51 protein-coding genes and 1 pseudogene are annotated in these 55,666 nt (G+C 72.4%); 24 read left to right on the forward strand and 28 right to left on the reverse strand.

What is annotated here, in order from left to right:
• Window positions 1-204: 204 nt before the first annotated feature.
• The 3 genes from ACIBM5_RS32030 to ACIBM5_RS32040 all read right to left on the reverse strand — a co-directional run bounded on the left by ACIBM5_RS32030 (window position 205) and on the right by ACIBM5_RS32040 (window position 2,350).
• Window positions 205-1,053 carry a helix-turn-helix domain-containing protein gene (locus ACIBM5_RS32030; RefSeq protein ID WP_396010096.1) on the reverse strand — a complete coding sequence of 283 codons (849 nt, stop codon included), beginning with the start codon at window positions 1,051-1,053 and terminating at the stop codon, window positions 205-207.
• Window positions 1,054-1,331: 278 nt separating this feature from the next.
• On the reverse strand, window positions 1,332-1,589 hold the full coding sequence (locus ACIBM5_RS32035) for a hypothetical protein (RefSeq protein WP_396010097.1): 258 nt from the start codon (window positions 1,587-1,589) through the stop codon (window positions 1,332-1,334).
• 143 nt (window positions 1,590-1,732) lie between these two features.
• Window positions 1,733-2,350, reverse strand: coding sequence for a TetR/AcrR family transcriptional regulator (locus tag ACIBM5_RS32040; protein ID WP_396010098.1), 618 nt, complete (start codon window positions 2,348-2,350; stop codon window positions 1,733-1,735).
• Between the two features lie 136 nt (window positions 2,351-2,486).
• Between ACIBM5_RS32040 and murJ the strand changes: the two genes are divergently transcribed.
• The 3 genes from murJ (at window position 2,487) to ACIBM5_RS32055 (ending at window position 7,162) form a co-directional block, all read left to right on the forward strand.
• The gene (murJ, locus tag ACIBM5_RS32045) at window positions 2,487-4,298 is read left to right on the forward strand and encodes a murein biosynthesis integral membrane protein MurJ (RefSeq protein ID WP_396010099.1); all 1,812 of its coding nucleotides are present in this window, start codon (window positions 2,487-2,489) and stop codon (window positions 4,296-4,298) included.
• Between the two features lie 98 nt (window positions 4,299-4,396).
• Window positions 4,397-5,350, forward strand: a complete 954-nt coding sequence (locus ACIBM5_RS32050) for a helix-turn-helix transcriptional regulator (protein WP_396010100.1) — start codon at window positions 4,397-4,399, stop codon at window positions 5,348-5,350.
• A gap of 273 nt (window positions 5,351-5,623) precedes the next feature.
• Window positions 5,624-7,162 (forward strand): PucR family transcriptional regulator, encoded by a 1,539-nt coding sequence (locus tag ACIBM5_RS32055; RefSeq protein ID WP_396010102.1) that lies wholly within the window; start codon window positions 5,624-5,626, stop codon window positions 7,160-7,162.
• Window positions 7,163-7,362: 200 nt separating this feature from the next.
• Here ACIBM5_RS32055 and ACIBM5_RS32060 read toward each other — a convergent pair whose 3' ends face one another.
• From ACIBM5_RS32060 to ACIBM5_RS32080, 5 genes are all read right to left on the reverse strand, one after another.
• The gene (locus tag ACIBM5_RS32060) at window positions 7,363-7,587 is read right to left on the reverse strand and encodes a hypothetical protein (protein WP_078974137.1); all 225 of its coding nucleotides are present in this window, start codon (window positions 7,585-7,587) and stop codon (window positions 7,363-7,365) included.
• Between the two features lie 677 nt (window positions 7,588-8,264).
• On the reverse strand, window positions 8,265-9,707 hold the full coding sequence (locus ACIBM5_RS32065; protein WP_396010103.1) for an FAD-binding oxidoreductase: 1,443 nt from the start codon (window positions 9,705-9,707) through the stop codon (window positions 8,265-8,267).
• A 175-nt stretch (window positions 9,708-9,882) separates the two neighbouring features.
• On the reverse strand, window positions 9,883-11,163 hold the full coding sequence (locus ACIBM5_RS32070; protein WP_396010105.1) for an MFS transporter: 1,281 nt from the start codon (window positions 11,161-11,163) through the stop codon (window positions 9,883-9,885).
• Window positions 11,160-11,732, reverse strand: coding sequence for an ArsR/SmtB family transcription factor (locus ACIBM5_RS32075; protein WP_396010106.1), 573 nt, complete (start codon window positions 11,730-11,732; stop codon window positions 11,160-11,162). The genes ACIBM5_RS32070 and ACIBM5_RS32075 overlap by 4 nt, the downstream gene beginning before the upstream one ends.
• A 146-nt stretch (window positions 11,733-11,878) precedes the next feature.
• Window positions 11,879-12,124, reverse strand: a complete 246-nt coding sequence (locus tag ACIBM5_RS32080; protein ID WP_396010107.1) for a hypothetical protein — start codon at window positions 12,122-12,124, stop codon at window positions 11,879-11,881.
• A gap of 96 nt (window positions 12,125-12,220) precedes the next feature.
• Here ACIBM5_RS32080 and ACIBM5_RS32085 point away from each other — a divergent pair, with 96 nt between their 5' ends.
• The 4 genes from ACIBM5_RS32085 to ACIBM5_RS32100 all read left to right on the forward strand — a co-directional run bounded on the left by ACIBM5_RS32085 (window position 12,221) and on the right by ACIBM5_RS32100 (window position 17,865).
• Window positions 12,221-13,753 (forward strand): sensor histidine kinase, encoded by a 1,533-nt coding sequence (locus tag ACIBM5_RS32085; protein WP_396010108.1) that lies wholly within the window; start codon window positions 12,221-12,223, stop codon window positions 13,751-13,753.
• A 136-nt stretch (window positions 13,754-13,889) separates the two neighbouring features.
• The gene (locus tag ACIBM5_RS32090) at window positions 13,890-14,531 is read left to right on the forward strand and encodes a response regulator (RefSeq protein ID WP_396010271.1); all 642 of its coding nucleotides are present in this window, start codon (window positions 13,890-13,892) and stop codon (window positions 14,529-14,531) included.
• Between the two features lie 221 nt (window positions 14,532-14,752).
• Complete coding sequence (locus tag ACIBM5_RS32095; RefSeq protein WP_396010109.1) at window positions 14,753-16,444, forward strand: FAD-dependent oxidoreductase; 1,692 nt, start codon at window positions 14,753-14,755, stop codon at window positions 16,442-16,444.
• Window positions 16,441-17,865 carry an ATP-binding protein gene (locus ACIBM5_RS32100; protein ID WP_396010110.1) on the forward strand — a complete coding sequence of 475 codons (1,425 nt, stop codon included), beginning with the start codon at window positions 16,441-16,443 and terminating at the stop codon, window positions 17,863-17,865. The genes ACIBM5_RS32095 and ACIBM5_RS32100 overlap by 4 nt, the downstream gene beginning before the upstream one ends.
• Before the next feature lie 138 nt (window positions 17,866-18,003).
• Here ACIBM5_RS32100 and ACIBM5_RS32105 read toward each other — a convergent pair whose 3' ends face one another.
• Complete coding sequence (locus tag ACIBM5_RS32105) at window positions 18,004-18,321, reverse strand: type II toxin-antitoxin system PemK/MazF family toxin (protein ID WP_391586041.1); 318 nt, start codon at window positions 18,319-18,321, stop codon at window positions 18,004-18,006.
• 357 nt (window positions 18,322-18,678) lie between these two features.
• Here ACIBM5_RS32105 and ACIBM5_RS32110 point away from each other — a divergent pair, with 357 nt between their 5' ends.
• The 3 genes from ACIBM5_RS32110 (at window position 18,679) to ACIBM5_RS32120 (ending at window position 21,191) form a co-directional block, all read left to right on the forward strand.
• Complete coding sequence (locus ACIBM5_RS32110) at window positions 18,679-19,902, forward strand: sensor histidine kinase (RefSeq protein WP_396010112.1); 1,224 nt, start codon at window positions 18,679-18,681, stop codon at window positions 19,900-19,902.
• Complete coding sequence (locus tag ACIBM5_RS32115) at window positions 19,902-20,573, forward strand: response regulator (protein WP_391586242.1); 672 nt, start codon at window positions 19,902-19,904, stop codon at window positions 20,571-20,573. Before ACIBM5_RS32110 ends, ACIBM5_RS32115 begins: the two co-directional genes overlap by 1 nt.
• 195 nt (window positions 20,574-20,768) lie before the next feature.
• Entirely contained in the window at window positions 20,769-21,191 is a 423-nt protein-coding gene (locus tag ACIBM5_RS32120) for a hypothetical protein (RefSeq protein WP_396010113.1), read from the forward strand.
• A 61-nt stretch (window positions 21,192-21,252) separates the two neighbouring features.
• Here the strand turns inward: ACIBM5_RS32120 and ACIBM5_RS32125 are convergent, their stop codons facing one another.
• From ACIBM5_RS32125 to ACIBM5_RS32140, 4 genes are all read right to left on the reverse strand, one after another.
• The gene (locus ACIBM5_RS32125) at window positions 21,253-22,218 is read right to left on the reverse strand and encodes a hypothetical protein (protein WP_396010114.1); all 966 of its coding nucleotides are present in this window, start codon (window positions 22,216-22,218) and stop codon (window positions 21,253-21,255) included.
• A gap of 352 nt (window positions 22,219-22,570) precedes the next feature.
• A complete protein-coding gene (locus ACIBM5_RS32130) occupies window positions 22,571-23,227 on the reverse strand; it encodes an ester cyclase (protein WP_391586038.1) in 657 nt (218 codons plus the stop codon).
• Between the two features lie 387 nt (window positions 23,228-23,614).
• Window positions 23,615-24,502 carry a TIGR03854 family LLM class F420-dependent oxidoreductase gene (locus ACIBM5_RS32135; RefSeq protein ID WP_396010115.1) on the reverse strand — a complete coding sequence of 296 codons (888 nt, stop codon included), beginning with the start codon at window positions 24,500-24,502 and terminating at the stop codon, window positions 23,615-23,617.
• Window positions 24,503-24,585: 83 nt separating this feature from the next.
• The gene (locus ACIBM5_RS32140; protein ID WP_396010116.1) at window positions 24,586-25,443 is read right to left on the reverse strand and encodes a helix-turn-helix domain-containing protein; all 858 of its coding nucleotides are present in this window, start codon (window positions 25,441-25,443) and stop codon (window positions 24,586-24,588) included.
• Between the two features lie 216 nt (window positions 25,444-25,659).
• Between ACIBM5_RS32140 and ACIBM5_RS32145 the strand changes: the two genes are divergently transcribed.
• Window positions 25,660-26,889 carry a cytochrome P450 gene (locus tag ACIBM5_RS32145; RefSeq protein WP_396010117.1) on the forward strand — a complete coding sequence of 410 codons (1,230 nt, stop codon included), beginning with the start codon at window positions 25,660-25,662 and terminating at the stop codon, window positions 26,887-26,889.
• A gap of 93 nt (window positions 26,890-26,982) precedes the next feature.
• Here ACIBM5_RS32145 and ACIBM5_RS32150 read toward each other — a convergent pair whose 3' ends face one another.
• Entirely contained in the window at window positions 26,983-27,564 is a 582-nt protein-coding gene (locus tag ACIBM5_RS32150; protein ID WP_396010119.1) for a hypothetical protein, read from the reverse strand.
• A gap of 369 nt (window positions 27,565-27,933) precedes the next feature.
• Between ACIBM5_RS32150 and ACIBM5_RS32155 the strand changes: the two genes are divergently transcribed.
• Window positions 27,934-28,467 carry a DUF6817 domain-containing protein gene (locus ACIBM5_RS32155; protein WP_391586033.1) on the forward strand — a complete coding sequence of 178 codons (534 nt, stop codon included), beginning with the start codon at window positions 27,934-27,936 and terminating at the stop codon, window positions 28,465-28,467.
• An 18-nt stretch (window positions 28,468-28,485) separates the two neighbouring features.
• On the opposite strand, the gene ACIBM5_RS32160 is transcribed toward ACIBM5_RS32155, so the two are convergent.
• Complete coding sequence (locus tag ACIBM5_RS32160) at window positions 28,486-28,983, reverse strand: VOC family protein (RefSeq protein ID WP_396010120.1); 498 nt, start codon at window positions 28,981-28,983, stop codon at window positions 28,486-28,488.
• 136 nt (window positions 28,984-29,119) lie between these two features.
• On the opposite strand from ACIBM5_RS32160, the gene ACIBM5_RS32165 reads away from it, so the two are divergent.
• Window positions 29,120-30,049, forward strand: coding sequence for a helix-turn-helix domain-containing protein (locus ACIBM5_RS32165; protein ID WP_396010121.1), 930 nt, complete (start codon window positions 29,120-29,122; stop codon window positions 30,047-30,049).
• 249 nt (window positions 30,050-30,298) lie between these two features.
• Here ACIBM5_RS32165 and ACIBM5_RS32170 read toward each other — a convergent pair whose 3' ends face one another.
• Window positions 30,299-30,811, reverse strand: a complete 513-nt coding sequence (locus tag ACIBM5_RS32170) for a MarR family winged helix-turn-helix transcriptional regulator (protein ID WP_396010273.1) — start codon at window positions 30,809-30,811, stop codon at window positions 30,299-30,301.
• A 400-nt stretch (window positions 30,812-31,211) separates the two neighbouring features.
• Between ACIBM5_RS32170 and ACIBM5_RS32175 the strand changes: the two genes are divergently transcribed.
• Both ACIBM5_RS32175 and ACIBM5_RS32180 read left to right on the forward strand, forming a co-directional pair.
• A complete protein-coding gene (locus ACIBM5_RS32175) occupies window positions 31,212-31,931 on the forward strand; it encodes an SDR family NAD(P)-dependent oxidoreductase (RefSeq protein WP_396010122.1) in 720 nt (239 codons plus the stop codon).
• A 158-nt stretch (window positions 31,932-32,089) separates the two neighbouring features.
• Window positions 32,090-32,902 carry an alpha/beta fold hydrolase gene (locus tag ACIBM5_RS32180; RefSeq protein WP_396010123.1) on the forward strand — a complete coding sequence of 271 codons (813 nt, stop codon included), beginning with the start codon at window positions 32,090-32,092 and terminating at the stop codon, window positions 32,900-32,902.
• A gap of 267 nt (window positions 32,903-33,169) precedes the next feature.
• Here the strand turns inward: ACIBM5_RS32180 and ACIBM5_RS32185 are convergent, their stop codons facing one another.
• From ACIBM5_RS32185 to ACIBM5_RS32200, 4 genes are all read right to left on the reverse strand, one after another.
• The gene (locus tag ACIBM5_RS32185; protein ID WP_396010124.1) at window positions 33,170-33,931 is read right to left on the reverse strand and encodes an SDR family NAD(P)-dependent oxidoreductase; all 762 of its coding nucleotides are present in this window, start codon (window positions 33,929-33,931) and stop codon (window positions 33,170-33,172) included.
• A 180-nt stretch (window positions 33,932-34,111) separates the two neighbouring features.
• The gene (locus ACIBM5_RS32190) at window positions 34,112-35,650 is read right to left on the reverse strand and encodes an MFS transporter (RefSeq protein ID WP_396010126.1); all 1,539 of its coding nucleotides are present in this window, start codon (window positions 35,648-35,650) and stop codon (window positions 34,112-34,114) included.
• Window positions 35,651-35,792: 142 nt separating this feature from the next.
• Window positions 35,793-36,377 (reverse strand): TetR/AcrR family transcriptional regulator, encoded by a 585-nt coding sequence (locus tag ACIBM5_RS32195; RefSeq protein WP_396010127.1) that lies wholly within the window; start codon window positions 36,375-36,377, stop codon window positions 35,793-35,795.
• A 173-nt stretch (window positions 36,378-36,550) separates the two neighbouring features.
• Window positions 36,551-37,636 carry a helix-turn-helix transcriptional regulator gene (locus tag ACIBM5_RS32200; RefSeq protein ID WP_396010128.1) on the reverse strand — a complete coding sequence of 362 codons (1,086 nt, stop codon included), beginning with the start codon at window positions 37,634-37,636 and terminating at the stop codon, window positions 36,551-36,553.
• A 61-nt stretch (window positions 37,637-37,697) separates the two neighbouring features.
• Between ACIBM5_RS32200 and ACIBM5_RS32205 the strand changes: the two genes are divergently transcribed.
• The gene (locus ACIBM5_RS32205) at window positions 37,698-38,837 is read left to right on the forward strand and encodes a winged helix DNA-binding domain-containing protein (protein ID WP_396010129.1); all 1,140 of its coding nucleotides are present in this window, start codon (window positions 37,698-37,700) and stop codon (window positions 38,835-38,837) included.
• 145 nt (window positions 38,838-38,982) lie between these two features.
• Here ACIBM5_RS32205 and ACIBM5_RS32210 read toward each other — a convergent pair whose 3' ends face one another.
• From ACIBM5_RS32210 to ACIBM5_RS32220, 3 genes are all read right to left on the reverse strand, one after another.
• Complete coding sequence (locus ACIBM5_RS32210; RefSeq protein ID WP_396010131.1) at window positions 38,983-39,525, reverse strand: anthrone oxygenase family protein; 543 nt, start codon at window positions 39,523-39,525, stop codon at window positions 38,983-38,985.
• Window positions 39,526-39,700: 175 nt separating this feature from the next.
• Window positions 39,701-40,639 carry a hypothetical protein gene (locus ACIBM5_RS32215; RefSeq protein WP_396010132.1) on the reverse strand — a complete coding sequence of 313 codons (939 nt, stop codon included), beginning with the start codon at window positions 40,637-40,639 and terminating at the stop codon, window positions 39,701-39,703.
• 389 nt (window positions 40,640-41,028) lie between these two features.
• The gene (locus tag ACIBM5_RS32220) at window positions 41,029-41,685 is read right to left on the reverse strand and encodes an MBL fold metallo-hydrolase (RefSeq protein ID WP_396010133.1); all 657 of its coding nucleotides are present in this window, start codon (window positions 41,683-41,685) and stop codon (window positions 41,029-41,031) included.
• Window positions 41,686-41,857: 172 nt separating this feature from the next.
• On the opposite strand from ACIBM5_RS32220, the gene ACIBM5_RS32225 reads away from it, so the two are divergent.
• A complete protein-coding gene (locus tag ACIBM5_RS32225) occupies window positions 41,858-42,724 on the forward strand; it encodes a spermidine synthase (protein ID WP_396010135.1) in 867 nt (288 codons plus the stop codon).
• Window positions 42,725-42,953: 229 nt separating this feature from the next.
• Window positions 42,954-43,349 (forward strand): nuclear transport factor 2 family protein, encoded by a 396-nt coding sequence (locus ACIBM5_RS32230; protein WP_391586019.1) that lies wholly within the window; start codon window positions 42,954-42,956, stop codon window positions 43,347-43,349.
• Window positions 43,350-43,400: 51 nt separating this feature from the next.
• Here the strand turns inward: ACIBM5_RS32230 and ACIBM5_RS32235 are convergent, their stop codons facing one another.
• Window positions 43,401-44,498 (reverse strand): GlxA family transcriptional regulator, encoded by a 1,098-nt coding sequence (locus ACIBM5_RS32235; protein WP_391586018.1) that lies wholly within the window; start codon window positions 44,496-44,498, stop codon window positions 43,401-43,403.
• Window positions 44,499-44,668: 170 nt separating this feature from the next.
• On the opposite strand from ACIBM5_RS32235, the pseudogene ACIBM5_RS32240 reads away from it, so the two are divergent.
• Window positions 44,669-45,565 (forward strand): annotated as a pseudogene (locus tag ACIBM5_RS32240) (NAD(P)-dependent oxidoreductase); the annotation flags it as partial.
• An 85-nt stretch (window positions 45,566-45,650) separates the two neighbouring features.
• Here ACIBM5_RS32240 and ACIBM5_RS32245 read toward each other — a convergent pair.
• Complete coding sequence (locus ACIBM5_RS32245) at window positions 45,651-46,361, reverse strand: lysophospholipid acyltransferase family protein (RefSeq protein WP_396010137.1); 711 nt, start codon at window positions 46,359-46,361, stop codon at window positions 45,651-45,653.
• Between the two features lie 125 nt (window positions 46,362-46,486).
• A complete protein-coding gene (locus ACIBM5_RS32250; protein ID WP_396010138.1) occupies window positions 46,487-47,197 on the reverse strand; it encodes a TetR/AcrR family transcriptional regulator in 711 nt (236 codons plus the stop codon).
• Window positions 47,198-47,472: 275 nt separating this feature from the next.
• Here ACIBM5_RS32250 and ACIBM5_RS32255 point away from each other — a divergent pair, with 275 nt between their 5' ends.
• Window positions 47,473-49,014 (forward strand): APC family permease, encoded by a 1,542-nt coding sequence (locus ACIBM5_RS32255; RefSeq protein WP_396010139.1) that lies wholly within the window; start codon window positions 47,473-47,475, stop codon window positions 49,012-49,014.
• Complete coding sequence (locus tag ACIBM5_RS32260; protein ID WP_396010140.1) at window positions 49,011-50,735, forward strand: amidohydrolase; 1,725 nt, start codon at window positions 49,011-49,013, stop codon at window positions 50,733-50,735. Before ACIBM5_RS32255 ends, ACIBM5_RS32260 begins: the two co-directional genes overlap by 4 nt.
• A gap of 189 nt (window positions 50,736-50,924) precedes the next feature.
• Here the strand turns inward: ACIBM5_RS32260 and ACIBM5_RS32265 are convergent, their stop codons facing one another.
• Window positions 50,925-51,905 (reverse strand): helix-turn-helix transcriptional regulator, encoded by a 981-nt coding sequence (locus tag ACIBM5_RS32265; RefSeq protein WP_396010141.1) that lies wholly within the window; start codon window positions 51,903-51,905, stop codon window positions 50,925-50,927.
• 154 nt (window positions 51,906-52,059) lie between these two features.
• Between ACIBM5_RS32265 and ACIBM5_RS32270 the strand changes: the two genes are divergently transcribed.
• Both ACIBM5_RS32270 and ACIBM5_RS32275 read left to right on the forward strand, forming a co-directional pair.
• Complete coding sequence (locus tag ACIBM5_RS32270; protein ID WP_396010142.1) at window positions 52,060-52,335, forward strand: hypothetical protein; 276 nt, start codon at window positions 52,060-52,062, stop codon at window positions 52,333-52,335.
• Between the two features lie 10 nt (window positions 52,336-52,345).
• On the forward strand, window positions 52,346-53,107 hold the full coding sequence (locus ACIBM5_RS32275) for a dienelactone hydrolase family protein (RefSeq protein WP_396010143.1): 762 nt from the start codon (window positions 52,346-52,348) through the stop codon (window positions 53,105-53,107).
• 71 nt (window positions 53,108-53,178) lie between these two features.
• Here the strand turns inward: ACIBM5_RS32275 and ACIBM5_RS32280 are convergent, their stop codons facing one another.
• Entirely contained in the window at window positions 53,179-54,063 is an 885-nt protein-coding gene (locus ACIBM5_RS32280) for a nuclear transport factor 2 family protein (RefSeq protein WP_396010144.1), read from the reverse strand.
• 62 nt (window positions 54,064-54,125) lie between these two features.
• Here ACIBM5_RS32280 and ACIBM5_RS32285 point away from each other — a divergent pair, with 62 nt between their 5' ends.
• Window positions 54,126-55,244, forward strand: a complete 1,119-nt coding sequence (locus ACIBM5_RS32285) for a helix-turn-helix transcriptional regulator (protein WP_396010145.1) — start codon at window positions 54,126-54,128, stop codon at window positions 55,242-55,244.
• Window positions 55,245-55,666 lie beyond the last annotated feature (422 nt).

Genomic DNA, 55,666 nt, shown 5'->3' on the forward strand with positions numbered 1-55,666 from the left:
GCTGCGCCGCCGGGGCGAGGTGGTGCTGGTCGCGGGGCCCCCCCCCCCCCGGGGGGGGGGGGGGCCCCCCCGCCCCCCCCCCCCGCGCCCCCCCCCGCCCCCCCCCCCCCGGCCCGCGACCGGGGTCGCCGGGCCGGGTCGAGGTCGGCGACCCCGGTCGCGACCGGCCGGTGGAGCGAGCCTGCCGGGTCCGCCGAGCGCTGGTCAGACCGCGCGCAGCGCGCCCGGGTGCCGGCCGGTGAGGTGGTCCAGCGCGGCCGAGGTGGGCTCGTCGACGGGGAGGTAGACGAGCAGCGTCTGGTCGACGTCGGCCAGGTCGAGGATCTCGCGCTCCAGGCGTAGTTCGCCCGCCTCCGGGTGGGCCAGGCGCTCGACACCGACCCGGCGCGGTGGCGTGGCGGTGGCGGCCAGCCGGGCGGTGAACGCGGTGCCGGCGGCGACGGCCAGCCCGTCCAGGAAGTCCTGCACGTACGGATCGTCGAAGACGGCCGCCAACCGCAGGATCGCGGCGTGTTCGTCGGCTATCCGCTCCCAGTCGGGATAGGCCGCGCGGGCCCGGGGGTCGGTGAACACGTAGCGCGCGAGGTTGGGTTGCTCCTCGTCCAGGATGCCCAGCGGGCGGGCGAGGCGCTCGTAGCCGTTGGTGAAGGCGAGCACGTCGCCGAGCCGGTCGACCAGCAGCGCCGGGGCCGGCTCCAGGCGGTCCAGGAGCGCGCGCACGGTGGGTCGCACGGCCCGGGCCGGCGGCTGCCCGCCCGGGCCCGGGAACGTCTCGCCCGAGGCGGCCTCGGCCAGCCGGCGCACGTGCATGCGCTCGTCCGCGGTCAGCCGGAGCGCGTCCGCCAGCGCGGCCAGGACCCGCCCGGACGGGCGGCGGTCGAGGCCCTGCTCCAGCCGTGCGAGGTACTCGACGCCGACCCCCGCCAGGGTCGCCAACTCGGACCGGCGCAGGCCCGGGGTGCGCCGCCGGGGGCCGTCGGGAAGTCCGACGTCGGCGGGCCGGACCGCCGCGCGGCGGTCGCGGAGGTACGTACCAAGTTCGTTCTCGCTCACGGCCCGCAGTCTATGGCGAGTGGGCGCTGCGATCGTGGCCCCGGCGCTGCCCGTCTCGGCACGGCCCTCCTCGGCACCGGCCGACCGGGCACGGCGGGCAGCGCGCCGGCCGGATCCCGGCCGAACGCTTGCGCACCTTGATCCCGTCGAGGAAACCCATGCGCATCGTGCGCCCCGGCGCATCGAGGAATCCCATGTGCATCGGCTGCATCGTGCGCTCCGGCGACGGTGTTCACTCTCGTCGCGGTCGTCGTCCTCCTGCTTCGGGTGGCGTCGGCTCAGTGGTCGGTGCGGTGTGCGGCGATCGTGCTCAGGCGCTGGATGTCGGTGACCGTCTCGGCCAGAACGGCGAGTTGGCGGCGGAAGGCGACGAAGTCGCGGGTCTGCCAGGCGAGTGCGGCCTGCTCCAGCGCGTGCTCCACCGCCTGCTCGTAGTGCGCGCGGGTGGCGTCGTCCACCCGTGCCAGCACCGCTGCGTCGATGTGCGGGCGCAGCGGGCTGTCGTCGATGACGATGCGCACGTTCGGGCGTTCCATGACGTCAACGGTCGCATCGGTGACCGGGATCGGGCAGCCGGCGCACGGGGCGCGCATCGATGCGGACGGTGAGCGGTCGGGGGCGGAACGCCCGGTCGCGGTCCGGCGGGTGCGCCCGGGCGGGCGGACGGCGTGGGGGTCGGTCAGGAGGCCGAGCCGATCAGGGCCGCGGTGGTGGCCGAGGCGAGTCGGTCCAGGTGGTCGTCGGTGAGCGGGGTGCGGGTGATCGCCAGGCGCCAGTAGAGCGGGCCGACGATGAGGTCGAGGGCCAGGTCGATGTCGATGCCGGGCGGGAGTTCGTCGCGGACCTCCGCGGCCCGCAGCACGGCGGTGCCGATCCGGCGCTGGGTGCCGTGCAGCACGGTGTCCAGTTTGCCGGCGATCTCCGGATTGCGGGCCGCCTCGGCGAGCAGGTCGGGGATGATCTGCGAGGCGAGCGGGTGGCGCAGCGCGCGGGCGGCCTCGGCGAGCAGGACCCGCAGGTCGCCGCGCAGCGATCCGGTGTCCGGCGCGGGCAGGTCCTGTACGGCGATGGCCAGGACCAGGTCGACGACCATGTCCAGCTTGGCCGGCCAGCGCCGGTAGACGGCGGTCTTGCCGACGCCGGCCCGGCGGGCGACCGCTTCGATGGACATGCGGCCGTAGCCGACCGAGGCGAGTTCCTCGAAGACCGCGCCGCGGATCGCCGAGGTGACGTCCTCGCGCAGGACGGCGGCCCCGGCGGGGGGACGACGGGACGAGGGTTTCGGGTCGGCGGGCATGCGCCGATCGTACTGCGATACGACGATACGGTTGCGTTCTATTGTGGACCCGACTACCGTCCCGGTACGGGACCAACGATGTCGTCGGCGCGGCCACGCTCCGGACGTATTTCGGGACACGGGCGGGTGGGACGGGATGGCCGAGTGGCAGCGAGGCGGCGGCGACCCGAGCGCCGAGACACTGCCGCTCCACGTGATCGCCGACGGACCGGCGAGCCGCCCGCCCACGATCGGCGGCCCCGCCGACCCGCCCGCCCGGCCCGGCGGGCGGCACCGCAGACCACCCGCCGCCGACGCGGATACGGCGAGCACGGGGCCGGACACCGCCGGCGGCGTGGCCCGGGCCGGGCTGGTGATGGCCGCGGGCACCGTCCTGTCCCGCGCCACCGGCATGCTGCGCACCATCCTGATCGTCGCCGCGCTGGGTACCGCGGGCGCCGCCGATGCCTACAACGTGGCCAACACGATCCCGAACATGTTGTTCACGCTGCTCGCCGGCGGCGCGCTGAACGCGGTGTTCGTGCCGCGGATGATCCGGGCGATGCGCGACGAGCGCGAGGGCGAGGCGTACGCGAATCGGCTGCTCACGCTGACCGTGCTCGTGCTGGGCGTGCTCACCGTCCTGGCGTGGCTCGCCGCGCCGCAGCTGATCCGGCTGACCGGCGGACAACTGGGCGCCGGCGACGCCGGGGGCGGCCATGCGTCGGCGGTGACCTTCGCGCGCTACTGCCTGCCGCAGATCTTCTTCTACGGCGTGTTCACCGTCGTCGGCCAGATCCTGAACGCGCGGGGCCGGTTCGGCTCGATGATGTGGACGCCGGTCCTGAACAACGTGGTGGTGATCGCCACGTTCGCGCTGTTCATCGTGTTCACCCACGACGCCGGCCCGCAGGGGTTGTCCGCCGCGCAGACCCGGCTGCTGGGGCTCGGCACCACGCTGGGCATCGTGGTCCAGGCCGCCTGCCTGTTCCCGTACCTGCGGGCCAGTGGCCTGCGGATCCGGCCCAGGTTCGACTGGCGCGGCAGCGGACTGCGCCAGGACGCCCGACTGGCCCGCTGGACGCTGCTGTTCGCGCTGGTCAACCAGATCGGCTACACGGTCGTGGTCAACCTGACCGTGGCCGCCGGTGCCGCCGCCGAGCGGGCCGGGGCGGCGGGCGGCGCCGGGTACACGCCGTACGGCAATGCGCAGACGTTGTGGATCCTTCCGCAGTCGGTGGTCACCGTGTCGCTGACCACCGCGCTGTTCCCCCGGATGTGCCGGGCCGTGGCCGAGCACCGCCCGCAGGAGTTGCGCGAGCACCTCTCGCGCAGCCTGCGCCTGTCCGGCGTGGCGATCGTGCCGGCCGCGTTCGCGCTGCTGTGCTTCGGCCCGCAGCTGACCGAACTGATGTTCCGGCACGGCGAGACCGGCAGCGCCGACGTGACCGTGATGGCGCGGGTGCTGGCCGGTTTCTCGCTCGGACTGATCCCGTTCTCCGCGCAATACGTGCTGCTGCGCGGCTTCTACGCGATGGAGGACACCCGTACGCCGTTCCTGGCCGCGGTGTGGATCGCCGTGGTCAACGCGGGCCTGTCCGGTGCGGCGTATCTGCTGCTGCCGGCCCGGTGGGCGGTGGTGGGTATGGCGCTCGCCTACACCCTGGCCTACACCGTCGGCCTGGCGGTGACCGCGCTTCGGCTGCGCCGCCGGCTGAGCGGGGCCACCGGCCGGATCACGGCGGGTACGTACGGCCGGCTGATCGCGGCCGGCGCGGCGGCCGGCGGCGCGGGACTCGCGGCGACCCGGCCGCTCACCGGGCTGGGCGAGGGCGCGGGACTCGCCGCCCTCCAACTCGGCCTGGGCGGCGTGGTGATGGTCGTCGCGTTCGTGGCGCTGGGCCGGCTGCTGCGGATCCACGAGGTGACGGCGGCCATGGGCACGCTGCGCACCCGGTTCGCGGGATGAGCCGCGGCGCACGGGCGGGCGGGCCGGACGTCGGTGCCGCCCGCGACCGGGGCGGGTGCGATCCGTGCGCGCTGCGATGAGGGCGCATCCTTGAGGGTGTGAAATCCGATCGGCTGCTCTCCATCCTGTTGCTCCTGCAGACTCGCGGCCGGGTGCCGGCGGCCGAGTTGGCCGAGCGCCTGGAGGTGTCCACGCGGACCGTCTACCGCGACGTCGAGGCGCTGTCGACGGCCGGTGTGCCGGTCTACGCCGAGCGCGGTCGGCACGGCGGGATCTCGCTGCTGCCCGGGTTCCGGACCGACGTCACCGGGCTCACCTCGGACGAGGCGCGCGCGCTGTTCGTACTCGCCGAGCAGGGCGCGCACGCGGCGCTCGGCCTGGACGGCGCGCTCGGCTCGGCGCTGCGCAAGGTGATGGTCGCGCTGCCCGCGCCGCATCGGCCCGCCGCCGAGGAGATGACCCGCCGGGTGCTGATCGACCCGCAGCGCTGGATGGTCGGACCGCGAACGGCGGTGGACGTGGCGGCGTTGCAGGAAGCGGTGTTCGCGGACCGACGACTGCGGATCCGCTATCGGCGCAGCGGGTCGACGGCGCCGCGCACGTACACGGTCGACCCGTACGGGCTGGTGGCCAAGGCGGGCACGTGGTACCTGGTCGCGGATCGCGACGGCACGCCGCGGTTGTTCCACACCGACCGGCTCACCGCGCTCACCGTGACCGAGGAGCCGGTGCGGCGCCGGGCCGGGGTCGAACTGGCCGAGGTATGGCATGTGTTGCGCCGGGGCATCGAGGAGCAGCCGGTGGTGGTGCGGATCCGGGCCCGGGTGCGGCGGACCCGGCTGGACATGTTCGTGCGGATCATCGGGTCCTGGCTGACCGGGCCGCCGCAGGAGCAGGATGCCGAGTGGGTGACGGTCGAGCTGGGCTATCCGGCACTCGGCGCGGTCCGCCAACTGCTCCAGTTCGGCACGGACGTCGAGGTGCTGGATCCGCCGGAGGCACGCCGGGCGGCGGCCGACACGGCGGCGGCCATCGCCCGGGCGTACGACTGAGCCGGCCCGCCGGCTGCCCCGGCCCTCGGCCGGCCGGGTCGGTTGCGGACGCCGCGAGCGGGGCGGAATTCGTCGCCGTCCGGGTGGTGCCCGCCGGGCCCGGGGGAGCGTTCGCGGCCGTGGGACCACCCGGTTCGGTGCTTTTCGGGCGGCGGCGGTGCGGGGGAACCGGCGGAAGCACCGTGTCCGCATCGCTCCGTGTTCATACGATCATCGGAACATGATGAGCGAGGGCTTGGGGGCACGGCGGTGCGGGTCGAGGATCTGTTGGGCATGCCCGAGCTGCGACTGGCCCTGTTGGCGGGTACGGAGGGGCTCGCGCGCGAGGTGCTTCGGGTGTGCGCCGCCGATCCGGTCGACCCCGGCGGGGGCCTGAGCGGCGGCGAACTCGTGGTGCTGCCCGCGGACGGGTACTGCGCCGACCACGGGCATCTCGCACGGGCGCTCACCGCGGCCGGCGCCGCGGCGGTCGTGGTCGTGCCCGAGGCCCGCGACGCGGTCGACGGCCTCGAACCGGCTCCCGACGAGGTGCCCTACCCGCTGGTCGGGGCCTGCGCGCAAGCCGGCCTCCCGCTGCTCCTGGCGCCGCCCGCGACCTCGGCGGTGCGGATCGCCGAGGTGGTCGCACACCGGGTCGCGATCGAACACGGGCCGGCCGCGGGGCGGTTGCCCGGTCGGCAGCGACGGCTGATCACGGCGCTGGCCGAGGGGGCGGACACCCACGACCTGCTCGATCTGCTCGCCCGCGAACTCGGCGCGGCGTGCCGGGTGCTGACGCCTGCGGGGCGGGTGCTCGCCGGTGCGCCCGCGGGTGGGCCGGAGCCGACGCGGGTCGCGGCCGATCCGGTCGCGATCGCCCGCGGTGCGCTCGCGGCGGAGCGGCTGCCCGCGGTGATCGACGGCGAGACGGTGTTCGCGCTCGGCCGGGGGCCGGCGTTCGCGGGGTACCTCGTGTGTGCCGGTGACCGCACCGACGACGACGCGCTCGCGCAGGCCGCCGACCTGCTGTTGCTCGGGGGCGCACGGCGGGCGGAGCGGCTCGCCGTGGAGCGCGCGCATGCCTGGGAACTCGTCGACCTGGTCGAGTCGGATGCGGCCCCGGACGCGGTCCGGGCCCGGCTGGGCGCGGCCGGCATCGGGCCGGACGCGGCGCCGATCGTGTGCTGTGCGGCGGGCGACGGCGCGGACCCGGCGACCGGGCGGCTCGTGGTGGACCTGATCGAACGGGTGCTCGCGGCGGATCCCGCGGCGCGCTGGGTGGTGGCCTGCGGCAAGGCCGAGTCGGTCGTGTTCTGCTCGGCCGGGACCGGGGCCGGCGCGGCGGCCCGGATCGCCGCGGCGATCGAGCACGCGGCGCACTGGTGGGAGCCGCTGCTGGGAGCCGAGCGGGTGGCGATCGGGATCGCCGGGATGTCACCCACGTGGGCGACGGCCCTGGCCGAGGCCAGGGGTGCGCGGGACCGCGCGTGGGCGCGCCCCGGCCGGCTCACGGTGGCCGCGGGGCCGGAGATCGACGCCTATCCGGCGTTGCTGGCGGCCGTACCCGCTCCGGTCCGCAGTGCGTTCGCCGATCGGGTCCTGGGCGGGCTGCGTGCGTACGACGCCGAACACGGCACCGACCTGATCGGCACCCTCGCCGCCTTCCTGGCCGCGAACGGGGCCTGGCAGCGCTGCGCCGCGATGCTGGGCGTACACGTGAGCGCGTTGCATCAACGGATGGGCCGGGTCCGCGATCTGACCGGCCGGGACCTGTTCTCCGCCCGGGATCGGGTGGATCTGTTGTTGGCGCTGGAGACCGACCACGCCGGTTGAGAGCCGGACGGGTCGGGAAGGGCCGGGCGGGACCCGGGTGGCGCCGGCCGGGCCGGGGGAGTATCGGGGCGACGGTGTGGCCGTGCGGCGGTGGTCGGGCCGGCCGAGCACCGGGGCGGCGGTGTGCCGGAGAGCGCCGAACGGGCCCGCGCCGCGGCCCCGTTCGGCCGGGTGCGGGCCCGCGTGGGGCACCGTGGGGGCTACTTGGCGCCGCTGTCCTGGAGGTCGGCGAGCGACGCGGCCCAGCGGAAGTACTTGTTGCGGCCCAGGTCGCCGATCGTGGTGATCTTCAGCGACGCGAGGTGCTCGGCATGCGCGTCGGTGATCCCGGCCAGCCCGGCGACGGGCGCGGCGAGGACTTCGCTCAAGGTCTTGTTCTCGTAGGCCTTGTCGAGCAGCTTGTCGAGGTCGGCGGTCACGGGCATGGGTGCTCCCTGGGGGATCGAGGCGGCTGGTGTCCGCGTTCGGCTCCCATGTTCCGCCGGAATTGTCATTGATTCCGACATTTGTCGTGTTGCGCGTGTCGTTCGGGTCGCGGCGCGTCGGTGGGCGACCGCGCGATGCCGGTACCGTCGCTCCAGTGGCGCGAGCACGGCCAGGATCAGGAGCGCGCACAACAGCGGCACCGGTACCGGATGCGGCAACGGCCAGATACCGCCGGACATTTCGCGTGCGGCCCACATGGCTGCTCCTCTCCGGTGCGCGGGGTGCGGGCCCGGCCGACGGTGGACCGGAGCGACGACCTCACATCCGCTTCGGCCGCAACCTCGAACGCCGGGGCCGTCGTGACGACCAAGCCCGGTTCGAGCCCGCGCGGCCGCACATCCACCGAGCCCGGCGCGAGTTCGCGGCCGGGCTCGTCGACGTGCGGCGCAGGATCCACGGCACCATCATGGCGCCCAAATGACGTCATGACAAGGCTCCAGAGTGGCGTTGCATGACATCAAATGGCGCCATCGAGTGACGACATGCGACATCCGGTCGGCCGACCGGCCTCGCCCCCGCCGTGTAGGCAACCAGCGTGGGGGCGATCGACGGGATCCAGGGCCCGGTCCCGTCGACCAATGGCTTGCTCCATGATCGCGGGGCCGGGGCCGGGAGTTCAGCGGGGGACCGACGGGCCGTCAGTGGTCGGGGCGGTCACGTTGTGATTGCCGCTGAACAGGTTGGTCGGGTCGTGGGTCGCCTTGAGTTCGGCCAGGCGTGCCCGGGTGTCGGGGTCGTACATCGCGGCGACCTGATCCGGGGTGGGTGCGACGCCGTCGCCGTAGACGAAGTTGAGGTTGCGGCCGAGGGACAGCGGCTTCAACACGGCCTGCACCTCGGCCTGGAGGGCACGGGCGACATCGAGATCCGCGCCGTCGATCATCGTCACGACCCGGACGATGTAGCGCGCGTCGCGATGACCGATCGCGTTGGGCACCGCAGGCTGCCGGGACAGCGCGCCGCCGAGGTGGCGTACCTCGTGCACGACCATCATCGGCGCATCGGGGCCGGCGATGCGGTACACCGCCCGCAGTGCCTCCGGATCCAGGTCGCGGACCAGGACGTTGTCGCCGAGGTAGGCATGCGGATGGGCCGGGTCGTTGTGGATGGTGTGCGAGTCGGCGTAGGCGAGGTCGGTCAGGTCGTCGACCAGGCGCGGTCCGACCGCGCGCAGCGGAGCCACCAGGCGTTCCCCGTCGGCGACTTCGCCGGTGTAGACGATCTTGACGGTCGCGGTGTGCCGGCCGCGCAGCGGCGGCGGGACCTGCTCGATGTCGGGCAGGCCGATGAACGAGATCGACGAGGTGACCTGCTCCGGCACCGTCTCGGTCCAGGCGAGCCAGGCCGCGGTGGCCGCCTCGACGTGGTCGGTGTCGAAGATCAGCGAACCGCCGTACACCCGGGCCACCGGGAACAGGTCGAACTCGATCGAGGTGACGATGCCGAAGTTGTCCCGGCCGCCGCGCAGCGCCCAGAACAGGTCGGCGTCGCTCTCGTCGGTGACGTGCCGAAGGGTCGCGTCGGCGGTGACCACCTCGATCGCCCGGACGTGGTCGGCGGCATAGCCGAACTCGCGGGCCATCAGGCCGAGCCCGCCGCCCAGGGTGTACGCGACGACACCGACGTGCGGGGCCGAGCCGTTCAGCGGGGCCAAGCCGTGCGGGGCACTCTCGGCCACCACCCGCTCCCAACGGGCACCCGCCTCGGCCCATGCGGTCCGGGCCCCGGGGTCGACCCGGACCCCGGTCATCCGGCGGGTGGAGATCAGTACGCCGCCCGGGGCCGCGCTCGCCGGCGCGTGCCCGGTGGCCTGGACCGCCACCGGCAGCCCCTGGGCACGGGCGAACTCGACCGCGAGCCGCACGTCCTCGGCGTCGGCCGCCCCCACGATCACGTCCGGCCGCTGTCGGAACGCGGTCTGGAATCCGGACCGCTCCTCGTCGTACCCGGCGTCCCCCGGCACGAGCACGACACCCCGTACCCGCGCGGTCAGCGCAACGATCGCGGCGGAGGATCCCGGGCCGCCGTCCTCGTGCCCGGCAGCGTTGTTCGCGGTCATCGGTGACTCCCTTCCTCGGCGGGCGCCATGTGCGCGCCCGGTGTTCCGTGGGACCCACTCTCGCGCGATAACTTGACAACCGCCGTCAAGTTTTCCGAGGCGATCGGCGATGTGCTTCGGCCGACGCCCGGAACCCGATCCGCATCCCTCGCGCGCCCGCCCGCCGGAGATGCCCTCAGGTGACTTGCCGCACCACATGCGCGTCGACGCGGTCCGCCCCGGTCGTCGGCAGGTCGCGGTGGCGGGCCACCGGCGAGAAGAGCAGGATCAGGGCGGCCGAGGGGATGGCCGCCGCCATCACCCAGATCGTGGGGCGCACGCCGATCGTGGAGCCCAGGCCGCCGGCCAGCACCGCGCCCAGCGGGATGGTGCCGTAGTTGACGAACTGCATGCTCGCGGTCATCCGGCCCAGCAACCCCGGCGGGCAGTAGCGCTGTTGGAAGCCCGCCTTGATCACATTGCCCGCCACGACCCCGGCCGCCATGGCGAAGTTGCCCACCACGAACAGCACGAGTCCGATGCCCCCGCCGGTCAGCGGCACGAGCAGGACGAGCATCGGCAGACCCAGCTCGAATACGATCGTGGCCCGCGCGGTGCCGATCCGCGCCGCGACCCGGCGCCCGACGAACGCCCCCGCGACACCCCCGAACGAACCGATCGCGATCAGGCCGCCGACCGCGCCCGGACCGACCCCCACCGTCCGGACCAGGAACACCACCTGGATCGATTGCAGCCCGATCAGGCCGAGGTTGGACGCGCCGCCGAACAGCGCGAACGTACGCAGCCAGCGGTCGTGGGCGACCAGCCGCAACCCCTCGCCGATCTCGCGGACCAGCGAGCGCTCCGCTCCCGCGTCGCCCGCCACCGCGGGCGGCGCTTCGCGGTGTCGGATGCCCAGCAGACACGTGAACGAGGTCAGGAACGTGCCCGCGTTGACGAACATCCCGTTGACCGCGCCCGCGAGCTGCGCGATCAGGCCGCCCGCGCCGACCCCCGCGATCTGCGCGGCGGACGCGCTGCCGTGCAACTTGCTGTTGCCCTCGGCCTGGTCGGCGGGCTCGACCAGGCTCGGCAGGTAGGCGGTGTAGGCGGTCTGGAAGAAGACCGCGGACACCCCGGTCGCGAGCGTGACCGCCAACAACAGGCCGACGGTGAGGAAGCCCGCGAAGTGCGCGAGCGGTACCGACAGGAAGAGCGCGCAGGACGTCGCGGCGGCGCCGAGCATGATCGGGCGGCGTGCTATTCGGTCCACCCACACGCCCACCGGCAGCCCGATCAGCAGCCACGGCAGCCAGGCCGCCGCGCCGAGCAGGCCGACCTGGAAGGTGTTCGCGTCCAGCGTGGAGACCGCGATCAGCGGCATCGAGACGCTGGTGACCGAGGCGCCGAACTTGCCCGTGGTCTCGCCGAACCACAGCAGGCGGAAATCCCGGTGACGGCGCAGCAGTCCGCTCACGTCGGCTCCTGGGATCGACGCGGAAGGGCCTGGTACTGGAGCACGACGGTGATCGCACCGGGCTGCTCGGGTGCTTGCGTGTACTCGCTCACGAGCGCGATCACCCGCTCGTTGAGCTCGGCCATCTGATCGGCCGTCAGCCGCGCGCCGCTCCAGTCCGAGACGGCTCGGGCCCGCACCCATTCCGGGCCCATTTCCTGGGCGTCGGCGTAGGTGGCCACCATGCGCTCGGCCTGCTGCCGCAGGGCCTCGTCCTCGTACACCGCCAGCGCGCCGCTCGTGGACGGGTCGTCGCGAAAGTCGCTGGTGTTCAGTTGGCGCGGGTTGTAGACGGCCCGCCACCAGCGCTCGCGCTTGGTTCCGCGGTCCGGGTCGTCCTCGATGAAGCCGTGTTCGGCCAGGGTGCGCAGGTGCCAACTGACCGTGCCGGTGCTCTCGCCGAGTCGCGCGGCGAGCCGGGTGGCGGTCGCCGGGCCGTCCAGCTTGAGGAGTTCGACGATGCGCATGCGCAGCGGGTGGGCCAGGCCGCGCAGGCTGCGCGCGTCCATCCGCGGGAGTGGATTGGGCATGCCTCGACTCTAGTATGCAGAGACTCCTCTGCAAAGAACTCTCGGCAGAGAAATCTCTGCATGCAGTCTTCGCAGGGACGGCGGAGGGTCTACGCGGGGTCTCCGCCCGGAGGTCGCCGCACGATCCCGGGGCGGGCCACGCGGTCTCAGCGCGGGTCGTCCAGGGCCATCGGCGCGGGCGAGATGCAGCACGATTCCCCGGGTGCCGCGCTCGTGCCCGGCACGGCGGGTGCGCTGGGACTGATCGGCACCGGAACCGGGGTCGGGTGCGGCCCGTCCGAGTCGTGGGTGAGGTGCAGGACCAGGGTGGTCAGGAGACCGATCACGATCACGGCCACTCCGACGAGCGCCTGGATGGTCTCGCGGTGCGGGGGGCGTCGTTTCTCGGACATAGCGCCACGTTAGGCATGTTCGGGGTGGGCCGGCAGTCAAAGTGCACGACTTTCGACGGAGGTGTCGGCGCAGGACGGGTCGATAGCGTCGAAATCATGCGCACCACCCCCTCCGGCTGGGCTGCCGACCTGGCCCTGTGGACCCTGCTCGGCATCGGCATGCTGACCGTCAACCCGCCTCGGTCGATGTCCTTCGTGCACGGCGCGACACTTGCGACCTGCCTGGTCGGGGCGGCCGTGCTGGGTCGGGTGTACCCGCTCGCGGCGCTCGCGCCGACCGTGTTCATCGCGCAGACCGACGCGCGCTGCTACGCCGCCGTCGCGTTGGCGGCCTTCCTGAGCGGGCGGCGCTCGGCGGACGGGCCGGGGCTGCCGGTGCGCGTGGCCGCGGTGCTCGGGCCGGCCGTGCTCGGGGCCTGGTCCGCGCATTCGACCGTGGCCGAACTCGCGGTACTGCCCGCCGAGTTGCTGGGCCTTGCGGCGATCCCATGGCTGATCGGGCGATACCGCCACCAATGGGTCGCGCTGCACCGTCGTGGCTGGGAGCAGGCCGCCCGGTTGCAGCGCGAGCGGGATCTGGTCGAGGAGCGGACTCGGCTGCGCGAACGGGCCCGGATCGCCCAGGACATGCACGACTCGCTGGGCCACGACCTGAGCCTGATCGCGCTGCGGGCCGCCGCGTTCGAGCTCGACGCGACGCTCACCGAGGCGCAGCGCGATCGGGCCGGCGAACTGCGGATGGGCGCGGGCGCGGCCACCGAGCGGCTGCACGAGATCATCGGCGTGCTGCGCGAGAGCGACGAACCGGCTCCCGTGGAGCCGGTCCACGAGGACCTCGACACGCTGGTGGCGCGCTGCCGCGCCTCCGGGATGGTGATCCGCCACACGGTCGAATCGACGGTCGGGCCGAAGACCGATCCGAAGGCCGAGCCGGTCGCGCTGCCGCCGATGGTCGACCTCGCGCTGCACCGGATCGTGCGCGAGTCGCTGACCAACGCGGCCAAGCACGCTCCGGGGGCGGTGGTGCGGATCACGGTCGCCCACACCGCGCACCGAACCACCGTCGAGATCGCCAACGGCCCCGCCCCGCGCCCCGCCGACGCCGCGCCGGCCGGAAGCGGTCACGGCCTGGTCGGGATGCGCGAGCGGGCCCGACTCCTGGGCGGCACGCTCACCGCGGCCCCGGAGGCGGACGGCTTCCGGGTGCTGGCCCACCTCCCGCACCACGCCGCACCCGCCCGGCCGGACACCGACGTCAACCACCTGGAACAGGGCCGCCGGATCCGCCGCCGGTTCGTGCGGGCGCTGCTCTGGACCGGAGCCGGAGTACTGCTCGCCGGCTCCGCGTACGCGCTGACCACCCGTGGCGAGGCGGTGGCCCCCGACGACTTCCACCGCATGCGGATCGGCCAGACCCGTGCCGAACTGGACGCCGTGTTGCCGGACGACCAGGCCGAGCGCCGCCCCGAGCACGAACCGCCGATCCCCGCGGGCGCCGCCTGCGAGTACTACACGAACGGCGACATCCTGCCCGACCGCCTGTTCCGACTGTGCTTCGCCGGCGGCGTGCTGGTGGCCAAGGACGACATACCCGTGGAAAGCCGACCCGAGCGGGACGCCGGCCGCTGAGCGACCCGGTCCGGCTTCACCCGTCGAACCCGTACACATCACCACCCGAGGAGCCACGGCCGTGAACACCGCCGACACCCCTGCGCACACTCACCTCGTTGCCGGCACCGACCCCGCCGGCGGCGCCGCCATTCGTGTGCTGATCGCCGAGGACGAGCAACTGATCCGCACCGGCGTGCGGCTCGTGCTGACCACCGACCCCGGGATCGAGGTGGTGGCCGAGGCCGCCGACGGACGCGAGGCGGTCGAGCAGGCCCGGCGATTCCGTCCGGACGTGGTGCTGATGGACATCCGGATGCCCAACCTGGACGGCCTGGCCGCGACCGCGGAACTGCGCCGGGTGGTGCCCGACTCGGCGGTGGTGATCCTGACCACGTTCGGTGAGGACGAGTACATCGCGACGGCGTTGGACAGCGGCGCCACCGGCTTCCTGCTCAAGTCCGGCGACCCGCGCGAGTTGATCGCCGGCGTCCGGGCGGCGGCCGAGGGCGGCGCGTACCTGTCCCCGAAGGTGGCCAAGCGGGTGATCAGCGGGATCGCGCCGGGCCGGCCCGCGCGCGAGGCGGACGCCGGTGCGCGGGTGGCGGTGCTGACCGCGCGTGAGCGGGACGTGCTGGCCCTGGTCGGTGCCGGCCTCGCCAACGCGGAGATCGCCCGCCGACTGCACCTGGTCGAGGGCACGGTCAAGACGCACGTGAGCGCGATCCTGGCCCGGCTGGGCGTCCGCAACCGGGTCCAGGCCGCCATCGTGGCCTACGAGGCGGGCATGGTCGAGTGAGCCGCGATCGCCGATCGGCGCCGCAGCCGCGCCACCGGGCCCGGATGCGCCGGCCGACCCGGCCTCGGCTCCGCCTCGGTTACGGGTAACGCCACCGGCACTCCCCACCTGCGGGTTTCGGCGAGAGGATAACGTGGCGGACGCGCTGTCCGGCGCATGGCCGAGGCCGGTTCCGGGCAGTGGTCCCCTTTTGTGCTCCGCCCCTGCCCGTGAGGAAATTCGTGGACAAGCCCGTACTACTCACCGTCGACGACGATCCGGCCGTGTCCCGTGCGGTGGCCCGCGACCTGCGGCGACAGTACGGCGACCGGCACCGCATCGTGCGCGCCGAATCCGGCGCACAGGCCCTGGAAGCGCTGGGCGAATTGCACGAGCGGGGCGAGCAGGTCGCGGTGCTGATCGCCGACCAGCGCATGCCGCAGATGGACGGGGTCGCCTTCCTGGAACAGGCCGCGCACCTGTACCCGCGCGCGAAACGGGTGCTGCTGACCGCCTACGCGGACACCGGCGCGGCGATCCGGGCGATCAACGACGTGGACATCGACCACTACCTGCTCAAGCCGTGGGACCCACCGGAGGAACGGCTGTACCCGGTTCTGGACTCGCTGATCACCGCGTGGGAGACCGCGCCGGTGCCGGACGAGAGCTGGGCCACGGTGATCGGCGCGCGGTTCTCCGCGCCGTCCTTCGAGTTGCGCGACTTCCTCGCCAACAACGGTGTGCCGTATCGCTGGTACGACGTCACCCAGGCCGAGGCCCGCCGGCTGATGCGCGAGAGCGGCACCACCGAGGCCGACGTGCCGGTGGTGATCGCACCGGACTCGACCGTGCTGCGGGCCCCGACCAAGGGCGAACTGGCCGAGTACGTCGGCCTGTCCGTGACCGCCTCCGGTGACCTGTACGACGTGGTGATCGTCGGCGGCGGCCCGGCCGGTCTGGGCGCCGCGGTGTACGCGGCCAGCGAGGGACTGCGCACGCTGCTGGTGGAGCGCCAGGCCACCGGCGGCCAGGCCGGGCAGAGTTCGCGGATCGAGAACTACCTCGGCTTCCCGGACGGCATCTCCGGCTCGCAGTTCATCGGTCGGGCCCGTCGCCAGGCGCTCAAGTTCGGGGCCGAGATAGTCAGTACGCGCGATGTGACCGGACTGCACGTGGACGGCGAGCTGCGCACCATCTCCTGCGACGGCGACATCGTCGCCCGGGGCCACGCGGTCGTGCTGGCCACCGGCGTGTCCTACCGCACCCTGGAGGCCCCGGGCCTGGCCGAGCTCACCGACCGCGGCGTGTACTACGGCGCGGCGCTGACCACCGGCCCGGACACCCGCGACCAGGACGTCTACATCGTCGGCGCGGCCAACTCGGCCGGTCAGGCCGCGGTGTTCTTCGCCCGCTACGCCCGTCGGGTGATCATCCTGGTGCGCGGCGCGGGCCTGGAGGCATCCATGTCGCACTATCTGATCGAGCAGTTGGCCCAGATTCCCAACGTCGAGGTGCGCGTGCGCACCGAGATCACGCACGCCCACGGCACCGGCCGGCTGCGCGAACTCACCCTGCGCGACCGCGACTCCGGCAAGGAGGAGACGGTCCCCGCGTCCTGGCTGTTCGTCTTCATCGGCGCCAGCCCGCGCACCGCGTGGCTGGACGGCAGCGGCGTGCGCCGCGACCGGGACGGCTACATTCTCACCGGCAGCGAACTCCTCGACGAGTGCGACGGCGAACTCGACGGCTGGAGCCGGCCGCCGTTCGTCCAGGAGACCGCCGTGCCGGGCGTGTTCGCCGCCGGCGACTCGCGCGCGGCCTCGGTCAAGCGGGTCGCCTCGGCGGTCGGTGAAGGCGCGATGACGGTGATGCTGGTGCACCGTTACCTGGACACCCTGGACACCAGGATCCCGGCGACGGAGGGCTCGCGATGAGTGTGTGCGACGTGTTGCCGCCCGAGGAACTGCGCACGCTCTTCCTGTTCGAGAAACTCGCCGACGAACACCTGAACTGGCTGTGCGCACACGGCAAGGTCAAGGCGTTCCCAGCGAACACCACGCTCTACCACGAGGGCGACCCCGGCGAGTGCTTCTTCGTGCTGCTCTCCGGCGAGGTCACGATGAACCGCATGGTGCGCGGCGGCGAGTTGGAGGTGCACCGCTCGTCGATGCGCGGTGCCTACGTCGGTGCCGCGCTCGCCCTGGACGGCAACGGCGAAGACGCGACACCGGCCGTGCACGCGTACGGCAACACCGCGCGCACGCACGTCGATTCGACCTTCTTCGTGCTGCCCGCGGCCGAGTTGGCACAGGCCTTCACCGAGTGGTTCCCGATGGCCGCGCACCTGGTCGCGGGCATGTTCCTGGGCGCGCGCCGCAACGGCTCCGCGGTCGGCCAACGGGAGCGCATGGTGGCCCTGGGCACCCTCACCGCCGGGCTCACCCACGAACTGGGCAACCCCGCGGCGGCAGCCGAGCGGGCCGCCGCGAACCTGCGCACCCGACTGGGCGAACTGCGCTCGGCCCGTGCCGAGTTGGCCCGTGCCGGGGCGACCGCCGAGGCGCTGGCGGCGCTGGACCGGCTCCAGGCCGAGGTACTGGCCCACCGCGGCGCCGAGGCACCCCGGCTGCGGCCGTTGGAGTTCGCCGACCGCACCGACGAAGTCGCCGAGATCTTCGAGGACTTGGGCGTCGCGGATGCGTACGAGACGGCTCCGTCGTTCGTGAACGTGGGTCTGTACGAGGACTGGGCCCGGGACGCGGGCGCCGCGCTCGGCTCGGCCGCGCGCCCCGGACTGACCTGGCTCGCCGCCAACCTGGAGGGCGAGGCGCTGCTCGACGAGGTCGCCGACGCGCTCGGCCGGATCACCGAACTGCTCTCCGCCGCCGGGCAGTACACCCAGATGGATCGGGCCCCCTACCAGGAGACCGACCTGCGCAAGGGCCTGGACAGCACGGTGGCCATGCTGGCCGGCCCGCTGCGCGACATCCGGATCGAGCGCGAGTACGCCGAGGACCTGCCGAAGATCCAGGCCTATCCGGCCGAGCTCAACCAGGTGTGGACCAACCTGATCGACAACGCCGCCGACGCGATGGGCGGCAAGGGCACGTTGACCCTGCGGGCGCGCGCGGACGCCGCGTCGGTGGTGATCGAGGTCGAGGACGACGGCCCCGGCATCCCGCCCGACATCCAGGACCGGATCTTCGAGCCGTTCTTCACCACGAAGGCGCTCGGCGAGGGCACCGGACTGGGTCTGGACATCTCGTACCGGATCATCGTCGAACGGCACGACGGCACGGTCACCGTCGACTCCGAACCCGGCCGCACCACGTTTCGGATCACTCTGCCGAGATAGCGCGGGGCGCGCGTTCGCGGCGCGCCGTCCCGGGTCGGACCGCCGCCGTCGGCCGCGCGAGGGTCCGACCGGCCCGGGACGGCGTGCGGCCGCTTCTCGACCCGCCGGCACGTGCTCGGCCGGGCCCTCGCGGACCGCTCACAGACCCAGGACGGCGCGCAGCGCGACGTCGACGCGTTCCATCTCCTCGGGGGCGACGTCGCCCAGGTAGGTGCCCTGTTCGAAGCGGCGATGGCGGGACGTGTACAGGTCGGGGGCCAGCACGACGCCGGTGACCGGCGTGGTGATCCGGACCGTGACCAGCGACTCCTGCCGGTCGCCGACGGTGTCCACCAGCGCGCACAGTGCCGCGCCCGGATGCAGCGCGGCGACGTGGTCGTTCTGGACGATCATGAAGGTGCGTTCGCGGCCGACGGTGGGGATCGTCCACACCTGGCCCCGCCTCAGTGGCCGCACGGCTCCGCCCCTGTCCGGCCCGAGACGGCGATGGCCGGCCGACCACGACGCGCTGTCCGGGTCGAACGGTCGGGGTCGGGGACGAAGCGGTTGCCGGTAGCCATGGGATCAGTCGTACCAGACGTGAAGGCACCCGAAATGCCATCGGGGGGTGCGTTCGCCGGCGGCGGACCGATTCGCCCGATTCATCGGCTCCGCCGCGCACTTGCCTCGGGGCCGGCCGGCCCGGGCTCGGTCCGGTTCGGGTTCCGGTTCGTGTTCCCGTTCCGAGGCCCCGCGCAGATCCCTCGCACGAGCGAGGCGGCGGTGCGGATCAGCCGCGACACTGTCGGTACACACCACCCGGGAGCAAGCCGCATGTCCGACCACCTCGCCGAGCGCGGCGCCGACCGGCACGTCCGTGACCGGGCCAAACACACGCTGGGCATCCTGCGCCGGACCGACCCGCAGCTTCTGGACCTCCTGATCGCGCTGATGGTGCAGTTCATGGTGTCGCTGCCGTTTCTGATCTACTGGCGTTCGCCCTATCGGCTCGGCTTCCTGCTGCTGAGCGGCACCGCGATCCCGTTGATCTGGCGGCGTCGGCAGCCGTTCCTGGTCGCCTGTGCGGTGGCCGCGTTCACGGTGCCGGTGTCGCTGCACCATCGACCCGGGCAACCGTTCCAATTCGGCATGACGATCGCGATCTACACGGTCTTCGCGCTCGGTCGGCGCTGGGAGCGGATCACCGTCGCGGCATTGGCCTTGCCGATCACGCTGGTCGTGGAGAACTTCAAGGATCAGCCGGTGCAGCAGGCCACCTTCGACGTCCTGGCGCTGACCGCGGCCGCCGCCTTCGGACTGGCCACCAGACACCGCGTTGCCTACATCGCCGGCATCGAGGAGCGCACCCGGCGCCTGGAACACGAACGCGACCTGGAGATCCGCCGCGCGGATGCCGAGGTGGCCCGGGCCGCCGCGCGCGAACGGGCCAGGATCGCCCGGGACATGCACGACATCCTGGCGCACGCGGTGAGCCTGATGACCGTGCAGGCCGAGGCCGGACCGGTGGTGGTGCGCAGCGATCCGGCCCGCGCGGAGGCCGCGTTCGACGCGATCGCGGACGCCGGCCGCGATGCGATGGTGCAACTCCGGCGGATCCTGGGCACGCTCAAGGAGGACGACGAGGCCGGCGCCCGAGCGCCGCAGCCCACCGTCGCCAACATCGCGGACCTGGTCGCCGAGGTGGGCCGGACCGACCTGCGGGTGATCTACGAGAGCGTCGGCGAGCGCCGACCGCTGCGCTCGGACGCGGAGATCGCCGCGTACCGTGTCGTCCAGGAGGCGCTGACCAACACGGTCAGGCACGCGCACGCCACCACGGTGGCGGTGCGGCTCGAATGGGGCGACGACACGATGAGGATCACCATCACCGACGACGGCCGGGGCGGAGGACCGCGTCCGGGCGGCGGACACGGGCTGATCGGCATCCGCGAGCGGGCGAGCGCGTGCGGCGGCAGCGTGACGGCCGGGCCGCGGCCGGCCGGGCCGGGCTTCGAGGTCGCGCTGCGGATCCCGCTCGACCCGACGCGGGCCTCGTGATGCCGATCAGCGTGGTGGTGGCCGACGATCAGGGGCTGGTGCGCAGCGGGTTCGCGATGATTTTGGACGCGCAGCCGGACATCTGTGTGGTCGCCGAGGCGGGCGACGGCCTGGAGGCGGTCGAGGCGGTCCGGGCGCACCGGCCCGACGTGTTGCTCCTGGACATCCGGATGCCTCGGATGGACGGCATCGAGGCGGCCCGCCTGGTGTCGGCCGAGGCGCCGGGTTGTCGGATCGTCATGCTGACCACGTTCGACGTGGACGAGTACGTCTACGACGCGCTGTACGCGGGCGCGGCCGGGTTCCTGCTCAAGGACGTGCGCCGGGACGATCTGGTGCACGCGGTGCGGATGGTGGCGAGCGGCGAGGCACTGCTCGCACCCTCGGTGACCCGACGGCTGATCGCCGACTACACGCGACGGCTCCCTCGTACGGAGGCCCCGACCGGACCGTCCGAGCGGCTGGCCGTGTTGACCACGCGCGAGCGGGAGACGATGCGCTGCCTGGCCCTGGGCATGTCCAACGCGGAGATCGCCGAGGCGCTGGTGGTCAGCGAACACACGGTGAAGACGCACGTCAGCAGCATCCTGGGCAAGCTCGGGCTGCGCGATCGGGTGCATGCGGTGATCTGTGCGTACGAAACTGGCCTGGCCGTCCCGGGCATGGGCTGACCCCCACGCGAGCGGTGCGCGGCGCGTGGACTCGCTCGCTCGGGTGAGGTACGGGAGATTTCTCCGTCCTACAGGGGGAGTACGCGGCCCGGCGGAAACGGTTCGTACAGCCGATGCGGCGAATGGCCCCGACAGCGAATCCTGGTGGGGCCCGAGGGACTGTCCCGCCGGGAGCTTCGAACGGGGGAGCGCGCCATGGGCGATGTCCTGCAGCAGACGACCACCGAGCTCTACCTGCGGCTGAGCGACTGCACGATGCGCGTGGGCAAGGGTTCGCGTGGGCGGCCGGCGCTCGAGGTGTACACGGGCTACCGGCTGATCGACGTGGCCGTGGCCGGCGCCGCGCTCGGTCCGACGCTGCTGCGCGGTGCGCTGCGCTCCGGCCGCGGCGAGCCGCCGTGGGCGCTCGCGTGGGGCGTGTTGCCGGACGACGGCGTGCCGCCGCGGGTGGAGTTCCGGCGCGGCCGGTTCGCACTACAGGCGCCGGCGACGATCTTCGCCGAACGCTTTTGGGTGGCCACGGTCCCCGGCACGTACCGCTCCATGACGGTGCGCACCGAAGACGACGCCGTCGGCGAGGGCGGACGACTGACCCGGATGCGCACGCCGCGGTTGTGAGCGGGAGTGCGGGTCAGCGGGGGTCGTGAGGATTCGTGGTGGGTGGGGGCGGAAGCGGGGATTAGAAGGTGAGGTCGGGGTTGGCGTCGGGACCGGGGCCGGGGTCGAACTCGGGCCGGCTCCCGGCCCCGGGTTCGGCCCGGTGCCCGGTCCCGGGCTCGGTTCCGATCCCGGCCTCGGGTTCCGCGAGGTGCCAACGGCCCGTGGTCGGGTCGTAGCGGGCCGACAGATCGGCCCGGGCCGGGAGGCGCGTGCCGAGCCGCCACTTGCCCGCCGCGAGATCGAGTCGGACGGTGCCGTCGGGTTCGGGCTCGCCGATCGGGCCCGACCAGTGTGCGCTCCGCGCCAGGATCGCCCGGACGAGTTCGGAGTGCGGTTCGACCACGGTGACCGCCTCGTCGTCGACGAGCAGCGCCGCACCCGCGGCAAGGGTCAGCAGCCGGGCGAACACCCGGACGGGCAGCGCGGGATCACGGCTCTCGACGTGGAAGTAGCAGTCGTCGTGGCCGGAGAAGTACAGCCCCGCGTCGGGCAACTCCTGAAGCACGGAGGTGTCGGGGCCGCTCGTGCCGACCGCGAGCGCCATCTCGTCGGCGGCGGCGGCCGACACCGGGCCGGGCGCGTCGAGCACGGCGATGTTGTAGGGGTACAGCTCGGCCAGGAACCGGCCCAGGTCGCCCCTGCGTAACACGAGTAGTTCGCTGTGTCCGGCCCAGGTGACGTCATGGGCCTCGGCCTCGACACCCTGATCCCGGGCGATCTCGCCCGGCGTCCACTCGCGATGGTCCTCCGGATCGAACCAGTAGTGCCCGAGGCTCTGCACCGTGACGACCGGCTGCGCGAACGCTTCCAGGACGTCGACCAGATCGGCCGCCCGCACCGCCGCGCCGCCGATCCCGTACACCCCGTCCCGCTCGAACACCTCGGCGGCGAGCGGAAAAGGAACACCCGCGAGGCCGACCGAGTTGGTCCGGAAGGCGCTGTTCGACTCGACCCGGAAGGTGGGCGGGTGGTGCTTGTCGGTCATGAACGTCCCGGCTCGTGCTTGGGCCGGCGGCGGGGCGCGGCCGGGGTCGGGCGGGCCGTGGTCGGGCCGTCGGGGCAACCACCGGGTCGGTAACGCGGTGGTGCGCCAGGCTATCCGGGAGCCGGCCGGAGGGCATGGGCGGGCTCGGGGTGTGCCGTCGCGTGGGTGCCGGGCGGGCTCGGGGTGAGGCCGTCCGGCACCCGAGGGCCGGCGGGTCGCAGGGGGCGGTCGGCCCGTGATGTCGGGCCGGTTCGTCTCGGCTCGACCGGGGCCGGCTCGGTTTCGGGCCTGACGCGGTCCGGGCTCGGTTCGGTCCCGTGTCGGGTTCGGCTCGGCCTCGGCTTCGGCTTGGTCAGTTGCCGTGGGCGACCGGGCAACCGCCGGTGAGTCGGGACAGGAAGGCGTTCGGGTCGTAGTAGTGCTCGACCTCGACGAGCTTGAGGTCCTCGCTCACCTTGGCCACGCTCATGCCGAACATCTCGATGGTCTTGCCGTCCGGCCGGAAGCCCTTGTACTCGCCCGTGTAGCTGCCCCAGTGTCGCCACTTGAACGCGATCACGGGCGGCGGGGAGAGGACTTCGAGGACCTCCCAGTAGAAGCCCTCGGGAAACGCGGTGTGGAAGATCCGGTGCGAGGACTCGAAGCTCTCCCGACCCGGCGAGTAGAAGATGCTGTCGCCGATCAGGATGTTGTAGCTGCCCTGGTCGACGATGTCCTGCGCGCTCGCCCACGGGCCGCCGTTGACGTTCGTGCGGAATCGCTCGGTGACCATCGAGACCCAGGTCTTCGGGTCCTTCTTGTGCGAGACCTCCATCTCGAAGACCTGCACGAGGCTCTCGACGATCGCTTCCAGCGAGTCGGGTGCGTGTTGCGTGCTGCGCTGACCCGGCATCACCGTGTGCGAGAGGTGGTAGTCGGGGGTCTCTTCGCGCCAGTCGTCGGGGGCCGCCGCGGCGACGACGGCGTCCCGTCCCTGAAGCCAGAGCGGAGTCGCGGGGGAAGTCGACACGTGTATTTCCATCCTTCGTTGCCGGCGGCAGCGCTCGGTGGCGCGCGCCGTCCGGAGGGGAACGGGGGCGATCCTGACTGACTGTCAGACCAGGCGCAACCCTCCGTCGCCACGGGCGGCGCGGCACCGTTGGCCGGATTCGATCGGTACTGCCGTACGTATTCCGGCCAATCGGAGGGCACGACCGACTCCGGGGCATCTCCCGGGCATACGGGGACTGTTCACGTGTCGACATGCGCTCCGACGCAGGTGGGCGGGCGGACGGCGCACCCGCGGCCGGTGGTTCGCCCGCCGCGGGGGAAGCACCGGCCGCATGATTCAGGCAGTGGCGAGAAATGCGCAATATTTTGCTTACGGAGCGTCAGTTGCCGTGTGCGGCAAGATCGTTCAGGTCTCCATCGGCAACAGCTCGGCGGCGAATTCGGTCAGGAACGCGGTCCACGAGCGCGGTGTGCCGGCGGGGCGGATCACGAATTTGCTCACCCCGGCATCGGCATACCGCCCGATCAGCTCGCGCGCGGCGGCCCACCCGGTGGGCACCAACTCGGCGGCGCTCACGTCCGGTCGCTGCCGGCGCAGCGCGCCGAACTCGCGGCTCGGCATGCCGTCGAACGCGACGACCAGGCTCATCCCGTAGTGGTCGTCGTCGACGGTACGCCCGGCCTCGGCCGCGGCGGCCTCGATCGTGCGCCGGGCCGCGCCGGCCTCGTCGGGAGTCAACGCGGCGCCGAGCCAGCCGTCGGCGAGCCGACCCACCCGGCGCAGCGACTGCGGGCCGCTGCCGCCGAGCCACAGGTCGAGCGGGCGGGTGGGTCGCGGGCCCACACGTGCGTGTTCGCAGCGGTGGTACTTGCCCTCGAACGACACGTCCTCGTTTTCGAGCAGGAGACGCACGAGGGTGAGCGCCTCGTCCATCACCTCGCCGCGTGGACCCGGAATCGGAAACAGCGGCCGTTCGCGCGCTGTTGCGTGCCGGATGCCGAACACCGGCAGGATCCGGCCCGGCGCGAGCGCCGCCAGCGTGGCGAGTTCCTTGGCCACGGCCACCGGGTTGCGGCCGGGCAGCACGGTGACACCGCTGCCGAGCTTGAGCCGCCGGGTGCGGCCGGCCGCGTACCCGATACCGACGAGCGGATCGGGCAGGTCACCACCGACCAGATCGGGCAGCCACAGCGAGTCGACGCCGACCTGCTCCATGTACTGGACGAGTCCACCGAACGAGGCCGGGTCGGCGGGGTCGAGCGGACCCAGGCCGACACCTATACGGAGTTTCATGCAGCCAGTTTGCGGGGCGGGCCGGTGTGGGGTGTCGGTTGCCGCGTGGGGGCTGGGTGGGGGCTGGGGGCCGGGTCGGCGGGTCAGGCGGTGGTGCGGGTGGAGAGGTGGGCTGCTGCGGTTCGTAGTTCGGTGATGTATTCGTGGCGTTCGGTGGGGGTGACGGCGTTGCGCAGTGGGCCGATCTGGAGTTCGTGGGTCGGGTGGCCCCGGGCGTTGCGGACGGGCGCCGCGAGGTAGCTCAGAGGGAGTGGCCGGTCCGAGGTCAACTCGGCGTCGGTGTACGGGTGTGCGCCGATCGAGGCGAGTTGGTCGCGTACTCGCTCGCGCAGCCCCGTGCGGCCCGGGTGTTCGTCCAGCAGGCCCACCACGTCTCGCAGGACGGCCAGCAGTTCGGTCGAGTCGGCGCGTGGTCGCCAGGCGGCGACGCCGTGGGCGCGGACGGTGTCCAGGGTTGCCGCCGACTCGGGTGCGTGGGCGAGCCACGCGGCACGTTCGGCGGCCGGCCGCCATGGCATCACCGAGGCCCCGGCCGGTGGTCGCAGCGGCAGCCGGGTGCCCACCCGGATCCCGGCCGGCAGCCGACCCGGCCCCGGTTCCACCGCGAGGAAGACCACGTGATCGACGCCGACCAGGGACAGCGCCACGCCACAGCCGACCCGGGCCGCGAGCGCGGCCAACACCTGCGCGGCGCCCGCCGGGAGCCCCACCCGCGCATGCACCGCGTCGGCGACCGCGAGCAGGCCCGGCCCCAGCGTGTAGAGCCGATCGGGCCCGCGCTGCACCCAGCCCGGCGCTTCGAGCGCGGCGAGCACGGCGGTCGCGGTGGACCGGTTCAGATCCAGCCGCGCCGCCACCTCCGACACGCTCAGCCCGCCCGGTGCGGCGGCGAGCAACTCCACGACGGCGACCACCCGATCGGTGGGCGGCGAAGCAACCATGCGGCACCCCTTGTTCGGGCTCGGGATCGTCCTTAGAGTCAATGAATATACGTCACTTCAGCGACGAATATTCGTCGGGCGCCGCGCGCTGGATGCAGTGCGGTGAATGCAGTGCGATGAATGCAACGCGACGCGATGCGAGCGAGGTTGCGGTGTGTGTGCCGCGGCGGCGCCGACGATGCGACGCGGCGCCGAAGGCTTGGACAGGGAGTCCGGATGATCGAATCGCCCGCAGTACGCGAACCCCTCGATCCGTTCGACGCACACGCGCCATTCGATGTCGAGGGGTACGACTTCGCCTTCGACGACATTCCCGACCTGCACGAGGTGCTCGCCGCGGCACGGGTGCGCAAGCCGTACGCGATCGTGCCGTTCCTGGGTACGCGGGCGGTGTTGTTCCTGACCCACGATCTGGTGACTGCCGCGTTCAAGGACGAGGAGTCGTTCCCGGCGTCCGCGATCTACGCCGCGACCACCGAACCGGTGCTCGGGCACACCATCCAGTGCATGCGCGGCGCCGAGCACCGGATCAACCGCAAGCTCGTGGTGCCGGCCTTCCGTCGCAAGGTGGTCACCGATCAGGTCGAGGCGATCCTGGAACCGCTCGCGCACGAACTCGTGGACCGCTTCGAGGCGCGCGGCGAGGCCGACCTGGTCACCGAGTTCACGCACGGCTATCCGGTCCGGGTGATCACCCGCCTGCTCGGACTGCCGATGGACGACGAGGAACGTTTCCGCCGCTGGGCCGTCGACCTGTTCCACTTCCCGATGGCGCCGGAGGCGGCCGAGCACGCGTCGCGCGAGTTCACCGAGTACGTCACGCCGATCGTCGCGCGTCGGCGCACCGACCCGGGCGACGACCTGCTCTCGACGCTGGCCTGCACCGAGGCCGAGGGTCGCCGGCTCACCGACGAGGAGATCCTCTCCTTCCTGCGGCTGTTGTTCCCGGCCGGTGCCGACACCACCTACCTGGGCCTGGGCAACGCCCTGTACGCCCTGCTCACCCACCCCGAGCAACTGGCCCGGGTGTCGGCCGACCCCGACGAGGAACTGGAATGGGCGGTGGAGGAGTCGCTGCGCTGGGAGCCGCCGGTCGGCCTGCTGCCTCGGGTGTGCCCGGCGCCGGTTCGCGACTGGCAGGGGCTGGGACTGGACATACCGGCGGAGACGCCGCTGATCTTCGCGATCACCGCGGCCAACCGGGATCCGGCGCACTACCCGGACCCGGACGTGTTCGACATCGGCCGCCGGGTCCGGCCGACGCTCGCCTTCGGCGACGGGCCGCACGTGTGCCTGGGCACCTGGCTGGCCCTTGCCGAGATTCGGGCCGCGCTCAAGGTGCTGCTGCAACGGCTGCCGACGATGCGCCTGGCGGCGCCGACGCGGGTCCGCGGGTTGCTCGGCACGGCATTGCGCGGGCCGGAGTCGTTGCGCGTGCGGTTCTAGCCGTTCGCGGCCCGAGGTGAGGCCGGGCCCGGCGGACGTCGGTTGTGCGCCGGGCGACCCCGATGGGGCGGGCCCGGCGACCCGGGCGCGGCACTAGAGTGCCTGCGCTGCCGGGATCGCGTCCGTGGCGGCGTCGATGCGTGTCACGTTCTGGAGCAGGCCCCAGACGAAGTCCGCTCGGTAGGTGCTCGTGCCCTCGATGATCAGGCTCGCCCAGCGGCTCGGCGCGGAACCCTCCAGGTGTCGCAATTCCGGGTAGGCGCGCTCGATGTCGCCGATCACGAACTCCCAGGGCCGCAGGTCGGCCACGCTTTCGGCGGGCGGCGTCGTGGCGGGATCGGCTCGCACGAGCCACTCCTGCCAGACCCGCCCGTCGGGACCGGTGAGGATCTCGAAGCGCAACTCCGGCCACAGCGGCAGCACCCACCACTGCGCATCGGCGGTGAGATCCCCGATCCGGCGTTCGGCCCGGCCGGACGGCTCGCCCAACGCGGCCCGGTAGGCGCGGCCCGGGCCGCCGACCGAGCGGCTGCGCACCATGCGCTGCCACTGCGCGTTGACCTCGCGCATCCGAGTGCGGGTGAATTCCAACTCGCGGACGGCGTCGGCGACCAGATCGGGTTGGTAATCGCCCATGCGTCGCAACAACACCAGACAGAACTGATCCGGTCCCACGCTGATCTCCGTACTTGTTCGCAGCCGGCCTCGACGCTATCCACAAAGCGAACGGCCGCGTTGTCATTCCCCGCAGGTCGATTCCGGATCGTTGTCCCCGGCACATTGTTCCGGCGGCCCGGCGGCCCGGCGGCCCGGCGGCCCGGCGGCCCGGCGTTACGGTGTCGCGGTTCCCGGTGCGGCGTCGGCACCGGCGCGGCCCCGCGCGCCGTTCACCGCATTGTGAACGCCGACCCGAGTGCGGCACCCGGCAACGTGTATGCCGAAGCCCCTGGGATCTGACGGTTCGTCAGCGCTATCGTGAACCCGAAGTCATCGGGCGGCCACCGGGAAATCGGCGCCGACCCATTACATGGCAAGGGGTGGCACATGATCGACGACTACATCCGCATGCTCGGCGGGGACCGCATCGAGCATCCGGGCGGAACCCTGCTGGCCCACCTGACCCGAGTCGAGGCACTGCTCGGCACCTGGGGCGCACGCCCCGAACTGCGTACCGCCGGCCTGTGCCACGCCTTCTATGGCACCGACGGATTCGCGACCGCACTGCTCCCGCTGGACCGCCGCGCCGAACTCGCGGGCCGGATCGGCGTGGACGCCGAGCGCATCGTGTACTTCTACGGCAGCTGCGACCGGGCCGCGAGCCACGGCACACTGGTCGACGGCCCGTTCCGGGACCGGTTCACCGGCCGCACCTACCGGCCGACCGAGGCGGAGCGACGCGACTTCGCCGAGCTCACGGCGGCCAACGAACTCGACATCATGCGCGTCGCCCCGGACCTTCGGGCGCAGTGGGGCGCCGGATTGTGGGACCTGCTGGCCGGGTTTCGTCCGCTGCTCAGCGCCGCCGCCTGGGCCGAGTGCGAACGAGTACTCGGAGACACCAGAGCCGGCACCCGGTAACCGGCGCCGGGCCGAGGATCAGCGGCCCTCCGGCGTCGGGCGGTGCTCGACGTACTCGACGATCGTGCCGTCGGCGTGCCGAGCGGTGACCCCGGAACCGGTGGGTACACGGCGCAGCGGTTCGAGGATCTCGGCGCCGGCCGCCGCCAGGCGCTCCAGGTACGGCGCCAACTCGGGGACGAGCAGGGTGCCGGTGGTGGACCGGAACCGCTCAACCGTGGCCGCGGCGCCCTCGATCAGCAGGAAGCCGCCCACGGCCGACAGCGCGATGCCGTATTCGCGGAAGGTGAACCACATGTCGCGCTCGACGCCCTGGAGGTCCTCGTAGAACGCGGTCGCGGCCTCCAGGCCACCGGGCTCGACGAAGACCCGAAGGAACGCGCGCGGCGTGGCGAGCGTGGACGAGTCGTTGCTGCGGCGCCACATGATGTCGGCGGTGGGGTCGGCGGCGGTGGCGGCCTCGATGGCGGACGCGGTGGTGGTGGGGGTGGTGGCGCGGATGGGTTCGGTGGTCATGGGTGTCGGGTTCCTTGTCGGTGCGCCGGCCGGTCGGGCGGCCGGGGTCGATCGGTACGTCCACCACCCTCGCGAGGTCGCCCGGGCCGGGCCAGGCTCCGGTTCATACGGTGAGCAACAGTCATAGGCTGGGCCGATGGGCACCGAGGAGGAGCGGGACCGCCGGCGCGAGCTGGGCGGGTTCCTGCGTGCGCACCGCGAACTGCTCGCCCCGGAGGACGTCGGGCTGCCCCGATCGCCGCGCCGCCGTACGCCGGGCCTGCGTCGTGAGGAGGTCGCCGCGCTCTCCGGGGTCGGCGTGGCCTGGTACACCTGGCTGGAGCAGGGCCGGGTGGATACGTCGCGTCAGGTGCTCGAATCGGTGGCCAGGGCCCTGCGCCTGGACGCCGACGCACGCCGGCATGTCCTCGAACTCGCCGGTTTCCACGTACCGGCCGACTCCGGCCCGGCGCCGGCCGACGGCCTGCGGGCAATGGTCGAGGGCTGGCCGACCAGCCCGGCGCTCGTGCTCGACCGGGCCTTGGACGTACTGGCCTGGAACGACGCCTGGCGGGCGATCCGGCCCGACCCGGCGGCCGTGCCGATGGAGCGCCGCAATCTGCTGCTCATGCTGCTGACCGACCCCGCTCACGAGTCGGGCTTCCCCGAGCGCGAGACGGTCGCCCTCGACCTGGTCCGCCACCTGCGCACCCGTCCCGAGGACGCACGCGGGCGTACCGTCGCGGCGCGACTGCTGGCCGAACGCCCGGACCTGTCCGCGTGGTGGCGATGCCGGGCGGTGGGCGTGTTCGCGGCTCGGACGGTGCAGGTCGACGAGGTCGCAGCGCGGCCCGTGCGGACGCCTGCCGGCACGGACCGGGCGGCCGAGCAGCACGCGACGCCGGTCGTGCCGCTGCGCTTCACGATGTCGCTCCTCCTGCCCGCGGAGGCACCCGAGACGACGGTGCTGGTCTGGACGCCCGCAGATGCGGTGACGGTTGCCCACATGCTGGACCGGGCGAGCGGCGGCCACCCGACGGCGGAGCGGTCGGCGGCGCCGAGCACGCTTGTCGAGGCGACGGGATAGGGGGCGCGGGGCCGTCCGGCGGTGGCGGCCGCGCGGGGGCAGGACAGGGCGGGGAGGACAGGACAGGGCAGGGCAGGGCAGGGCAGGGCCGGGACGGGGTGGGCCGGTCGTGCCGGTGGCGATGTGGTCGGATTCGCTCGGGTGGGTGACCCGCGTGAGGGGCCGGCGTAGGTGACCCGCGTGGGAAACGCGAGTCGGGTGACCGGGTTGGGCGGCTCGGGTGGATCGGTCCGCAGGGCCGGCCCGGGATCAGGCGTCCTCGTCCCCCACGTGGGTGAGTCGGTCGTCGCCGAGTCTGGCCTGCACATCGCGGAACAGGATCGCGAGCAGATCCGCGAGTCGGGTCTGCTGATCCGGGGTCAGGCCTTCGATCAACTCCGCCTCGCGGCCCAATACCCGATCGACCGTCGCCTCGACCAACGCATGTCCCGCCTCGGTCAGTTCGACCTCGACCGAGCGCGTGCGACCGGATCCGGCCCGCCGTACGACCAGGCCCTCGCGCTCGGCCCGGGCGACCCGCTGCGAGATGGCGCCGGCCGTGACGAGCGAACGCCGGCCCAGCTCGCGCGTACCCAGCGTGTACGGCGGTCCACTGCGCCGCAGCACACTCAGCAGGTCCAACGTCGCCGCGTCGACGCCCGCGCCGGCCAGGACTCGGCGACGGTCGTCCCCGAGCAGTTTGGCCAGCCGCCAGATCGGCGTGACGATCCCGATCGAGGACACCGGCGTCCCGGGCCGCTCGCGCTCCCACGCGGCGGCGATCTCCTCGACGGCGTGACCGACGCGCCCGGAACCGCCGCCACCGACCGCCTCCGGATCGGCGAGCGGATCGGCGGCAGCTCCCGTTCGCCACTCGGCTGCGGCCTCGGGATCGGCGGGCGCCCCGGCCGCGGCCCCGGTCCCGGCCTCGGTTCCGGCCTCGCCCCCGGCCCCGGCCCCGGCCCCGGCCCCGGCCCCGGCCCCGGCCCCGGTCCCGGTCCCGGTCCCGGCCTCGACCCCGGCCTCGGTCCCGCCCCCGGTATCCGGCCCGTCCGCACGGGCCGCCGGCGTGCGGGGCGATGTCTCGGCGGGGGGACGGGGCTCGTCGGTTGCCATGAGGCCTCTTCCCGGTGTTATGTTCAGACCTAAATTTAGATCTAAACGACGACGTGGGGGTCATCCTATGGCACGCAACATCCTCGTCACCGGTGGCGGCACCGGCATCGGACTGGCGATCGCTCGGCACTTCGCCGGGCTCGGCGCCGCCGTGACGATCACCGGTCGGCGAGCGGAGCCGCTCACCCTCGCCGCCGAGCAGACCGGGGCTCGGGCACTGGTCTGCGATCACACCGACCCCGAAGCGCTGATCCGACTGGTGGCCGAACTGCCCGAGCGGATCGACGTACTGGTCAACAACGCCGGCGGCAACACCGACTTCGACCACGGTCCCACCGACGACCTGGCCGGGTACGCTCGCGCGTTCCGGGCCAACCTGGACGCCAATCTGGTCGGCGCCGCGCTGACCACCCGGGCCGTCGAGGACCGGCTCGCCGCCGGCGGCGCGGTGATCGGCATCGGCTCGATCGCGGCCGACACGGGAGCCGGCTCCTACGGCGCGGCCAAGGCCGGCCTGGCCGCCTGGAACGTCGCCCTCGCGGACGCCCTCGGCCCGCGCGACATCACGGCCAACGTGGTCTCCCCGGGCTACATCGCGGACACCGAGTTCTTCCGGGACAACCTCACCGAGGACCGCCGCCGGCAGTTGGTCGCCGCGACGTCGGTGCGTCGGGCCGGCTCGCCGGAGGACATCGTCGGCGCCGTCGCCTTCCTCGCCTCGCCCGCCGCCCGACACGTCACGGGACAGGTGCTGAACGTCAACGGCGGTGCGTACAAGAGCCGTTGACGCCGGAGCGGACGTGGGTCGGTCGGCGGACCCGGTCGGTACGTGCGGACCGTGCCGGGCGCCCGCGCCGCCGGAGCGGGAAACCGGGTTCGCCGGACGGGCGCCGCCCGCATCCGTAGCGTTGGCACCGAGCGGTCCCCGCACGGAAGGCAGATCTGATGGATTCCGGCACGCTGGCAGTGCCCGGAGCCGACCTCTACTACGAGGTACGCGGCTCCGGCCCGGTCCTGTTATTGATCAACGGCAGCAACGGAGACACCGGCCTGTTCGCGGCGCTGGGCGATCGGCTGGCCGACCGGCACACCGTGGTCGCCTACGACCGGCGCGGAAACTCCCGTAGCCGGCTCACCGATTCGCCCGGTGAGCAGCGCATCGACGAGCATGTCGACGACGCACATCGGCTGCTCCTGGCCCTCACCTCCGAACCCGCGGCCGTCTTCGGCACCAGCACCGGCGCCTCGATCGGCCTCGACCTGCTCGTCGGACACCCCGAACAGGTCGACCTGCTGATCGCCCACGAGCCGCTCGTGGTGGGGCTGTTGCCCGACCCGAAGCAGTGGCACGCGAAGTTCGACAACGTCGCCGAGCTGTACCGGACCGACGGCCTCAAGGCCGCGATGGGCGAGCTCACCGCGCTCTTCGGGCTGTCCGGTCCGCCGGAGCCGGCAGCGGATCTGCCCACGCCGGTGCGGGAGTTGCTCGAACGGGTGCAGGCCAACGTGCATTTCAATCTGTCCTATGAACTGTCGGCGTTCGCCCGCTTCGAACCGGACCTGACGGCTCTGCGGGGCGCCCCGCTGGTCCTGGCCGTCTCGAACGAGGGCGCGGAGACGCTGCTCTACCGGACCACGGCACTGCTCGCCGAGCGCCTCGACCTCCCGGTCGTGGAGTTCCCGACCGATCACGTGGGCTACGCCCTGCGGCCGGACGAGTTCGCCGTGGCCATGACCGAGGTGCTCGCCCGGGGATAGTCGATCGCCCGTTCGGGCCACCGCGGTTCGCCGCGTCGAGCGGCCGGGCGGGCTCGTTCGGGCTCCGATGGCCTGTGTACCGCCCGGTCGTCCGGGTGGGCCCGGCGCCGCCCGTCGAGCCGCGGTGTCCTCCGCCGGGACGGCCTCCGAAGTCGCCGGGCGCGGGAGCCTCGGCCATCCCTGGCATCCCCGGTGTCCGGGTATGCCGAAGCGGCCCGGCCGCGTCGGAGTGACGGCGGCCGGGCCGGGTGCGGAACCGGTAGCGGGTCAGGCGCTGGCGCCGCCGTCGAGCACGAGGTCGGTGCCGACCGCGAAGCCTGCCTCGTCGGAGGCCAGGTACAGCACGGCGGCGGCGAGTTCGGCCAAGGTGCCGACGCGGCCGGACGGGTTCGCGTCCTTCATGCGATCCGCGCGCTCGGCCTCGGTCTCGCCGGCACGCAGCGACATCGTGGTGTCCAGCGGGCCGGGACTGACCGCATTGATCCGCACGCCCTCACCGATGTGGTCGAGCGCGGCGTTGCGGGTGAGGGCACTCACGGCCGCCTTGGACGCGACGTACGCCCCGAGGTTGGCGAGCCGGGAATGGGCGCCGAGGTTGGACGCGATGTTCACGATGGCTCCGCCACCGTTGGCCCGCATGTAGCCGATCTCGTGCTTCATCGAGAGCCACGTGCCGGTCACGTTGATGTCCAGGGTGGCCCGGAAATCCCCTTCGTCGAGATCGGCGAGCGGGCCCACGCCCTGGATCACGCCCGCGTTGTTGACGGCGACGTCGAGACCGCCGAACAACTCGACCGTGCGGGCCACGAGCGCGGCCAGGCTCTGCGAGTCGGTGACGTCGGCGGTGATCGCCGCGCCTCGTCCGCCCTCGGCCTCGATCAGCCGCACGGTCTCGGCCAGCGGCGCGGCACCGCGGCCCGCGACCACGACGGCGGCACCCTCGCGAGCGAAGGCGAGTGCGATCTCCCGGCCGGCCCCCGAACCGGCGCCGGTGACGAGGACGGTCCTGGCGGTGAAACGTGCGGACATGATTGTTCTCCCGTGTCTTGCGGTGTCGAGATGGTGAATCGGTGGATGTGGTCGGTGCGTGGGCACGATCGCTCGGCCGACGCATCGGCCGGCCGGCGTGCCGTGATGCGTCCGGCGCGGTTGTTGTGGCTTCGGGTGATCCGTGGACGACCCGGTGGGGTCGGCTCGACCGTGGTGTGGTCAGCGGGTTCGGGGCCTTGCGGGTCCGCGGGTCGGGCCGTGCTCGTGGTCGCCGTCCCGGTTCCGGGCAAGGACGGCCGCCACCAGCGCGGCCAGGAGGAAGACGGCCCCGGCGGTGCCGAAGGCCCAGGCGTAGCCGGCGATCACGTCGCCGCGGGTCGCGGCCACCGACATCAGCGCGGCCAGGCCGACGGTGGGCCCGAGTTCCATTGCGGTGTTCAGCACGCCGCCGGCCAGGCCCGCCTGATGGGCGGGAACGCCGCCGGTGGTCAGGACGGCGGTGCCGGCGAAGATCAGGGCGGCGCCGACGGGCAGCAGGACCAGGCCCGGGAGGAGGTCGGGGGCGTATCGGGTGCCCTCGTCCAGACGGGCGAGCAGGAGCAGGCCGACGCCGCCGACCAGCAGGCCCGCCACGGTGATTCGGCTCGGACCGAACCGGTCGATCAGCGGCCCGGCCGCTCGACCGCCCACGACCAGCGCGAGGGTGAACGGTACGAATGCGCCGGCGGTCGCGAGCGGTGACCAGCCCCGGCCCTGTTGGAGGTGGAGGGAGATCAGGAAACTGATCAGGCCGGTACCGGTGGCCGCGAGCAATACCCCGACCAGCCCCAGGATCCGGCGCGGATCGCGGACGAAGCCCGGCGGGAGGAGCGGGTCGGCGACGCGCCGTTCGACGACCGGGAGCGCGGCGAGCAGGATCACGCCGCCGCCGAGCGGGACGACTACGGACGCCGACGTCCAGGCGTGGTCGCCGGTGACGGTCAGGCCGTATCCCGCGAGGGTGATGCCGACGGTGGCCAGGATCGCGCCGAGCGGATCCAGACCGGGACGCCCGCCCGCCTCGGCCGACACGCCGGCGGCGGGCCCGGCGCACGTCGGCTTCCCGCCCGGCAGGCGACGCGGAGTCAGGAACAGGGCCAAGGCGGCCACGGCGACCGGAATGGCGAACATCCAGCGCCAGGACACCCAGGTCGTGAGCACGCCCGAGGCGAGGTTGCCGATCGCGGCGCCCAATACGGACAGGCCGCCCCAGGTCGCCATCGCCCGTCGATACGCACTCGGTGCGGGATACACCCCGCGCAGCACGGCCATCGCCGCCGGCGCGGTCAACGCGGCCCCCACACCCTGCCCGAAGCGAACCGCGACCAACACGGCGAAACCCGGGGCGAATGCGGCGACCGCGGATGCGAGGCCGAACACGACCAGCCCCACCGTGAACATCGGGCGTCCGCCGTACCGATCCGCAAGCCGACCGCCGAACAGCAGCAGTCCGCTGAACGGCAGCCCGTAGGCGGCACTGAGCAACACCAGGTCGGCCGAGCCCAGGCCGAACTCCCGGCCGATGTCGGGCAACGGCACACCGATGACGGTGATGGTGAAGATGAGCGTGGCCTGCACGGTGCCGAGTACGGCGAAGGCGAGGGCGGCGTGCGGGACGCTCGGCGGATCGAGGCGGGTGGTCGTGGCTGTGGCTGTGGGTGTAGCTGTACCTGCACCCGCGCTTGGGGGTGTCCCTGTGTTCGTGCCCGCGTCCGTCATACCGGTACCCCCGTTGCCGATAGCTTTTACAGATCGATCGTTCTCGAATAAGGGCATGCGTATGACGTCGAGTCGCCGGGCTCGGTGTCGGCGTCGGTTTCGATTCCGATCCGGTGGAGAGCGGAGGGCGTGCGTGCGTGCCTCAGGTGAGCAGTACGAGTGCCTGTCGGGTCGCGTCCCGCAGGCGGACGGAGTCCGGGCCGGCCTTGCCGACCACGCGCATCCCCTGGAGCAGGACCAGCAGGAAGCGGGCCAGTGCCTGGGGGTCCCGGTCCGGGCCCAGTTCGCCCTGTGCCCTGGCCCGGGTGAGCGCGACGGTCAGATTGGTCTCCATCTGACTCCAGCCGTACTCGACGATCCGCGCCGCACCCGCGTCGTGCGCGGCGAGTTCGGCGGCGGTGTTGGTCAGGAAGCAGCCGAGGAATCGGCTCGGCTCCTCGGACGCCTCGCGGGCGAACCGCTCGACCAGTGCCCGAACGGCCGGCAGCACCGGGCCGGGCTGGGACAACTCCTCGAACAGCTCCGGGTTGCGGCCCTCGCGGTAGCGGTCGAGCGCCGCGAGATAGAGGTCGTGTTTGTTGCCGAACGTCGCGTAGATGCTCGCCCGGGCGATGCCGAGGCGAGCCACGAGGTCCGCCATCGAGGTCGCCTCGTAGCCGCGCTCCCAGAAGAGTTCGAGGGCGGACTGCAAGGCGGCGTCGGGATCGAATTCCTTGGTCCTGGCCACGGGAACGACTCTAGGTCATTCAAGAACGTACGGTCAAATAAGATCGGCTCGGCGCGCCGATGTCTGCCGAACGGCAGGCAGGCCCCGGCCGTCGGCCGGTGGGTGGGGCCGGCGGACGGGGCTGCGGGTGCCCGCGCGCGGCCTCGGCCGTCGTGGGTCGCCGGGCTGCGGTGTCAGCCCGCCGCTCGGGTCCAGCGTTCGGCCAACCGGGCGATCCGGTGGGTGAGTTCGGGTGGGCTCTCGACGGTGAAGTCGAGGTCGAGGAAGGCGAGATGGACCGCGAGCGCGTCGATCGAGGAGGCCCCGGTGGTCAACCGGCACGTATCCGCGTCGATCGCCTCCAGGACACCGTCGGTCGCGCCGATCCGGGCCGCGGCCAGTTCCGGCGAGGCATGCAGGAGCACGGTCGCGTGGTGCGCGAAGGCCCGGGTGGAGATGCCCGCACGGATGTACCCGGCGACGTCCCGGTCCGGCAGCGCACGCGGCGCGAAGTGCGGGCCGGTCGGCGTGCGCAAGCGCATCCGGTCCACGCGATACGTACGCCAGTCGGCCCGGTCGAGGTCCCAGGCCAGCAGGTACCAGCGGCGTCCCGTGCAGGCGAGGCGGTGCGGCTCGGTCGTGCGGACCGCCTCGCGGCCGTCGTGGGTGCGGTAGTCGAAGCGCAGCGTCTCGGCGGAGCGGCAGGCCGCCGCGATCGCGGTCAGGTCGGCGGCGGTCACCGTCCCGCCGCCCACCGGCAGCGCCACGGTGACCGCGTCGAGTGCGTCGATCCGGTGGCGCAGCCGGGTGGGCAGCGCCTGTTCGAGCTTGGCCAGCGCCCGGGCCGAGGTCGGCTCGATCCCGGCGACCGTGCCGCCGACCGCGGTACGCAGGCCCGTCACGATCGCGACCGCCTCGTCGTCGTCCAGGAGCAGCGGCGGCAGCGGGCCGCCCGCGTCGAGCCGATAGCCGCCGGACATCGTGCGGACCGGGTAGCCCGCCGCGCGCAGCCGCCGCACGTCGCGCCGGACGGTGCGGGGGCTGACGCCGAGGCGTGCGGCGAGCCGGGGGCCGGGCCAGACCGGGGGATCCGGTGGAACGGGACGGTCGGCGCGGTCGCGGCGCTGCGGTTGCGACTGCCGCGCGGGGTCGGATCGCCGTCCGGCGGAGGAAGGCCGCTCGGGCCGGGACTGCCCCTCGGGTGGGGATTGCCGCTCGGGTGGGGATTGGAGGAGGGACAACAGGCGAAGCAGGCGGGTCGTACTCTCCAGCGTGTCCATGTGCTCAGCCTGGCGTCGAATGCGGCAGGTTTCCGTCCGCATTCCCTCCTAGTCTTCGGGCATGGAGACCACCACCCTGAGCGTTCGCCGACTCAACCGTGCACTGCTCGAACGTCAGTTGTTGACCCGGCGGCACGCGATCTCGGCGGAGGCGGCGATCACGCACCTGGTCGGCATGCAGGCACAGGCTCCGCATCCGCCGTACGTCGGCCTGTGGACCCGCCTCGCCGACTTCGTGCCGACCGAGCTGGCCGATCTCCTGACCGACCGCCGGGCCGTTCGGCTGGGCCTGATGCGTGGCACGGTGCACCTGGTGACCGCCGCCGACTGTCTCGCACTGCGGCCGGTCGTGCAGCCGATCTACGACGCGGACCTGTATCGCAACCAGTTGCACGGACTCGGCGACTCGAAGGTCGATGTAGCCGAACTGGTCGCTGTGGGACGGGAGTTGATGGCCGAGCAACCGCTGACCGCCAAGGCGCTCGGGCTTGCGCTCGCCGAACGTTTCCCGGGTGAGGATCCGAAGGTTCTGGCGCACGCACTGCGCAGCCAGGCGCCCCTGGTCCAGGTCCCGCCGCGTGCGCTGTGGGGCCGCAGCGGTCAATCCGCCTGTACCACTGCCGAACACTGGCTCGATCGGCCACTGGCGGCCGAAACCGCCCCGGACGCCATGCTGTTGCGCTACCTCGCGGCCTTCGGCCCGGCCACGGTGGCGGACATGCAGTCCTGGTCCGGTCTCGGTCGACTGCGCGAGGTGGTCGATCGGCTCCGTCCGAACCTGGCCGTCCACCGAGACGAGGCCGGTCGCGAACTCTTCGATCTCCCCGACGCTCCGTTGCCGCCGGAAGACGCCCCGGCTCCGGTTCGGTTCCTCCCGGAATTCGACAACATCCTGCTTTCGCACGCCGACCGCTCCCGGATCATTTCCGAGGAGAATCGCAAACGACTCTTCACCGTCAACGGCATCATCCGGGCAACCTTCCTGGTGGACGGCCTGGTTGCGGGGGTGTGGCGGCTCACCCGAGCCGGCAAGCCGGTCTCGGCGGGCTCTCCGGCCGCCGGCGCAGCCGGACCACCCCTGGTCCTCGACATGCAGCCCTTCCACCCGATCCCCCGGGCGGCCAAGGCGGCCCTGACCGATGAGGCCACGCGTCTACTGGCCTTCATCACCCCGCACGACCACGAGATCCGCTTCGCCTGAGCAGACCCCCAGGCGTTCGTGCCCGGCAGGCCCTTGTCGGCGCCGGCGTCGCTGCCGGTTCCGGTGCGCACCTTCGAGTGCCGGCTTCCCGGACGTTCGGGTCGCGACCGAAGGCGGCGAGCGGTCCGGGTGGGGGCGGTGGGGTTCAGACGCGGTTGCGGCGGTGGAGGCGGAGGGCCTTGAGCATGGCGACGGCGGCGGCGGTGGAGAGGGCGGCGCGGATGCCGTTCCAGATGTTCCAGGTGGTCTCGAAGTCGGCGCGGGTCTTGGCCGGGTCGATGTCGCCGGCGTGGGCGAGTGCCTGGTTGAGCGGGACGTTAATGCCGGAGGTGGTCAGCACGGTGGTGGTGTAAAGGGCGAGGGCGGTCAGGGTCCAGCGCATGACGGCGGCGGTGGTCGGGTGCCTGCGCAGTTTCCAGGCGGCGATCGCCGGTGCGGCCAGGGCGGCGGTGAAGACGGTGAAGAACAGGGGGTTCTCGATGCCGGTGTTGATCTGTTGCATGGAGTGCACGAAGTCGGCGTCGTCCTTGGTGCCGAGCAGTGGCATCACGACGGTGGAGAAGGCGACGTAGGTGCCGGCCATCAGGGTGTTGGCCGCGGCGCCGGCGGTGAGCCAGCGGCCGACGGTGTCCCGGGTGGCGGCGATCGAACGGGCGGGGGCGGCGAGCGTGTGGTCGACGGCGGCCATGACGAACTCCCTTGGGACTGAAGGATTTTGATCGGGATCGGCCTGCGGTTTCCGCGCTGTTCCGCCGTCCCGTTCTTCGATGTCTCAAGACTGTCGTCCGCGCTCGCCTCGAACAACGGCCGATCTCGGAACCGTGGTTAACCTCCGGGTTACCGATGCCGGGACCGGTCGCGGTTCACGGCCCGTCGGGTACGTCGGCGCCGCGCAGGACCGTGGTCAGGTCGTGGGCCAGGTCGCGGCCCACGGGCGTGGCCGGACGGCGTGCCGACAGGCGGACCGTATCCGCCAGGAGCCGGGTGATCCGGCCGGAGGCGACCGTGGTGTGCGCCGGGAGGATGTGCGATTCCAGGAGGTCGCCGGCGTCGCGCCAACTGCGGGTTCGGGCCAGCGCGTGCAGCAGGTAGGCATGGTCGTTGTGCGCGGTGCGAGTGTCCGGGACGCGTCCCGCGGCGGCTTGCTCGAACAGGGGGATGGCCCGGGTCCACTGCCCGTTGTCGGCGTGGATCATCGCGTGATGCCAGGTGATCTCGGCGGTGTCGAGCCACCAGGCCCAGTCCGGATCCCGGGCGCCGACGCCTTCCAGGTGTCGGCCGTACGTCTCGCCGATCAGCCTGCGGGCCCCGGCGTGTTCGCCGTACTGATTGAGGGCCCGGGCCCGGCGCAGCACGAACAGGGTCCGTACGCCGGATGGCAGGGCGTCGTCGAGGACCGTGTCGCAGATGCGCAACGCCTCGTCCGGGCGGCGCAGGTGGATGGCCTGCATCGCGAGTTGGGAGAGGGCGAACCGTTCGGCGGAGCGATCACCGGCCAGACGCGCCGTCCGGACGGCCCGGGTGCTCAGTCGACGGGACAACGCGTGTCGATCGGCGTCGTAGGCCAGCCAGCCGGCGATCTGGTGGGCTTCGGAGACGGCGGACAGCCGGTCCCGGGACGGCAGGCCGGTCAGGGCGCCGCGCAGCGCCGCGCGTGCCGAGCGGACCGCCGGAGTGAGGATGGCGCCGGCGCCGAACCGGGTGTCCAGCGCCACGATGTGCGCGCTGTACTCCCGCAGTTGCCGGATCTCCTCGACGTCACGGGCGTGGTACGACCGATCCCGCGGCCGTACGGGTGCCACGGCCGATTCGGTGCTTCGCACCGAATCGGCGTCCGCCGCGGGGCCGGACCGGCGATGGGGGAGGAGGTTCGGCGTCGACGCCGATATGGAAACGGGCGTCGACGGCACTGCGGGTGTCGGTGACCGCACCGCTGCCGCTGTCGAATTCGAGGGATCACGGTCCACGGACTGACTCTCTCCGCCGATGTCCTGTTCTCCGAGGCTCGCACCATGAGATCACGACGTCGGTGCGCGGCAACGACAGAGGAGTTCGGGAGCGGCTACCCCTTCTGCTTTCCCGAGGTCGACATGCGCCTCCCCTTCTCGCCCGGCACGGCCGCGCTCGTCCAACGCGCTGACGGCGGGACCGGGGGCGGCCGAGCGGCCCGGCGTACGCACGGTGTGCGGCGTCAGGCTCCGGGGAGTGAGGTGCCTTCCCCCGGGACCAGGCGCCGGACCGGGCGGGTGTCGGAGCCGGCGAGTTGGCCCAGGAGGCGTTCGGCGAGGGCGAGCCCGGTGTCGTTGTAGATGCCGTCGTGGATCAGGAACGCCTGTGCCGGGTCGACCTCTCGCACGTAGTCCGCGGCGTCGCCGAGTTTGAGCCAGGGAGCGCCCGCCGGCACCAGCAGCGTGGGCACCGCTTCCTCGGGAACGGTGAACGCGTCGCCGGGGTGGAAGATGCGACCGTCGATCAGGAAGCCGACGTTGTCGATGACGGCGATGTCCGGGTGGATCACGGCGTGCTTCTCGCCGTACACGTGCACCGCCACGCCCTGCGCGCCGCCGATCTCGAACGTGTCGCCGTGCGTCACCGCGTGGATGCGGCCGGCCAGATCGGGGAACTGCGCGGCGACGGCCGGATTCGTCCAGATCTCCAGGTCCGGGTCGGCCGCGGCGGCGGCCCGCAGCGCGTCGGGGACGACGTGGTCGAAGTGCTCGTGGGTGATCAGTACGGCGTCGGCGCCGACCATCGCATCGGGTTCGCTGAAGGCGCCGGGATCGATCACGATGGTGCCCCGGTCCGTGGTCAGACGTACGCACGCGTGGCCGAGTTTGGTGAACTGCATGGCTGCTCTCCCGGATGTTCCTGCTTCGTGATGCCTGGTCGGTGCTGGGGTGCCCATCGGCGCCGCGGTGCCGCGGCTCTGTGGTGCCTGTTGCCGCTGCCCCCGACGATCATGCCAAGGTGATCGGTACAGGGCGGCGGAGCGGGGGCTGCGGCTGCGAGACAATCGATGCATGTACGACGACCAGCAAGAACCGACCGAGTCGATTCCGGTGGGGCGGGCGACGGATCTCGGTGCGGCGTTGCTGATGCCCGACATCGACCGGCCCCGCGCGTGGTTGCTCACGCTCAACGATTCGCCCCAGTCGTACGTGGATCTCGACCAGCCCGAGCACCTGGAATTCGAGTACACGCGCCGCCTCGGCCACGTCGTGGATCTCGTGGCCGAACCGGGTGCGCCGATCGCCGCGCTGCATTTGGGCGGCGGCGGGCTGACACTGCCCCGTTACATCGCGGCCACCCGGCCCGGCTCGGTGCAGACCGTCGCCGAACTCGACGGGGAACTGGTCGCGTTGGTGCTGGAGCACCTGCCGTTGCCGACGGGCCGGACGATGGATGTACGCACGGGCGACGCCCGGGCCGAGCTGACGGCGCGGCCGGACGACTCGGCCGATCTGGTGATAGCCGATGTGTTCGGGGGAGCCCAGGTGCCCGCGCACCTGACGTCGCGGGAGTTCGCCGCCGAGGTGGCCCGCGTGTTGCGGCCTGGCGGGGTGTACGCGGCGAATATCGCCGACGGCGGCGACCTCGACTTCGCGCGGGCGCAAGTGGCCACCCTGCGGGCGGTGTTCCCCGAGGTGGCGTTGATGGCCGAGCCGGGCGTACTGCGCGGCAGGCGCTTCGGCAACCTCGTCGTCGTCGCGTCCGCGATCACGCTGCCGGTGTCCCAGTTGGCCCGGCGAACGGCCGGCGACGACACGCCGGCCCGGGTGCTCTCCGGGATCGAGGCGCGGGTGTTCTCGCGCGATGTCGCGCCGGTGACGGATCGCACGGCCACCCCGTCGCCGGCTCCGCCCGGGGGTACCTTCCGCATCGGATGAGCGAGCCGGACGACTCGCCCGACCGGATGGCGCGTCCGCGTCATCCGGGAGGGGAGTCGCGTTCCGGACAGGGGTGTCGGGGATCGGGACCGCCTCTTCGGCGCTGTGCCGGAGGCAGTCGCCCGCCGACCGAAGGGATCCGCGAGGGAGTGGACCCGAGACGTGAGGAGTGACAGGGTGGAGTCGTCAGCCATTTATCCGTGTTTGGTGTGGAAGGTGGCGAAATGCCATGGCTGAACATGCACACGCCGCATTGATTCGTCAGGGGTACGAGGCGTTCTCCTGCGGCGACCTGGACACCCTGCGCTCGATGATGACGACCGACTGCACGCAACACGTACCCGGCAACCACAGGCTGTCGGGCGACGTCAAGGGTGTGGAAGCGATCCTCGACTACTACGTACAGCTCGCCACCGAGACGGACGGCACCTTCCGGGTCGAGCTGCGACACCTCTTCGTCGACGGTCGCGGCCACGTGATGTCGGTACACCGAGCCACCGGCAAGCGCGCGGGCAAACTGCTCGACCAGATGGGCGGCATCGTCTTCCGCATCGTCGGCGAGAAGATCACCGATCTCGACGAGTGCGTCGAGGACATGACGGCGGCGGAGGACTTCTGGGCCTGAATCGACCGCGATCGGGCGGCAACCGCCGGCCCGGCGGCGCCCAGGCGGGTGTCAGCCGGTGGTGGCGGGGCGGGGTCGGTCGGCCGTGGGCGAGGTGAAGGCGCGGCGGTAATCGGCGGGGGAGATGCCCAGCCGGGCGGCGAAGTGGTGGCGCAGGTTGGCGGCGGTACCCAGGCCACTGCGCTCGCCGATCTGCTCGATGGGGAGGTCGGTGGTCTCCAGAAGCGACTGGGCCCGGGCCAGCCGCTGGGTGAGCAACCATTGCAGCGGCGTGGTTCCGGTGGCGGCCTGGAGGCGGCGGAAGAAGGTTCGCGGGCTCATCCGGGCGCGGCGGGCCAGGTCGTCGACGGTGAGCGGACGGTCGAGGTGGGCGCCGGCCCAGTGCAGCACCGGGGCCAGGCCCTCGTCGTCGGTGGCGGGGACGGACAGATCCACGAACTGGGCCTGGCCGCCGGGTCGATGGGCCGGGACCACCAGCCGGCGGGCGAGTTGGTTGGCGATGTGGGCGCCCAGATCGGTACGCACGATGTGCAGGCACAGGTCCAGCCCGGCTGTCATGCCGGCGCTGGTGAGTACGGCACCGTCGTCGACGTACAGCACGCTGTCGTCGACGGTGACCTTGGGATGACGGCGGGCCAGATCCTCGGTGTGCGCCCAGTGCGCGGTGGCTCGGCGGCCGTCCAGGAGGCCGGCGGCGGCGAGTGCGAAGGCACCCGTGCACAGCGAGACCATCCGCGCCCCGGCGTCGGCCGCGGCGCGCAGGGCGGCGAGGAATCCGGCGGGCAACTCGCGGTCGTGATCCACGCATTCCTGCGGCACGGCCACCACGATCACGGTGTCCGCACCGGCCAACGCGTCCCATCCGTACGGGGTGCGAATCCCGAAACCGAAACCGGATCCGCTCCCGTTCGCGTTCCCGCTTCCGGAGTCGCCGGCCTCGGCCACAGTCGGCCCGGACCGAGTCGGCCGCTCCGCGCAGACGCGGAAGTCGTACCACCGATCCGTGAGTTCGGGCTGAGGAGTGCCGAACACCGCACACGCGAGCGCCAGTTCGTACATGTCCCACGGCGGGATGTCCGTGTCGTCGATCACCGCGACGGCGACGGATCCCGGTCCGGTCGCGCGGGCGTGCGCGGGTCGGTCGTGCATGACGAGAAAGCCTAGAGCATCGGTGGCACGAATTTTGCGCTCACAGGCATTCCTGCCACTGTCCGCGCCTTCCGGACGCTGCGAGGGTTGTCCGCGTCGCCGGAAACGCCGGCCGCCGAGGGCGGCCAAGCGGCGCGACCCATGCACGAACGGGCACGAGTGCCCGGCGCCACGAACGAAGGACGAACATGAAGCACGAAGCCGAAACCGAAGCCGTGACGGTCATCGGACTGGGATCGATGGGCCGGGCGCTGGCCGAGGCGTTCCGCGCCGCCGGCCATCCCACGACGGTGTGGAACCGCTCCGCGGCGAAGGCCGACGAGGTGGTCGCCCGGGGCGCCGTGCGCGCCGACACCGTGTCCGCGGCGATCGCGGCGAGTCCGCTGATCGTGGTCTGCGTCCTGGACTACGACGCGATGCACACGATCCTCGCCGCCGACGAGGCCGCACTCGCCGGGCGGACACTGGTCAATCTCACCTCGGGTTCACCCGAGCAGGCCCGGGAGACCGCCGCGTGGGCGGCCCGGTCGGGAGCCGCCTACCTCGACGGCGCGATCATGTCCACGCCGCCCGGGATCGGCTCGCCCGACTCGATGCTGCTCTACAGCGGCGATCCGGCCGCGTTCGCCCGGCACGCCGCGACACTGCGAGCGCTCGGCGACCCGGTCGACCTGGGGGCCGACGCCGGCGTCGCGAGCCTGTACGACACCGCGCTGCTCGGGCTGATGTGGGCGGCGCTGACCGGCTGGTTGCACGGCTCCGCCGTGGTCGGCGCGGACGGGGTGAGCGCGGCCGACTTCACCCCGATCGCCAACCGCTGGTTGAGCCACGCCGTGGCCGGCTTCATCGGCGAGTACGCCGCGCAGGTCGACGCCGGCACCTACCCCGGCGACGACGCCACGCTGGACGTGCACCTGGCGACGATGGACCACCTGGTACACGCGAGCCGAGCACGCGGCATCGACACCGCGCTTCCGGAGCTCTACCGCCACTACACCCGTCGCGCGATAGCCGCCGGCCACGGCTCGAACGGCTACGCCCGACTGATCGAGGAACTCCACGGGTAACCGCACCACCCCGACGACCCGCACCTGCGCCCCGGCGCGTCAGCGGTGCCTCGCGAGCCGGCGCCGAAAGCGCCCGACAAGCGGCTCAGACCTCCGCCGGCGTCTCGTTGTACACGCCCGCGTAGTCCTGACCCGACAACTTCTGGATCGCTTCCATGATCTCGTCGGTGATCTCGCGCCGGGCCCGGGCCACGTCCTTGCGCTCGTAGTGGTGCGAGAAGTCGAGGGGTTCGCCGAAGCGGATGAGCGCGCGCGGCGACAACTTCGGGATGTTCGAGCCGATCGGCTGGACCTGGTCCGTGCCGATGATCCCGACGGGCACCACCGGGCAGCGCGCGGCGAGCGCGAGCCACGCGACGCCGGTCCGGCCGCGGTAGAGCCGGCCGTCGCGGGAGCGGGTGCCCTCGGGGTAGATCCCGAACGCGTCGCCGCGTTCGAGCAGCGAGAGCGCGGTCTCCAGGGCGGCCTTCGCCGCGCTGTGCGTGCCTCGGGGCACCGGGACGGCGCCGATTCCGGAGAAGAAGGCATTGCTGACCCGGCCCTTGAGCCCGGGGCCGTCGAAATACTCGGCCTTCGCGAGGAACGACACCTTGCGCGGCATGACCACGGGGATCGCGACGCTGTCAACGAACGACAGGTGGTTGCTGGCGATGATGACCGGGCCGGTCATCGGTACGTTCTCGCGGCCCTCGGTCTGCGGGCGATAGATCGCCTTCGCGGTGGGCGCCACGACGCCATGCATGAACTTGTCGATCAGCACGGATCCCCCGTGGGAGTGGGTGAGGTCTGGAAACACGCGCCACCTTATCGAGTCTGCGGCACCCCCCACGACGCGTGTACCCACCTGCACCGTTGACGCAGTGTCAAAAGTTGGTCACGAGCGCGGATCGCGGTGATCGGTGCCGCTCCGCGCGGCCGTGTTCACACCCGTCGGGCGAGCGATTCCAGCAGCAGGTCGAGCACATCTTCGAAGGGGCTGCCCGCCATCTCCTCGGCCAGGTGCCGGCGGACCGTGCCGATCGCCGGATAGTCCGCCCGGGGCAGCGTGTTGTACGTCTCCTCCCAGGATCGGTCGTCGGCCTCGCGCACCTCGGGCGGGAGTGCGCTGTAGGACGCCTCCAGGGCCGCGTGCGCGAGCACGGTGTCGATGAACGCGCGGTAGTAGCGGACCGCGTCGGCGGGGGAGAAGCCCGCCGAGAGCAGCAGCGCGACCCCCATCTCCACGGCCCGGAACTCGTTGTGTCGCCGGGTCACCCGGGCCGCCGCGAGCGCGGCCACGCGCGGGTGGCGCAGATAGCCCTCGCGCACCCGCTGGCCCAGTTCGCGCAGCGACGCCACCCAGTCGGGGCCCGGTCGGTAGCCGATCAGCGTCTCGCCGATCAGGAAGTCGGCGATCGCGAGCAGCAGGTCGTCGGTACTGCGGAAATACCGGTAGATGGCGGTGGGGTCGCATCCGAGCGCGGCGCCGAGCTTGCGCACCGTCAGCGCCTCCGCGCCTTGGTGCCCGATCAGGCGTACCGCACAATCGACAATGACATCCTCGGACAAAACCGTCCCCGACTTGGTCGGCCGGCGTCGGCGACGTTCACTCACCACCCGGTCCGCTCGATCCCCCCGGCCCACCTGTTCCATGCGCTCCACACGTTCCTCCGAAGCCGGCTCGGCGTGCGCCGTGCCCGATCTCTCCCGGCCGCCCGGTCCCCGAGCCGCTGTCTCGGTCCCCGAGCCACGGCCCTCGTTCCCCAAGCCTCCTCGGTCCGCCCACCGGTGTCCTCGGCACCCATGCCGCCGTGCGCTGCGGCATCGTGCTCGCGCAGATCTTATGTCAACACCATTGACGTAATTCTGACGCAGGCTGTTTCATCGGCGTCCACCCCCTGTCAGCTTTAGCCTCCCTTGGAGCGCCGATGTCCACGAACCTGCCCCGGGACGATCAACCGCCCGCGCTGCGCAAGTCGCTCGGTGTCGTCGACGGCATCGCGGTGGCCGCGTCCAGTACGGCGGCCACCACCAGCATCGGCGTCGGCATGGGCAGCCTGGCCGCCACCGTCGGCCTGGCCACGCCGGCGATCATCCTGATCGCCTTCCTGCCCATGCTCGGCATCGCCGGCGCGTACGCCCGACTCAACCGGGTCGAGCCGAACTGCGGCAGCGGCTATGTCTGGGTCGGCAAGTCGATCGGCCCGTATTCCGGATTCCTCACCGGCTGGGTCGCCCTCGCCGGATCGATCATCTTCCTCGCGTACACCAGCGCGATCACCGGTTCGGTGCTGCTCCAGTTCGCCAACAAGGCCGGCTGGCACGAGTTCGCCGGGCTGACCCTGGACCCGAACTCGACCAAGCTCAGCACCGTCCTGGGCCTGGTCGTCCTGGTCGTGGTCACCGTGCTCGCCATCACCGGCGTGCACCAGGCGACCCGGTTGCAAACCTATCTGCTCGTCTTCGAGTACTCGGTGCTGCTGATCTTCTGCGTCTGGGCGATCGCCTCCGGCGAGCAGCCGTTCTCGTTCTCCTGGTTCAACCCGTTCGAGATCGACTCGGCCTCGGACTTCGCGCAGGGCCTGGTGCTCGCGGTGTTCTTCTTCTGGGGTTGGGACGCGGCGTTCAGCGTCACGGAGGAGACCAGGAACCCCGAGGACTCGGCCCGCGGCGGACTGATCGCGCTGTTCGTGATGCTCGGCATGTTCCTGCTCGGTGCGATCGCCTTCCAGCGCGTGATGACCGTCCCGGAACTGGCCGAGAACGGACCGCAGGGCCTGACCTTCCTGGGTGCGCACCTCGCCGCCGACCCGTGGGCGAGCCTGCCGCTGCTCGCGCTGATCTTCTCCGCGATCGCCTCGCTGCAGTCCGGCGTCATCCCCACCGCGCGCGGCATGCTGGCGATGGGCCGCGACCAGACGCTCGGCAAGGTGTGGACCCGGATCCACCCGACCTTCGGATCGCCCGCGATCGGCACGCTGCTGATCATGGCGATCGCCGCCGGCACCGCCGTCCTGGCGATCGGCATCCCCAAGCTCAACGACATGATCCTGGCCGCGGTCAACTCGATCGGCCTGATCGTGGCGTTCTACTACGGCCTCACCGCCATCGCGTGCGCGGTTCGCTTCTGGCCGACCCTGCGCACCGACCGGCGTGAGGGCGTGCGTGCCGTGGTCATCCCCGCGCTGAGCGGACTGGCCCTGTTGGGCGTCGGCGCCTACCTTGCGTACGACTACCTGACCATGAGCGACAGCTTCGAACTCAGCCCCGACAACGGCTGGTTCATGTTCTCCGTGCCGATGGTGGTGATCGTCAGCGGGATCGGCTTCGCGGCCTACGCCAAGTACGTCCGCAAGTCGCCCTACTTCGAGACGGGCCGGGGCACCGACGGCGACGCGATCGAGCTGCCGATGGACCGTTACAACGACGCCGCCGATTTCGACGCATTCAAGTCCGAGGGAATCGTATGAGCACGACCGAGCAGACCGTCCCCGCCGCCTCCGCCGCGGCCCCTGTTCCCGCGGGCACCGTCGGCTCCGCCGCCGCGCGATCCGCCTCCTCCGCGGCGGCCGACCTCGTCTTCACCGGCGGCGCGGTGTACACCGTCGACGCGGCGCGCAGCCGGGCGAGCTCCGTGGCCGTGCGCGACGGGCGGATCGTCGCGGTCGGGCACGACGAGGTGCGCGACCTGATCGGTGATCGCACCGAGGTCGTCGATCTGGCGGGCAGGCTGCTGATCCCGGGCTTCCAGGACGCGCACGTGCACCCGGTGGGCGGCGGCGTGGAAATGGGTCAGTGCGACCTGTCCGAGCACGAGACGCTCGCCGACTACCGGCAGGCGGTGCGGGCGTACGCCGACGCCAACCCGGACGTCGAGTGGATCACCGGCGGCGGATGGTCGATGGAGGCGTTCCCGGGCGGCCTGCCGCACCGGTCGATGCTTGACGACCTGGTTCCGGACCGGCCGGTGTTCCTGCCCAACCGGGACCACCACGGCGCGTGGGCCAACAGCGCGGCGCTGCGGCTGGCGGGCATCACCCGGGACACCCCGGACCCGGCCGACGGCCGCATCGAACGCGACTCCGACGGTGAGCCGACCGGTGTGCTCCAGGAGGGCGCGGCCGATCTGATCGGCCGGCTGCTGCCGCCGCTGACCGCCCAGGACCAGCTGGCCGGCCTGCTTCGGGCGCAGGAATTGCTGCACTCGCTGGGGGTCACCGCGTGGCAGGACGCGCTGCTCGGCGCGCACGCGAACATCAGCGACGCGAGCGCCGCGTACGTGACGGCGGTGGACCGCGGGCTGTTGACCGCCCGGGTGGTCGGCTCGTTGTGGTGGCAGCGCGACCGGGGGATCGAGCAGATCGACGAACTGCGCGCTCGGCGCGAGGCGGGTACGCGCGGACGGTTGTCCTGCACGACCGTCAAGATCATGCAGGACGGGATCGCGGAGAACTTCACCGCCGCGATGCTGAGCCCGTACCTGACGTCGTGCGGGTGCGCCTCCGACAACAGCGGGATCAGCTTCATCGAGCCGGAGGCGCTGCAGCGGTACGTCACCGCCCTGGACGCGCACGACTTCCAGGTGCACTTCCACGCGCTGGGCGACCGCGCGGTCCGGGAGGCGCTGGACGCGGTGGCCGCGATGCGCGCGGCGAACGGGTGGAAGGACACCCGGCCGCACCTGGCCCACCTCCAGGTGGTGCACCCGGCCGACATCGCGCGGTTCCGCGAACTCGGCGCGAGTGCGAACATGCAGCCGTTGTGGGCCGCCCACGAGCCGCAGATGGACACGTTGACCATCCCGTTCCTGGGCGCGGAGCGGGCCGGGTGGCAGTACCCGTTCGGCGCGCTGGCGCGCAGCGGTGCGACGCTGGTCGCGGGCAGCGACTGGCCGGTGTCCAGCCCGGACCCGATCCAGGGCATCCACGTGGCGGTGAACCGGCGGATCCACGGGGCCGATGCGCCGGTCTTCCTCCCGGAACAGCGGCTCGACCTGCACACCGCGCTGGCGGCGTACACGGCGGGCAGTGCGTATGCGAACCACCTGGACGACACCGGCAGCATCGTGGTGGGCAACCACGCGGACCTCGTGGTGCTCGACCGCGACCCGTTCGCGGCCCCGGAGAGCGAGATCGGCGCGACCCGGGTGTCGGAGACGTTCGTGGGCGGGGAGCGGGTGTTCGGGAGGTAGGAGCCGGGGCTTGGCCTTGGCCGGGGGCCTGGTCGGGTCCGGCCTCGAAAGGGGGCCGGACCCGGTGGCTCCAGGCTTGGCCGGTGCGGTGCGGTGCGGTGCGGTGCGGTGCGGTGCGGGGCTCGGCCGGGACCGGGCTTGCTCCGGCCCCGGCCTGGTCCGTTCCGGGTGTGGCCGGCCCGGGATGGGTCAGGACGGATCGTCCGCTTGCCGGGTGGCGGTGCGGACGAGTTCGGCGATCCGCTCCCGCTGTGCCGGCTCGGCGGTGAACGTGACGATCTTCTGGTCCGGCCGGTCGGCCACTTGCAGCACCACGTGGGTGAGATCGAGGCGCCCGAGGACCGGATGCCGAAGGCGCTTCCGGCCGGAGGACAGCGCGCTCACATCGTGTCGGGGCCACCACGCATCCGCCTCCGGCCCGGCGGCGCGCAGCCTGCGGATCAGGTCGGCGAAGGCCGGGTCGCCCGGGTGGTGGTCCGCGGCGGCGCGGAACCGGGCCAGCGCGCCGACGGCCTCGGCCTCCCAGTCGACGAGCCGGGTGCGCGCCTCGGGGGCGACCAGGGTCCACCAGACGATGTTGCGTTCCTCGGGCGGCAGCAGCGACCAGTCGGTCCACAGCGCCCGGGCCGCGTGGTTGGCGGCGAGCACGTCGAAGCGGCGGCCGGTGACGTAGGTCGGGTCCGGGTCGAGGCGGTCGACCAGCGCCGCGACGCCGGGGGCGAGCACCTCGGCGGCCGCGCCGACGGGGGCGGCGGTCGGCTCGCACGTCGCGAGGTGGATCAGATGGGCGTGTTCGGCCGGTTCGAGCCGCAGCGCGGCGCCGAGGGAATCCAGGACCTGGCGGGACGGGCGGACGTCGCGGCCCTGCTCCAGGAACGTGTAGTACGTGGTCGAGATCGACGCGAGGCCGGCCACCTCCTCGCGGCGCAGCCCGCGGGTGCGGCGGCGGGTGCCCGGCGGGAGGCCGACGTCGACGGGTTGGAGCCGAGCCCGGCGAGAGCGCAGGAAGTCGGCCAGTGCGCGGGCGGGTCGATGCGGGGCCGGGGGATCGGCGGCCGGGAGGTCGGGGGCCGGAGGATCAGGGCTCGGGTGATCGAGGCCGGGGCGATCGGGGCCCGGGTGATCGGGGCCCGAATGGTCGGGCGGCGCCGGGTTCGGAGTGGCGGGCATCCTGGCGGGTTCCTTGCGGGTTTCCTTGATCGATTTCGATGGGTTCTGCTCGATATCGGTCGGATCTGCTTGGGATCCGGTTGATCCTGGTACCCCTGTTACCAGTAAAAGCGGTCTCTGGATACCAGTGTGGGGCCTGTCTAGGGTCGTCGACATGACCACCGTCAAGACGCGAACGCTGGGACGACAGGGGCTCACCGTCTCGGCTCTGGGCCTCGGGTGCATGGGCCTGTCGCAGGGTTCCGGAAGCGGCCGACGACCAGGAGTCGATCACGGCGACCCGCGCTTCCACGGCGAGAGCCCGGACCGCAATCGGGCGATCGTCGCGGAGGTACGCGCGATCGCCGTCGAACGCGACGTCGAGCCGGCTCAGTTCGCGCCGGCGTGGTTGTTGGCCCAGGGGGACGACGTGGTGCCGAGTGTGGTGTGAGGACGAAGGCGTGAGTGTGAAGACTGTCGACGAGTGGATCGAGATCGACGTGCCGGGCGCGCCGGCGCCGATGTCGGGGTATCTGGCCCGGCCTGACGGGCCCGGACCGCATCCGAACGTGCTCGTGGGCTTCGAGATGTTCGGCATCACCGGCTATGTACGAGGCGTCGCCGACATGCTTGCCGGGCTCGGATACCGGGCCCTGGTACCGGACTTCTACCATCGGGCGGGCCGCCGCATCGAGTTGCCCGCCGACCCCGACGGGCGGGCGCGCGGGCTCGACCTGGTCGGTGGGCTGACCCGGGACGGTGTGCGCGCCGATGTCACGGCGGCCATCGCGGAGTTGGGCCGGCGGTTCGGCGACGATGCGCCCACCGCGATGGTGGGGTTGAGCGCGGGTGGGCACATCGCCTATTACGCGGCGACGCAGGTGCCGTTGGCGGCCCTGGTCGCGTTCTATCCGGGTTGGCTGACCGGCACGGAGATCGGCTTGGGGCGGCCGGAGCCGACGGTGACGCTGACTCCGTCGATCGCGCGGTACGACACGCCCGTGCTGGTGCTGATCGGTGCGGAGGACCACCTCTACCCGGCCGCCGAGCGGGAGTCGATCGCGCGGCTGTTGGCCGAGGCCGGAGTGCGGAACGAGTTCGTGGTGTACCCGGACACGCCGCACGGCTTCGCGTGCGAGGAGCGCGATACGTACCGTCCGGCCGCGGCGGAGGACGCCTGGGCGCGGGCCACGGCGTTGCTCGCGGAGGCGCTGAAGGGATAGCGGCCGGGCACCGGCGGCGGGCTGCGAGTGCCCGCCACCGGCGGAGTGCGGGCGGGGCGGGGTCGACCCGGTCAGTCGGCGGCGGTGTGCGCCCGGGCCACCGTGAGGCTGTCCTCGTAGACGTGGTAGCGGCTGATCAGGCCCGCCTCGACGGTGACGTGCAGCGCGCACCGCGCCCGGAAGGCCGTACCGGTGGACGCGGCCGTACGCCGGATCTCGGTCAGCAGCACCGCGTCCGGCCCGTCGACCAGGATCCGCAGGTCGGGTGTGGTGCCCGGTTCGTCGGCCTCCTGCGGACGGTCGTCGGTGTGCGCCGCGGCCAGTTCGCGAAAGTGCGCGGCGACGTCGGCGCGGGTCGAACGCGGCCGGATCCACGGTGTCGACGGGTGGCCCTCGGCCGGCCAGTCGAGCAGCCAGTCCACGCCGTCGGCGAACAGTTCGGCGATCCGCTCCGGGTCGCCCGCCCCGACGCGGCGGACGAATTCGGCGACGACGGCATTCGTACCGGGCGTCGGGTCGGTCGGCACGGTGAACTGCTGGTCGTGCCGGATGCGGCCGTCGGGGCCGAGTCGTACGACCACCCGCCCGGTCCAGGCCACGTCGCCGCCGGCCGCCGGAACCATGTGGGTCGTGAAGGTGATGGCGCCGTGGTGACCGACCGCGTCCCCGGCCGCGCGGAAGACGAATCCGCCCTCGTCGACCAGCTGTTCGTAGGCATCTGTGACGCGATCCAGGAGCGCGTCGTGGCCGATGTGCCGTCCGGACGAGATGGTTTCCATCCCGTCCGGCGCCCACAGCGCCTGGACGGCGGCCCGCCGGGCGTCCGGGTCCGGCTCGTTCCACACGGCCACGTAGCGGTCGACGAAGTCGTCGATGTCGATGTCGATGTCGGTCGGGGTGGGGGCTGGGGCGGAAGTGGGGTCGACGGTTTCGTCGGTGGTGTGGATTGAGTTCATGGGCGGAACGTAGACGCGCTCCACTGACACGTTGTGTCAGTGGAGTCGGGCAGACTCGCCGGATGCGGGCGAGTCGGCTGGTCTCCATCCTGTTGCTGCTCCAGACCCGAGGGCGGGTCACCGCTCGGGAGATCGCCGACACCCTGGAGGTCTCGGTCCGGACGATCTACCGGGACATGGAGTCGTTGAGCGCGGCCGGGGTGCCGCTGTACGCGGATCCGGGCCATCGCGGCGGATACGAACTGCTCGACGGATTCCGCACCCGACTGACCGGCCTCACCACCGGCGAGGCCGAATCGTTGTTCCTCACCGGTCTGCCGACGGCCGCCGCCGATTTGGGCCTGGGCACCGCGGTGACCGCCGCACACCTCAAGCTGATGGCCGCGCTCCCGCCCGAACTGCGGGACCGCGCCGGGCGGATCGCCGAATGTTTCCACCTCGACGCGCCCGCCTGGTATGGCGCCGACGACCACACCCCACACCTGACCGAGGTCGCGGATGCGGTGTGGAACCGGCGACGGCTGCGCATCCGCTACCTCCGCTGGGCCGAGCCGCACGAGAACACGCGGGTGGTGGACCCGTACGGCGTGGTGCTCAAGGCGGGTGCCTGGTATCTCGTGGCGGGCCACCGGGAGGCGCCCGTCGACGCGAAGGCGGGGGCCGGGGCGGCCTCGGGGCCGGGCATGGGCGTGGAGGCGGTCGGGGGTGGTCCGGCCAGAGGCTCGCCGGGCGGCGGCGGAGACGGAGCCCGGATCCGTACCTATCGGGTGTCGCGGATCCTGGATGTCGAGGCCCGCGCGGAGACGTTCGAGCGACCGGTCGGGTTCGCGTTGGCGACGTACTGGGAGGACTACCTGGACCGGTTCGACCGCCGCCGACATCGCGCGTCGGCGACCGTGCGGGTGTCCCCGAGCGCGATGAGGCGGTTGGTGGACGTGCTGGAGCCGGTCGTCGTACGCGCGGCTCGCACGAGCGCGACCCGGCCCGACTCCGACGGCTGGGTCGAGGTCGTCCTCCCGATCGAGTCGGTCGACTCGGCGATCACCACCCTCCTCCCGTTCGGCGGCGAGGCGGAGGTGCTCGGGCCACCGGAACTGCGGTCGGCGATGCGCGCGGCGGCAGCGGCCTTGGCACGGGTGTACGGATGTCGCGACGCGGGCGCCGAAACGCCCGAGTGGTGATCGGGCGATGTGCGAAGATCTGCCGAGGCTCCGCAGAAGCCCCGCAGAGTCCCCACAGAGGCCCCGCCCGAGATCCGCCGAGGAGACGGCCGCGAACCAACCGGATGCGGGACTTCCGGATATCGCATTCTTTGCCGTGGCTATACGTATCCCGGCGAGCGGGAGCCGGTTCGAGCGTGCACAATCAAGCCTTTGCCTGTCGATCATGAACGACGCCGAGCTCCGATGGGGCCGACGCTTCGTGCCGCCGGCATGACCATTTCGTGCGCAACCGACGCGTTGGCGAAGCGGGTTGTTGCTCGGAGCACAACCCGGAGTCGCGGCCGGCGAAGCCGGATCGTAGGGTCTCGTGCATCGTGATCCGCAACCGGCCGAGCCGCGTGCGCGGCCGGGCGGCGGGGTTGTGGAGTTGTGAGGCTTTG

This window comes from Embleya sp. NPDC050493 (assembly GCF_044458105.1).
Lineage (GTDB): Bacteria > Actinomycetota > Actinomycetes > Streptomycetales > Streptomycetaceae > Embleya.

What these genes read in the sequence shown, in the direction of transcription:
- ACIBM5_RS32285 (WP_396010145.1), top strand. Translation starts at nt 54,126, where the DNA reads ATGCGGGCGAGTCGGCTGGTCTCCATCCTGTTGCTGCTCCAGACCCGA.
- ACIBM5_RS32190 (WP_396010126.1), bottom strand. Translation starts at nt 35,650, where the DNA reads ATGACGGACGCGGGCACGAACACAGGGACACCCCCAAGCGCGGGTGCA.
- ACIBM5_RS32065 (WP_396010103.1), bottom strand. Translation starts at nt 9,707, where the DNA reads ATGACCGCGAACAACGCTGCCGGGCACGAGGACGGCGGCCCGGGATCC.
- ACIBM5_RS32235 (WP_391586018.1), bottom strand. Translation starts at nt 44,498, where the DNA reads ATGCACGACCGACCCGCGCACGCCCGCGCGACCGGACCGGGATCCGTC.
- ACIBM5_RS32155 (WP_391586033.1), top strand. Translation starts at nt 27,934, where the DNA reads ATGATCGACGACTACATCCGCATGCTCGGCGGGGACCGCATCGAGCAT.
- ACIBM5_RS32125 (WP_396010114.1), bottom strand. Translation starts at nt 22,218, where the DNA reads ATGACCGACAAGCACCACCCGCCCACCTTCCGGGTCGAGTCGAACAGC.
- ACIBM5_RS32200 (WP_396010128.1), bottom strand. Translation starts at nt 37,636, where the DNA reads ATGGACACGCTGGAGAGTACGACCCGCCTGCTTCGCCTGTTGTCCCTC.
- ACIBM5_RS32230 (WP_391586019.1), top strand. Translation starts at nt 42,954, where the DNA reads ATGGCTGAACATGCACACGCCGCATTGATTCGTCAGGGGTACGAGGCG.
- ACIBM5_RS32035 (WP_396010097.1), bottom strand. Translation starts at nt 1,589, where the DNA reads ATGGAACGCCCGAACGTGCGCATCGTCATCGACGACAGCCCGCTGCGC.
- ACIBM5_RS32205 (WP_396010129.1), top strand. Translation starts at nt 37,698, where the DNA reads ATGGAGACCACCACCCTGAGCGTTCGCCGACTCAACCGTGCACTGCTC.
- ACIBM5_RS32120 (WP_396010113.1), top strand. Translation starts at nt 20,769, where the DNA reads ATGGGCGATGTCCTGCAGCAGACGACCACCGAGCTCTACCTGCGGCTG.
- ACIBM5_RS32210 (WP_396010131.1), bottom strand. Translation starts at nt 39,525, where the DNA reads ATGGCCGCCGTCGACCACACGCTCGCCGCCCCCGCCCGTTCGATCGCC.
- ACIBM5_RS32265 (WP_396010141.1), bottom strand. Translation starts at nt 51,905, where the DNA reads ATGCCCGCCACTCCGAACCCGGCGCCGCCCGACCATTCGGGCCCCGAT.
- ACIBM5_RS32135 (WP_396010115.1), bottom strand. Translation starts at nt 24,502, where the DNA reads ATGAAACTCCGTATAGGTGTCGGCCTGGGTCCGCTCGACCCCGCCGAC.
- ACIBM5_RS32075 (WP_396010106.1), bottom strand. Translation starts at nt 11,732, where the DNA reads ATGCCCAATCCACTCCCGCGGATGGACGCGCGCAGCCTGCGCGGCCTG.
- ACIBM5_RS32100 (WP_396010110.1), top strand. Translation starts at nt 16,441, where the DNA reads ATGAGTGTGTGCGACGTGTTGCCGCCCGAGGAACTGCGCACGCTCTTC.
- ACIBM5_RS32185 (WP_396010124.1), bottom strand. Translation starts at nt 33,931, where the DNA reads ATGTCCGCACGTTTCACCGCCAGGACCGTCCTCGTCACCGGCGCCGGT.
- ACIBM5_RS32115 (WP_391586242.1), top strand. Translation starts at nt 19,902, where the DNA reads ATGCCGATCAGCGTGGTGGTGGCCGACGATCAGGGGCTGGTGCGCAGC.
- ACIBM5_RS32260 (WP_396010140.1), top strand. Translation starts at nt 49,011, where the DNA reads ATGAGCACGACCGAGCAGACCGTCCCCGCCGCCTCCGCCGCGGCCCCT.
- ACIBM5_RS32280 (WP_396010144.1), bottom strand. Translation starts at nt 54,063, where the DNA reads ATGAACTCAATCCACACCACCGACGAAACCGTCGACCCCACTTCCGCC.
- murJ (WP_396010099.1), top strand. Translation starts at nt 2,487, where the DNA reads ATGGCCGAGTGGCAGCGAGGCGGCGGCGACCCGAGCGCCGAGACACTG.
- ACIBM5_RS32055 (WP_396010102.1), top strand. Translation starts at nt 5,624, where the DNA reads ATGCCCGAGCTGCGACTGGCCCTGTTGGCGGGTACGGAGGGGCTCGCG.
- ACIBM5_RS32175 (WP_396010122.1), top strand. Translation starts at nt 31,212, where the DNA reads ATGGCACGCAACATCCTCGTCACCGGTGGCGGCACCGGCATCGGACTG.
- ACIBM5_RS32140 (WP_396010116.1), bottom strand. Translation starts at nt 25,443, where the DNA reads ATGGTTGCTTCGCCGCCCACCGATCGGGTGGTCGCCGTCGTGGAGTTG.
- ACIBM5_RS32165 (WP_396010121.1), top strand. Translation starts at nt 29,120, where the DNA reads ATGGGCACCGAGGAGGAGCGGGACCGCCGGCGCGAGCTGGGCGGGTTC.
- ACIBM5_RS32250 (WP_396010138.1), bottom strand. Translation starts at nt 47,197, where the DNA reads ATGGAACAGGTGGGCCGGGGGGATCGAGCGGACCGGGTGGTGAGTGAA.
- ACIBM5_RS32040 (WP_396010098.1), bottom strand. Translation starts at nt 2,350, where the DNA reads ATGCCCGCCGACCCGAAACCCTCGTCCCGTCGTCCCCCCGCCGGGGCC.
- ACIBM5_RS32255 (WP_396010139.1), top strand. Translation starts at nt 47,473, where the DNA reads ATGTCCACGAACCTGCCCCGGGACGATCAACCGCCCGCGCTGCGCAAG.
- ACIBM5_RS32160 (WP_396010120.1), bottom strand. Translation starts at nt 28,983, where the DNA reads ATGACCACCGAACCCATCCGCGCCACCACCCCCACCACCACCGCGTCC.
- ACIBM5_RS32080 (WP_396010107.1), bottom strand. Translation starts at nt 12,124, where the DNA reads ATGTCCGAGAAACGACGCCCCCCGCACCGCGAGACCATCCAGGCGCTC.
- ACIBM5_RS32225 (WP_396010135.1), top strand. Translation starts at nt 41,858, where the DNA reads ATGTACGACGACCAGCAAGAACCGACCGAGTCGATTCCGGTGGGGCGG.
- ACIBM5_RS32110 (WP_396010112.1), top strand. Translation starts at nt 18,679, where the DNA reads ATGTCCGACCACCTCGCCGAGCGCGGCGCCGACCGGCACGTCCGTGAC.
- ACIBM5_RS32270 (WP_396010142.1), top strand. Translation starts at nt 52,060, where the DNA reads ATGACCACCGTCAAGACGCGAACGCTGGGACGACAGGGGCTCACCGTC.
- ACIBM5_RS32145 (WP_396010117.1), top strand. Translation starts at nt 25,660, where the DNA reads ATGATCGAATCGCCCGCAGTACGCGAACCCCTCGATCCGTTCGACGCA.
- ACIBM5_RS32220 (WP_396010133.1), bottom strand. Translation starts at nt 41,685, where the DNA reads ATGCAGTTCACCAAACTCGGCCACGCGTGCGTACGTCTGACCACGGAC.
- ACIBM5_RS32060 (WP_078974137.1), bottom strand. Translation starts at nt 7,587, where the DNA reads ATGCCCGTGACCGCCGACCTCGACAAGCTGCTCGACAAGGCCTACGAG.
- ACIBM5_RS32085 (WP_396010108.1), top strand. Translation starts at nt 12,221, where the DNA reads ATGCGCACCACCCCCTCCGGCTGGGCTGCCGACCTGGCCCTGTGGACC.
- ACIBM5_RS32180 (WP_396010123.1), top strand. Translation starts at nt 32,090, where the DNA reads ATGGATTCCGGCACGCTGGCAGTGCCCGGAGCCGACCTCTACTACGAG.